This window comes from Pseudomonas sp. G(2018) (assembly GCF_005502415.1).
Lineage (GTDB): Bacteria > Pseudomonadota > Gammaproteobacteria > Pseudomonadales > Pseudomonadaceae > Aquipseudomonas.
In genome coordinates, this window is the sequence record NZ_SCOO01000041.1 from 1 (window position 1) to 54,303 (window position 54,303).

48 protein-coding genes and 2 pseudogenes are annotated in these 54,303 nt (G+C 55.3%); 8 read left to right on the forward strand and 42 right to left on the reverse strand.

Annotated features, from left to right (window positions below; all coding sequences use genetic code 11):
- Positions 1 to 114: 114 nt before the first annotated feature.
- Positions 115 to 681 (forward strand): annotated as a pseudogene (locus FFS64_RS27210) (IS630 family transposase); the annotation flags it as partial.
- A 264-nt stretch (positions 682 to 945) separates the two neighbouring features.
- Here FFS64_RS27210 and FFS64_RS27215 read toward each other — a convergent pair.
- The 34 genes and pseudogenes from FFS64_RS27215 to mtnA form a co-directional block, all read right to left on the reverse strand.
- On the reverse strand, positions 946 to 2,124 hold the full coding sequence (locus tag FFS64_RS27215) for a DegT/DnrJ/EryC1/StrS aminotransferase family protein (RefSeq protein WP_137807882.1): 1,179 nt from the start codon (positions 2,122 to 2,124) through the stop codon (positions 946 to 948).
- A gap of 66 nt (positions 2,125 to 2,190) precedes the next feature.
- Positions 2,191 to 2,817, reverse strand: a complete 627-nt coding sequence (locus FFS64_RS27220) for an acetyltransferase (protein WP_137807883.1) — start codon at positions 2,815 to 2,817, stop codon at positions 2,191 to 2,193.
- Entirely contained in the window at positions 2,814 to 3,410 is a 597-nt protein-coding gene (locus tag FFS64_RS27225; protein WP_137807884.1) for a sugar transferase, read from the reverse strand. Before FFS64_RS27225 ends, FFS64_RS27220 begins: the two co-directional genes overlap by 4 nt.
- A 52-nt stretch (positions 3,411 to 3,462) precedes the next feature.
- Entirely contained in the window at positions 3,463 to 4,683 is a 1,221-nt protein-coding gene (locus tag FFS64_RS27230; RefSeq protein ID WP_137807885.1) for a glycosyltransferase family 4 protein, read from the reverse strand.
- Positions 4,684 to 4,685: 2 nt separating this feature from the next.
- Positions 4,686 to 5,819: a non-hydrolyzing UDP-N-acetylglucosamine 2-epimerase gene (gene wecB, locus FFS64_RS27235; protein ID WP_137807886.1), complete on the reverse strand. Its 1,134-nt coding sequence runs from the start codon at positions 5,817 to 5,819 to the stop codon at positions 4,686 to 4,688.
- A 27-nt stretch (positions 5,820 to 5,846) separates the two neighbouring features.
- Positions 5,847 to 6,959: a capsular polysaccharide biosynthesis protein CapF gene (locus tag FFS64_RS27240; RefSeq protein ID WP_137807887.1), complete on the reverse strand. Its 1,113-nt coding sequence runs from the start codon at positions 6,957 to 6,959 to the stop codon at positions 5,847 to 5,849.
- Between the two features lie 2 nt (positions 6,960 to 6,961).
- Positions 6,962 to 7,996 carry a polysaccharide biosynthesis protein gene (locus tag FFS64_RS27245; protein ID WP_137807888.1) on the reverse strand — a complete coding sequence of 345 codons (1,035 nt, stop codon included), beginning with the start codon at positions 7,994 to 7,996 and terminating at the stop codon, positions 6,962 to 6,964.
- A gap of 29 nt (positions 7,997 to 8,025) precedes the next feature.
- Positions 8,026 to 8,808 (reverse strand): AglZ/HisF2 family acetamidino modification protein, encoded by a 783-nt coding sequence (locus FFS64_RS27250; protein ID WP_137807889.1) that lies wholly within the window; start codon positions 8,806 to 8,808, stop codon positions 8,026 to 8,028.
- 1 nt (position 8,809) lies between these two features.
- Positions 8,810 to 9,424 carry an imidazole glycerol phosphate synthase subunit HisH gene (gene hisH / locus FFS64_RS27255; RefSeq protein WP_137807890.1) on the reverse strand — a complete coding sequence of 205 codons (615 nt, stop codon included), beginning with the start codon at positions 9,422 to 9,424 and terminating at the stop codon, positions 8,810 to 8,812.
- Positions 9,421 to 10,557: an N-acetyl sugar amidotransferase gene (locus FFS64_RS27260; protein WP_137807891.1), complete on the reverse strand. Its 1,137-nt coding sequence runs from the start codon at positions 10,555 to 10,557 to the stop codon at positions 9,421 to 9,423. The genes hisH and FFS64_RS27260 overlap by 4 nt, the downstream gene beginning before the upstream one ends.
- A gap of 14 nt (positions 10,558 to 10,571) precedes the next feature.
- The gene (locus FFS64_RS27265; RefSeq protein WP_137807892.1) at positions 10,572 to 11,714 is read right to left on the reverse strand and encodes a glycosyltransferase family 4 protein; all 1,143 of its coding nucleotides are present in this window, start codon (positions 11,712 to 11,714) and stop codon (positions 10,572 to 10,574) included.
- A complete protein-coding gene (locus tag FFS64_RS27270; protein WP_137807893.1) occupies positions 11,711 to 12,319 on the reverse strand; it encodes a CatB-related O-acetyltransferase in 609 nt (202 codons plus the stop codon). The genes FFS64_RS27265 and FFS64_RS27270 overlap by 4 nt, the downstream gene beginning before the upstream one ends.
- Positions 12,316 to 13,680, reverse strand: coding sequence for a hypothetical protein (locus tag FFS64_RS27275; RefSeq protein ID WP_256660554.1), 1,365 nt, complete (start codon positions 13,678 to 13,680; stop codon positions 12,316 to 12,318). The genes FFS64_RS27270 and FFS64_RS27275 overlap by 4 nt, the downstream gene beginning before the upstream one ends.
- 1 nt (position 13,681) lies before the next feature.
- Positions 13,682 to 15,049 (reverse strand): polysaccharide deacetylase family protein, encoded by a 1,368-nt coding sequence (locus FFS64_RS27280; RefSeq protein ID WP_171017141.1) that lies wholly within the window; start codon positions 15,047 to 15,049, stop codon positions 13,682 to 13,684.
- Positions 15,049 to 16,017, reverse strand: coding sequence for a GNAT family N-acetyltransferase (locus tag FFS64_RS27285; protein WP_137807894.1), 969 nt, complete (start codon positions 16,015 to 16,017; stop codon positions 15,049 to 15,051). The genes FFS64_RS27280 and FFS64_RS27285 overlap by 1 nt, the downstream gene beginning before the upstream one ends.
- Positions 16,014 to 16,559, reverse strand: coding sequence for a GNAT family N-acetyltransferase (locus FFS64_RS27290; protein WP_137807895.1), 546 nt, complete (start codon positions 16,557 to 16,559; stop codon positions 16,014 to 16,016). The genes FFS64_RS27285 and FFS64_RS27290 overlap by 4 nt, the downstream gene beginning before the upstream one ends.
- Positions 16,560 to 16,590: 31 nt before the next feature.
- Complete coding sequence (locus FFS64_RS27295) at positions 16,591 to 17,856, reverse strand: lipopolysaccharide biosynthesis protein (protein ID WP_256660555.1); 1,266 nt, start codon at positions 17,854 to 17,856, stop codon at positions 16,591 to 16,593.
- On the reverse strand, positions 17,853 to 18,941 hold the full coding sequence (locus tag FFS64_RS27300; protein WP_137807897.1) for a DegT/DnrJ/EryC1/StrS aminotransferase family protein: 1,089 nt from the start codon (positions 18,939 to 18,941) through the stop codon (positions 17,853 to 17,855). Before FFS64_RS27300 ends, FFS64_RS27295 begins: the two co-directional genes overlap by 4 nt.
- Positions 18,942 to 18,943: 2 nt before the next feature.
- Entirely contained in the window at positions 18,944 to 19,525 is a 582-nt protein-coding gene (locus FFS64_RS27305) for an acyltransferase (RefSeq protein WP_137807898.1), read from the reverse strand.
- Between the two features lie 15 nt (positions 19,526 to 19,540).
- The gene (locus FFS64_RS27310) at positions 19,541 to 20,095 is read right to left on the reverse strand and encodes an SGNH hydrolase domain-containing protein (protein ID WP_256660557.1); all 555 of its coding nucleotides are present in this window, start codon (positions 20,093 to 20,095) and stop codon (positions 19,541 to 19,543) included.
- Positions 20,095 to 20,526 (reverse strand): annotated as a pseudogene (locus tag FFS64_RS32325) (hypothetical protein); the annotation flags it as partial. The pseudogene FFS64_RS32325 and the gene FFS64_RS27310, both read right to left, overlap by 1 nt.
- Before the next feature lie 44 nt (positions 20,527 to 20,570).
- Positions 20,571 to 21,521, reverse strand: coding sequence for a UDP-N-acetyl-2-amino-2-deoxy-D-glucuronate oxidase (wbpB, locus tag FFS64_RS27315; RefSeq protein ID WP_137807900.1), 951 nt, complete (start codon positions 21,519 to 21,521; stop codon positions 20,571 to 20,573).
- A gap of 58 nt (positions 21,522 to 21,579) precedes the next feature.
- Positions 21,580 to 22,881: a UDP-N-acetyl-D-glucosamine 6-dehydrogenase gene (gene wbpA / locus FFS64_RS27320; RefSeq protein WP_171017143.1), complete on the reverse strand. Its 1,302-nt coding sequence runs from the start codon at positions 22,879 to 22,881 to the stop codon at positions 21,580 to 21,582.
- Positions 22,882 to 23,461: 580 nt separating this feature from the next.
- A complete protein-coding gene (locus FFS64_RS27325; protein ID WP_256660556.1) occupies positions 23,462 to 24,517 on the reverse strand; it encodes an LPS O-antigen chain length determinant protein WzzB in 1,056 nt (351 codons plus the stop codon).
- 256 nt (positions 24,518 to 24,773) lie between these two features.
- Positions 24,774 to 25,070 (reverse strand): integration host factor subunit beta, encoded by a 297-nt coding sequence (gene ihfB / locus FFS64_RS27335; protein ID WP_137807903.1) that lies wholly within the window; start codon positions 25,068 to 25,070, stop codon positions 24,774 to 24,776.
- A gap of 141 nt (positions 25,071 to 25,211) precedes the next feature.
- Entirely contained in the window at positions 25,212 to 25,490 is a 279-nt protein-coding gene (locus FFS64_RS27340) for a hypothetical protein (RefSeq protein WP_137807904.1), read from the reverse strand.
- A gap of 218 nt (positions 25,491 to 25,708) precedes the next feature.
- Positions 25,709 to 27,403: a 30S ribosomal protein S1 gene (gene rpsA, locus FFS64_RS27345; RefSeq protein WP_047527094.1), complete on the reverse strand. Its 1,695-nt coding sequence runs from the start codon at positions 27,401 to 27,403 to the stop codon at positions 25,709 to 25,711.
- Positions 27,404 to 27,522: 119 nt separating this feature from the next.
- Entirely contained in the window at positions 27,523 to 28,212 is a 690-nt protein-coding gene (gene cmk, locus FFS64_RS27350) for a (d)CMP kinase (RefSeq protein WP_077047283.1), read from the reverse strand.
- A complete protein-coding gene (locus FFS64_RS27355; protein WP_256660559.1) occupies positions 28,209 to 30,416 on the reverse strand; it encodes a bifunctional prephenate dehydrogenase/3-phosphoshikimate 1-carboxyvinyltransferase in 2,208 nt (735 codons plus the stop codon). The genes cmk and FFS64_RS27355 overlap by 4 nt, the downstream gene beginning before the upstream one ends.
- Before the next feature lie 28 nt (positions 30,417 to 30,444).
- Positions 30,445 to 31,557 (reverse strand): histidinol-phosphate transaminase, encoded by a 1,113-nt coding sequence (hisC, locus tag FFS64_RS27360; RefSeq protein WP_095196491.1) that lies wholly within the window; start codon positions 31,555 to 31,557, stop codon positions 30,445 to 30,447.
- A gap of 12 nt (positions 31,558 to 31,569) precedes the next feature.
- Positions 31,570 to 32,664 (reverse strand): prephenate dehydratase, encoded by a 1,095-nt coding sequence (gene pheA, locus FFS64_RS27365; RefSeq protein ID WP_020800126.1) that lies wholly within the window; start codon positions 32,662 to 32,664, stop codon positions 31,570 to 31,572.
- Complete coding sequence (serC, locus tag FFS64_RS27370; protein WP_137807906.1) at positions 32,664 to 33,749, reverse strand: 3-phosphoserine/phosphohydroxythreonine transaminase; 1,086 nt, start codon at positions 33,747 to 33,749, stop codon at positions 32,664 to 32,666. Before serC ends, pheA begins: the two co-directional genes overlap by 1 nt.
- 249 nt (positions 33,750 to 33,998) lie before the next feature.
- Positions 33,999 to 36,668 carry a DNA gyrase subunit A gene (gene gyrA / locus FFS64_RS27375; protein ID WP_137807907.1) on the reverse strand — a complete coding sequence of 890 codons (2,670 nt, stop codon included), beginning with the start codon at positions 36,666 to 36,668 and terminating at the stop codon, positions 33,999 to 34,001.
- Positions 36,669 to 37,095: 427 nt separating this feature from the next.
- Complete coding sequence (gene mtnA / locus FFS64_RS27380; RefSeq protein WP_137807908.1) at positions 37,096 to 38,172, reverse strand: S-methyl-5-thioribose-1-phosphate isomerase; 1,077 nt, start codon at positions 38,170 to 38,172, stop codon at positions 37,096 to 37,098.
- 108 nt (positions 38,173 to 38,280) lie between these two features.
- On the opposite strand from mtnA, the gene FFS64_RS27385 reads away from it, so the two are divergent.
- The 5 genes from FFS64_RS27385 (at position 38,281) to FFS64_RS27405 (ending at position 43,001) form a co-directional block, all read left to right on the forward strand.
- Positions 38,281 to 39,612 carry a TRZ/ATZ family hydrolase gene (locus tag FFS64_RS27385; protein ID WP_137807909.1) on the forward strand — a complete coding sequence of 444 codons (1,332 nt, stop codon included), beginning with the start codon at positions 38,281 to 38,283 and terminating at the stop codon, positions 39,610 to 39,612.
- A gap of 56 nt (positions 39,613 to 39,668) precedes the next feature.
- On the forward strand, positions 39,669 to 40,367 hold the full coding sequence (gene ubiG, locus FFS64_RS27390; RefSeq protein WP_007973655.1) for a bifunctional 2-polyprenyl-6-hydroxyphenol methylase/3-demethylubiquinol 3-O-methyltransferase UbiG: 699 nt from the start codon (positions 39,669 to 39,671) through the stop codon (positions 40,365 to 40,367).
- A gap of 4 nt (positions 40,368 to 40,371) precedes the next feature.
- A complete protein-coding gene (mupP, locus tag FFS64_RS27395; protein ID WP_095196485.1) occupies positions 40,372 to 41,043 on the forward strand; it encodes an N-acetylmuramic acid 6-phosphate phosphatase MupP in 672 nt (223 codons plus the stop codon).
- Between the two features lie 105 nt (positions 41,044 to 41,148).
- The gene (locus FFS64_RS27400) at positions 41,149 to 41,889 is read left to right on the forward strand and encodes a YciK family oxidoreductase (RefSeq protein ID WP_137807910.1); all 741 of its coding nucleotides are present in this window, start codon (positions 41,149 to 41,151) and stop codon (positions 41,887 to 41,889) included.
- 185 nt (positions 41,890 to 42,074) lie between these two features.
- Positions 42,075 to 43,001, forward strand: a complete 927-nt coding sequence (locus tag FFS64_RS27405; protein WP_137807911.1) for a GGDEF domain-containing protein — start codon at positions 42,075 to 42,077, stop codon at positions 42,999 to 43,001.
- 134 nt (positions 43,002 to 43,135) lie between these two features.
- On the opposite strand, the gene FFS64_RS27410 is transcribed toward FFS64_RS27405, so the two are convergent.
- The 7 genes from FFS64_RS27410 to FFS64_RS27440 form a co-directional block, all read right to left on the reverse strand.
- Positions 43,136 to 43,897 (reverse strand): TenA family transcriptional regulator, encoded by a 762-nt coding sequence (locus FFS64_RS27410; RefSeq protein ID WP_372242191.1) that lies wholly within the window; start codon positions 43,895 to 43,897, stop codon positions 43,136 to 43,138.
- Positions 43,898 to 43,974: 77 nt separating this feature from the next.
- Entirely contained in the window at positions 43,975 to 46,434 is a 2,460-nt protein-coding gene (locus tag FFS64_RS27415) for an EAL domain-containing protein (RefSeq protein WP_137807913.1), read from the reverse strand.
- 186 nt (positions 46,435 to 46,620) lie between these two features.
- The gene (locus FFS64_RS27420) at positions 46,621 to 48,438 is read right to left on the reverse strand and encodes an ABC transporter ATP-binding protein (RefSeq protein ID WP_137807914.1); all 1,818 of its coding nucleotides are present in this window, start codon (positions 48,436 to 48,438) and stop codon (positions 46,621 to 46,623) included.
- Entirely contained in the window at positions 48,431 to 49,033 is a 603-nt protein-coding gene (locus tag FFS64_RS27425) for a DsbA family protein (RefSeq protein WP_170948723.1), read from the reverse strand. The genes FFS64_RS27420 and FFS64_RS27425 overlap by 8 nt, the downstream gene beginning before the upstream one ends.
- A 41-nt stretch (positions 49,034 to 49,074) precedes the next feature.
- On the reverse strand, positions 49,075 to 50,016 hold the full coding sequence (locus FFS64_RS27430) for a rhodanese-related sulfurtransferase (protein WP_137807915.1): 942 nt from the start codon (positions 50,014 to 50,016) through the stop codon (positions 49,075 to 49,077).
- Positions 50,017 to 50,185: 169 nt separating this feature from the next.
- Positions 50,186 to 50,485, reverse strand: coding sequence for a BolA family transcriptional regulator (locus FFS64_RS27435; RefSeq protein WP_052964137.1), 300 nt, complete (start codon positions 50,483 to 50,485; stop codon positions 50,186 to 50,188).
- Between the two features lie 12 nt (positions 50,486 to 50,497).
- Positions 50,498 to 51,022 carry a DUF2059 domain-containing protein gene (locus FFS64_RS27440; protein ID WP_137807916.1) on the reverse strand — a complete coding sequence of 175 codons (525 nt, stop codon included), beginning with the start codon at positions 51,020 to 51,022 and terminating at the stop codon, positions 50,498 to 50,500.
- A gap of 192 nt (positions 51,023 to 51,214) precedes the next feature.
- Here FFS64_RS27440 and FFS64_RS27445 point away from each other — a divergent pair, with 192 nt between their 5' ends.
- Positions 51,215 to 52,609 carry a class II fumarate hydratase gene (locus FFS64_RS27445; protein ID WP_137807917.1) on the forward strand — a complete coding sequence of 465 codons (1,395 nt, stop codon included), beginning with the start codon at positions 51,215 to 51,217 and terminating at the stop codon, positions 52,607 to 52,609.
- A gap of 131 nt (positions 52,610 to 52,740) precedes the next feature.
- Here the strand turns inward: FFS64_RS27445 and FFS64_RS27450 are convergent, their stop codons facing one another.
- Positions 52,741 to 53,700, reverse strand: coding sequence for a DMT family transporter (locus tag FFS64_RS27450; RefSeq protein WP_137807918.1), 960 nt, complete (start codon positions 53,698 to 53,700; stop codon positions 52,741 to 52,743).
- Positions 53,701 to 53,910: 210 nt separating this feature from the next.
- Between FFS64_RS27450 and FFS64_RS27455 the strand changes: the two genes are divergently transcribed.
- On the forward strand, positions 53,911 to 54,105 hold the full coding sequence (locus tag FFS64_RS27455; RefSeq protein WP_137807919.1) for a DUF6316 family protein: 195 nt from the start codon (positions 53,911 to 53,913) through the stop codon (positions 54,103 to 54,105).
- The last annotated feature ends 198 nt before the right edge of the window (positions 54,106 to 54,303 follow it).

The window sequence follows — 54,303 nt, forward strand, 5'->3', positions numbered from 1 at the left end:
TTTTCAACTTTGGCATCGGGACGCATCATGGCCGCTGGCTTCTGAAAGAGATCGGGAGCACAGCATCAGGCATCAAATCGCGACTTTGAATGTGGGGTTCGTGGAGCGGTTACGGTTCAAGCCTTGCAGCGCACGCAGCCTGGCTTGCCATTGGGCATCGGCCATATCCGAACGCAAACTCATGACTATGTCCGTCACGGCACGCTCACGCTGTTCGCCGCCATGGATTATCTGCAAGGTCGGCTGATCAGTAGCATCGAGACACCGCACCGGCATCAGGAGTGGCTGGCCTTTCTGAAAAAGATCAATCGGGAAACCCCCAAAGGTCTGCAATTGCATTTGATCGTGGACAACTACGCCACTCACAAGCACCCCGTGGTCAAGGAGTGGCTCAAGCGGCATCCACGATTCCATATGCACTTCACTCCGACCTCAAGCTCCTGGATGAACAGGGTTGAACGCTTTTTCCGGGATATCACCGTTTACCTACGCGACAGCAGCTTCAGCTCCACACGTGAACTGGCCAGCTCCATTACCACGTTTTTAGCGCTGCACAATGCTCAACCCTGCCGGTATATCTGGAGCGCAAAAGGTGAAGACATCTTGCGCAAGATCAAGCGTGCCCGAGAGGCCATGACAGGCGAGAACGAAGAGAACGTTTTATCGGAGACAGAACACTAGCAGCAGTGCGCGTATCCTATCCATAAATCCTTCGTGCACCTCAAACCGCTCCCCTGTTGATCATCTTTGACGAGTGTAGTCCTGCTGTCGCACTCGTTTGAAATTATTAATCGGCCACTGTTTTTCTTATTCAGAAAATAGCTTTATCGGCGTGCAGCAGAATGCCAACCGCCGTCAGCAACCAAATGAAAAAATCGACCGACTGCTGATGCAGTGTCCGTTGCCAACTGTACTGTCTGGCACCGGACAAATTTTCGATGCGATCTATTGCTTCACAGCCTGCTGCATAACAGTCCGTATGGCCTCGACGGTTTTGTCTATTTCGGATTCGGTCAATGTCGGGTGCACAAGGAGCATAAGGCTAGTTTCACCTAACTCCTTGGCGACAGCCAGCCGTGTCGCAGGGCGCCAATCGGTGCCATCAAAGGCTTTCTCGAGGTACACCTCCGAGCAAGAACCCGAAAAACATGGAACACCCAATGCGGAAATTTCGGAAAGTATGCGGTCACGACTCCAATCAACCTTCAAATGCTCAGGCTCTACGAAGACGTAACATTTATACGCTGCGTGAATACAGGCTTCAGGAATCATCGGTACGCGCAAGCCTTTGAGTACACGAGCGTGCGACCAAATGCGTTCTGCGTAATTCAATCGGTTTTTATGCCAATCCGCCATACGGCGAAGCTGAATTCGACCAATAACACCTTGCACTTCCAACATCCGCCAGTTCGTGCCAAAGCTCTCGTGCAACCAACGGAAGCCCGGTTGATGCTCCCGCTCGTAGATGGCCTCCCAGCTTTTGCCATGATCCTTGAAAGACCACATTTTTAACCACAGGCTTCGATCATTGGTTGTCACCATGCCACCCTCACCTCCAGTGGTCATGATTTTGTCTTGGCAAAACGACCATGCACCTACATGGCCGATGGAGCCAACCGGGCGTCCCTTATACTTCGCGCCGTGCGCCTGTGCGCAATCCTCGATCACCTTCAGGTCATGAAGCGTTGCCAACTCCATGATCGGGTCCATGTCGCATGGCCAGCCGGCAAGATGGACACAGATGACCCCACGAGTGCGGGGGGTTACCACAGCCCGAATAGTTTCAGCAGTAATGTTCTGAGTATCCCGATCGACCTCGGCGAAGACCGGAATCGCACCCGCATTGACAACACTGGACACTGAAGCAAGGAACGTACGGGGGGTAACGATAACTTCGTCGCCGGGTCCGATGCCCAGAGCCTGCAAAGCAAGATCAAGCGCCACAGTGCCATTCGCAAGGGCAACGGAGTATTCGGTGCCGGCCCATGCAGCAAATTCCTTTTCAAATTCGCGGCATTCCTGACCAGTCCAATAATTGACCTTATTGGAAAGAATTACATCGCGAACGGCATCAGCTTCTTCTGCAGTGAACGAAGGCCACGGAGAAAATGGGGTATTCAACACGGTTTTTACCTGCCATCCATAATTATTTGATGATCGAACAGCCTGGAGTGGGGAGCGACAACATGCTCAAGCTCGGGCAACCGCGCGAGCGGGAACTCCGGTTGCGATCATATTATCAGAGATATCGCAGACCACTGCGGCGCCAGCACCGATCACCACGTTAGCACCGATGGCGATCACCTGTCTGACGCACGCCCCGATGCCAATCCAACTTCCGGCACCTACACTCACAGTGCCTGCCAACCGGGCACCGGGACTTATGTGTACGCAACTTTCCAGAACGCAGTCGTGGTCAACGCTGCATCCTGTGTTCAGGATCGCGCCTTCACCAACCATGGCATAGGCATTGACGACAGCATTAGCAAAAACCACCGTTCCCGGCCCGATGCTGGCGTAATGGCTTATCACTGCGGAGGGATGGATGAGAGTGGGCAGACGAGCGCCCGAAGCTTTCAGCTGGTCCAGCTTGTTTTGGCGGACACCGTTATTGCCAATGGCAACAAGAACTCCATCATACTCAGATACGCGACCAAGCAAGTCGTCCGTGGTGCCTATGACAGGCCAGCCGCCAATGGATGACACGTGGGGCCACGCGTCGTCAAAAAACTCGATGATTTCCCAATCACAACATTCGGCAGTGTCCGCTACGACCTTACCGTGGCCACTCGCCCCAAGAATTGCCAATCTTTTCATTTCTTCGAACCAGTGAACTTTGACATCGTCACTTCACCTTCAGCGCTGATTCCGTCCTTGATCAATACTTTCTTTATAGTAAGAAAAATAATCTTCAAATCCAGCCAAAAGGATTGATTATTGACATACCAAACATCAAGTTTGAACTTCTCTTCCCAAGACAGCGCATTTCGACCGTTTATTTGAGCCCATCCGGTAACTCCCGGACGAACTTCATGTCGACGTACCTGCTCCGCATCGTAAAGAGGTAAATACTCCATCAGCAACGGACGCGGTCCGACCAGACTCATATCACCCTTGATTACATTCCAGAGCTCAGGCAATTCGTCCAGGCTGCTTGAGCGCAGAAACCGGCCAAAATCCGTCATGCGCTCAGAGTCAGGCAAAGAATTCCCTTTGGCATCCACGGCGTCTCGCATGGTTCGAAACTTGACCATCTCGAACGCTTTGCCGTCGAGTCCAGGTCTTACCTGGCGGAACAGAACCGGCGACCCCAAACGCTTGCGGATCAGGTAGGCGACTACCGCTATCACGGGAGACAATAGGAACAATCCTATCGCGGCAGCGACAATATCGAATAGACGTTTAGACATTGGAGATCCTTGCAAAAAAATGTGTTTCCGTGGCGGTAGGATGCGCCGAAAATCACTTCGCCAACCGCTGGAAGTGCTCGCCGAAACGCTCTACACCGACGCGCAAAGACAGCTCCTTCTGATAAAACACCCGTCCATTCTCAGCCATTTGTTCACGCGCCGCGCCAGTCATGCGCATCAAAGAAAGGATTGCATCTGCCAACGCTTGCGGATTGTCGGACTCACTTACGACCCCGCAGCCCGCATTGCTTACCAATTCTGCGGCGTCACCATCTACTGACATCAAAATTGGTTTTCCGGCTGCCATATAGGCTTGGGTTTTCGAAGGAATAGTAATGGTAAACAACGGGTCCTTCTTCAGGTGTACAAGCAAAGCGTCGGCACTGGCCAAATAGGCTCCGACTTCAGTCATGGAAACACCCGGAAGGAAGTGAGCGTTGTTGATACCCTCGGCTTTTGCAAGTGCTTCCAGACGGGAGACCTCCACTCCTCCACCCAGAAAAATGAATGCAATTTCGCTTGCCTTTTCGCGAAGCAACTGAGCCGCTGCAATGACAGTGTCCAGCGACTGCGCTTTGCCCATATTCCCAGCGAACAGGATCTTGAATTTTGAAGAGTTCGGGAAATTCGGCGGTGGAAGAGTGGACGTCGCCTGAATTAAATCCTCCGCGCACCAGTTATAAATCACATCAATTTTTTGCGACGGCACACCGCGCTCGGTCAATAGGCGCTTGAAGCCTGGTGACAAGACTACGATTTGATCAACATTGCGGTAAACCCAGTCACATACTCGAGACACCACTTTTAGCAGCTTCTCGCTGGAAAACATCCCCGTCGCTTTGAGCGTGTCAGGCCACATATCCTGAATGTCATAAACCACCGGCACGCGTCGGAAGAAACGAACCAGAGCGGCGGCGATACCGACAGTTAGCGGAGGATGATAGGCGTAAATCACATCCGGTTTTTTCGCGCGGAATAGACAGTACAGCAACAAACTGGCCGCAAAACTGATGTAGTTGAGGACACGACCAACACCACTTTGCCCATGACTCGGGTACAGCGGAACGCGGGTTATCTGAACGCCATCGATAACCTCACGCTGGAATGGCTTGATTTTATAGCCGGCATATAGTTTCCCTCCTGGATAATTAGGAAAGCCGGTAACGACTTCGACCTCAAATCCCTGCGCGACCAACTCACGAGCAAAAACCAGTCCTTTGAAAGTAGGTTCAGGATCAAACCACTGCGTCATTAACAGAACCCGAGTAGCCATCCTTATTGGTACCTTCTCCAGACCGTACGCATCACATAGTCGCGATAGCTATGAATGATCCGGACCACTTTGTCCGAAACGTTCGGCATGCTGTAGTCCGAGACAAGTCTCAGACTACGCTCTTCACCCCGCCCCTGCGTTTCGAGCAATTTAAGCGCTTGAAGTACTCGTTCTTTCTCCAGGCCGACCATCATGACAGCAGCTTCCTCCATGCCTTCCGGGCGCTCGTGAGCCTCACGCAAGTTCAATGCAGGAAAGTTCAGGATCGATGATTCTTCATTAATGGTGCCGCTGTCGGACAGTGCGGCTTTGGATGAAAGCTGCAACTTATTGTAATCCATGAAACCTAGTGGTTTTAATAACCGAACATTGGGATGAAAAACGACCCCTAGGGCGTCCACTCTTTTTTGCGTTCGTGGATGTGTAGAAACGATTACAGGCAGATCGTAGTCCTGCGCGACCGTGTTTAACACCTCAACCAGTTTGAGGAAGTTTTGATCGGAGTCGATGTTTTCTTCTCGATGGGCACTGACGACAAAAAACTGTCCAGCCTGCAAACCGAGACGCTCAAGAACGTTCGATCCATCAATACCGTCGCGATAATGAGTTAACACTTCGAACATCGGACTTCCGGTTTTGATGATCATATCCGGCGACAGCCCTTCGCGAAGCAGGTAGTCACGAGCAATGGTACTGTAGGTCAGATTGATGTCCGCCGTGTGATCGACGATACGTCGGTTGATTTCTTCCGGCACCCGCATATCGAAACACCGGTTGCCCGCTTCCATATGGAACGTCGGAATTTTGCGGCGTTTGGCCGGGATCACCGCCATGCAGCTATTCGTATCGCCCAAAACCAGAAGAGCCTCAGGCGAGATTTCTCCAAGAACCCGGTCCACCGAGATGATGACGTTTCCGATAGTTTCCGCACCCGTTGAGCCTGCCGCATTAAGAAAATAATCGGGTTTACGGATGCCGAGATCCTGAAAAAAAATCTCGTTTAATTCGTAATCATAATTCTGCCCTGTGTGGACCAGAACATGGTCACAGTGCTCATCCAGAGCTGATATGACGCGTGACAAACGGATGATCTCAGGACGCGTGCCGACTACAGTAACTACTTTCAATTTTTTCATGACAATTCCTTACCTGATCGATTGGCTTCAAGAGCTCAATGGCAGCGCGTATGTATCCGGATGCTCGCGATCAAAAATCTCGTTGGCCCACAACATGACAATCAGCTCGTCGTCGCCGACATTGGTAATGTCATGCGTCCAGCCTGGGACGGTTTCGACAATGACCGGTTGCTCACCTGACGTGTTCAACTCATAAGACTCGTCGGACATAATGTGGCGGAAGCGAAAAAGCGCGCTCCCCTTGATGACGAGAAATTTTTCGGTCTTGGAGTGATGGTAATGGCCCCCCCGGGTTATCCCTGGGTGAGCAGTAAAATAGGAAAACTGGCCAGCGTCGGGCGTTTTCAACATTTCCACAAACACGCCACGTGGATCACCGTACTTGGGTACCTCGTAAGTAAAAGATTCAGGTGGCAAGTAACTTAGGTAGGTCGAGTACAAGGCTCGGGTCAGCCCTGTGCCTACAGCCTCACTGATCAGTGTCGAGCGACTTTCACGAAATGCAGTGATCTGATCAGCGACTTCACCTACAGTGGTGGAGTACACAGGATCGACCTTTGCATTGCGGTCAGGTCCAGCCTTACCGTCCATAATGTCAATGAAATGGCGTATTACATCATCGACATATACCAGCGTGAGCGCTGCGTTCCGATCATGAATGGATATGGGTAAATTACGAGCAATATTGTGGCAAAAAGTCGCCACGGCGGAATTGTAGTTTGGTTTTGCCCACTTACCAAAGACGTTGGGAAGGCGAAAAACATGGAGATCAACGGAGTGCCGTTCAGCCAACTCATTCAGGGCCTGCTCCGCCGCAAGCTTGCTCACACCATAGGGATTGTCGCGATCAGCCTGGGTTGAAGATGTGTAGACAACTGTAGGCCTGCGACCGCTGGCCGCGACAGCATCACAGAGCAACTGTGTAAGGTCGCTGTTGCCGCTTTTGAATTCTGCTGGATCCTGTGGACGGTTAACCCCGGCCAAGTGAAAGACGCAATCGGCCTGAGCAGCCAATCGCTCAAGCAACTCGCTACCGTCCCCCCTGCCGAAACGCAAAATCTCGACATCACTCCGCTCGCGCAAATGTGCCTCGAGATTTTTACCAATAAAACCGTTTATACCGGTAATCAGGACCTTCATAATCACTCCTCCGGCGTAGCATGTTCGCCACGCTGGATCGCCTGAATAAACTCAAGTTTGAGCAACAGCTTTTGCATACCCGCGACATCAAGCCGCTCAGTGTTATGCGAATTGTAATCTTCAGTACGAGAAATTTTCTCTTCGCCCTGTTCAACAAATTTGGTGTAGTTCAGATCACGAAGATCAGGCGGAATGCGGAAGTACTCGCCCATATCTTCGGCACAGGCCATTTCTTCGCGACTCAGCAAGGCCTCATAAAGTTTTTCACCGTGACGAGTGCCGATAATCTGGATCGGGTGTTCAGGCTGACGTAGCAACTGAGTCAATGCTTTAGCCAAGGTTTCGACAGTCGCCGCGGGCGCTTTTTGTACAAACAGGTCGCCATTGTTGCCATTCTCGAAGGCGTAGAGCACCAGATCAACGGCATCGGCCAGCGTCATCATGAAGCGAGTCATATTCGGGTCGGTGATCGACAGCGCAATGCCCGCACGGATCTGTTCGATGAACAGAGGAATCACCGAACCGCGAGACGCCATTACGTTTCCATAGCGGGTACCACAGATAACGGTTTTGGTTTCATCGACATTTCGAGACTTCGCAACCATGACCTTTTCCATCATGGCTTTTGAAATCCCCATCGCATTGATGGGATAGACCGCTTTGTCCGTACTCAAGCAAACAACACGGCTGACCCCGTTTTGAATGGCCGCTTCCAGGACGTTGTCGGTACCGATAACATTTGTCTTGACCGCCTCCATCGGGTGGAATTCGCATGATGGCACCTGCTTCAAAGCTGCGGCATGGAATATGTAATCAACACCTCGCGTCGCATTGAGAATGCTCTGATAGTCACGGACATCGCCTATATAGAATTTCAGTTTGCTATTTGCATAGCGCTTGCGCATGTCGTCTTGTTTTTTTTCGTCACGACTAAATATCCGGATTTCAGCAATGTCCGTATCAAGAAAGCGCTTGAGTACGGCGTTTCCAAATGAACCGGTGCCACCAGAGATGAGAAGTTTTTTTCCACTAAACATAATGAGTCCTGAATCCGATGCAGACGAGATCAGCTCGATTGCAAAGCTGAGTAGACGACATCAGCCTTCTGCTGATCGCTTGGGTAACTAATGAGGACAGCTCTGTAAGGGCCTTTGAAAACGAAGAAACTGCCAGCCGAAACTCCCACCACACCGCACTCGGCGACAACGTCGCGCATGTGTTCAAGAGAGCCCCCACCGCCGAGTACGGTAATGGGTATTGTCACTGCCTCGCGCAGCTTTGCCGCCAGAGAAACGTCATAACCCTTCATCCGACCGTCGTTATCGATGGAGTTGATAACAATTTCACCAGCACCCAACTCTTGCATTTCAATCGCAACCTCCAAAACGCTGCGCTTGGTATTGCGGGTACCGTTGTGGGTCCAAACATCCTGACTCTTACTCAGCATCCGGTGTTTATGGTCCAAAACGACGACGACGCTCTGCCGCCCTATTTCTTCAGCGATGCGGGTGATCAGCATAGGATCTGCCAAGGCAGCGGAGCTGATTGCGACCTTCTCGACCCCCAAGCTGATAATTTTCTTCGCCTGCTCCGCGGTACGTATACCGCCGCCGTAGCACAGAGGCATCCGGCATTCGGCGGCTAGATTGGCTATCTGTTTGTAATTAGGCTCAGCACCTTTCACGGAGGCGTCGATGTCCAATACGATCAGCTCATCGGCCTCTTTTTCGTTAAAGATCTTCACCGCGTTGATAGGATCCCCTACATACTTGGGATCTTTGAAGCGAACGGTTTTCACCAGCCCGCTATCCTGAATCAACAAACATGGAATGATTCTGGGCCTAAGCATCTTAAAATTCCGCGAAATTTTTCAAAAGAGCCGCCCCAAAGTGGTGACTCTTTTCGGGATGGAACTGGACACCGTAGACGTTACCCTCAGCGACAGCACAGACAAAATCTTGCCCATAGGACGCAGACGCAATACTTCCAGCCCCGTCTTCACAGTCGAAAAAGAAAGAATGCAAAAAGTAAAACCTCGCATCCTCTTCAAGACTTTTGAACAAGGGCACATCAGGTCGAGGCCGTATGTCGTTCCAACCCATATGCGGCAAAGGGATTCCCTTGAGCTCTGGAACGTCTGCGAATGCCCTCACTCGCCCTCTGACCCATCCAAGCCCAGGGAGGCGACCTTCATCGCTGGCAGAAGCCAATATCTGCATACCTACGCATATTCCTAATACCGGAATTTTTTGCTCCCGCACAAGCTTTTCAAGAGTCGGACGCATACCTGAAGCATCCAGACGCTCCATTGCATGATCGAACGCACCGACTCCTGGAAGGATCAGACGTGTGGCTACCTCAAGATCTCCAGGCTGCTTCGCAACCGTTACCGGAATGTTCAAGCGTTTGTAGACGTTGACAAACGCCTGAATGTTACCCAGTCCGTAATCGATGATAGTGATCATCTGAAAAGCCTTCTCTCCAACCCCAAGGCGCTCATTACACGCGAACCTACGCCGATGAGGAAGCGCTTGTTGCGGTAATCGTGGTAGGTCTTGTTTTCGCCTTCGAAAATTTGCTGCAGTTGATCCACAGTGAGATCGAGCTTGTTGGCCACGTACTCGAATTCGCCCTTGAGGAATTGTTCATCCAGCTCAGGCTTGGAGATACGTTCCAGAGCGGCTTCGCGTGTCATCTGCCCGGTCATGATCAGGCTCGAAAAGTGTGCACGGCGCTTCTCGTACCCAAATTTGCGCGGCATCCAATAGTCTTCGTAGAAGCGGGTGAAGCGGGACTCGTGGTGTTTGTGCTTGAAACGTTTCCAGCCGAACTTTTCCTCCAAGGTGTCCTCGGCGTCCTTCTTGATGTAAGGGACCAGGTTCAGCGGCTTGACCACTTCCATGCCAAGCAGGCGCTGATAGAGAACCTTGTAAATGAGAATATCCGTCAGTGGGAAGCTCTTGAGCTGACGAGTACCGAAGCGACGGTGGATATCCTTGAACAGAGTTTTGTCGATACCTGGGTAGCCCCCCCACTCTTCGGGTTCACGGCAGCATTCGGTCGAATAGTTCGCGCCTGTCAGTACATATTTGATCCGATGCTGACGGGCGAATTTGTACAGGCCAGAGAAGAATGCAGCATCCTGCGGAAGGTCCTGATCGGCGATCTGCGAGCGCAGGAAGGCCGTCTGCAGATCTTTCATTTCCTCCCAGTTGACCACCTCGGTGTAGAGATCAAGACCGAGACCGTCCACCAGTTTCTCGATGTTGCCCACTGCCTGGTCCGTGTTCCAACCCGCGTCAACGTGGAACAACAGAGGCCGCAAGCCCATCTTTTCCTTGGCGACATAAGCAGCGTAGGAACTGTCCAAACCGCCACTCAAGCCGATGATGCAATCGAAATCCTTGCCGTGCCCGTGAGCCTTGATTTTTTCGGCCAGCGCCATGAGTTCCTCTTCACCACGCTGGTCGGTATGCCAGTTTGGTTTAATGGTGGTGTTGAAGTTATTGCAGTAGTCACAGACCCCGTTGGTATCAAACGTGATACGAGGATCACGTGTATCCATAATGCATCGGGTACAAATTTGGTAGTGGGACATTGTAGATTCCGTGGTTAAACCAAAAGGCGCTTCGCCATTCGGCGATACTCTAAAAGGTCGTATGCGATCTCCAAAGAGCGTTGAGACATTCCGCTCAACACTGATGGGTCCTTCTCGATGGAGGCAAACGCATTTGACAGCTGTTCCTGATTGCTCACCTTCCAGCCATTGCCTTTGACGAAGGGCTCATGGCTCGGTACATCCGCAATCACGACGGGGCATCGTGCACAGATGCTCATCTGCATCGTGGCGGATTGACTTCCCGGCTGGACGTAGACATCCACAGCGCACAGCAACCGATAAAGCTCATCGGCGGTTTTCCACCCAAGGTATTGAATACGAGGATCCGCCGAAGAGAACTGGGCTACCTGCTGCTCAATTGACTCATGCACACGACCGACAATCAAAAAACGCAGCTTTTCGGAGTGTGTGGCGGTGAAAGCCGTCAAGCTCTCGATCAGCTTTTTCTTGCTGTCAAATTTCCCCGATTGTAAAAAGACCGTCTGATCTTCTTGCAAGTTGAGTGCTGCCCTACCCTCCGTGCGGTGCGATTGATAGGTGACGTCGTCGGCGATGTAGCCGCCCAAGGGAAAAAACTCCATGTCTTGCATGGGAATAGCATACTGGCGCTTGCAGAATTCGATGGTTTCCAGGGAAATGCATAACACCTTGTCAATCCAGGGCAATGCGCGTCGAATGATGGGACGGTAATAATAACGGTGCAACACCTGCGAGAGTTTTCCTACCGCACTGTTGTTGGCATCTTCATGACTGTCAACGTAAAGGCGCACATGGGGATTAGCCCGCTTGTATTGAGCAACCGTAAGTAGCTCCCATCCGCATAGACCATGAAACATGATCACATCAGGGGAGAAATCCTTCAAAATATTTGCAACCCCAGGATGCATCCTCAGTTTCTTTTTTAGAAAAAATGGCACAGGGCCCACGTATGGCAAACGGATCACCTTTGCGCCATCACTGCCCATGTACTCATCAGCAGCAACATAGCCAAGAGTTAAATTATCAACATAGCTTTCGGTCGAGGCGACCACCAAAACTTCATGCCCGTCCGCTACATGCTCGCGCACCAGTTCATTCTCTTGATAACGATAATTATCAATATAGAAACAGGACAAACATAAATGAATAATTTTCATAATAGATTCTGACTTTTCAAAAAAACTTCCGGGTCGTTGAACTGCCCGGCAACGGCTGTCAGCTTCTCATCGGAATACTCCCACCAACGGCTTTCAAGAAGCCCGGCGATCACCGCCTCGGAAAACCGGTAGCGAACCAGGCGTGCAGGGTTTCCGGCATAGATGGCATAAGGTGGAATATCCTTGGTCACGACACTACCCATGCCGACGACTGCACCGGTTCCGATGGTGACACCACCTTTGACGAAGACGCCTTCGCCAATCCAGACATCGTGTCCGATAACCGTCCGGGGCTCCCAACGGTAATCGTGGCGAGAAAACTTTGTTTTGATGCTTTCTTTGTGAGCCAAAAATACGGGGCTGGTCGATACATACTCGATAGGATGGCGCGCCCCGCCCACGACAACGCGCCCGGCGATCGAACAGAAGCGCCCTACCGAGGCTCGAATGAACGAACAGTCATACCCGCAGAATGAATGCTCGCCGAACTCGCTCGAGATCACCGTACAACCCGACTCGACTTTGGAGGTCACCGGTATAGATGAGTCGATGATCGCAGCGCCTCTGGCCTTTTTCACGATGCGCGAGTAAATATATCCGATCATTTGCCTGCCTCCCGGATCAAACGGAATCTGTATTTATCAACCCAAAGCAGGACAATCCACAATGCCCCGCCGAAAGACGCGAGAATTGTAAAGAAAGAACCGTTGGTAGTGATGAACGCCAACGGAAAAAGGACAGTCATCAGGAACAATGGACTCCACCCTCTGGAGACGTGATCAAGCAATAGCAGCCAACCGCTGTAGAGCAAGCAGATGATGAGCACACCGATACTGCCAAACGCAGCGACGCCATCCGTTGCCACAAAGCCGGCATTGGACTGGCTCTGGATGCCAAGCACCCGCTCCGCCAGAATCTTCCCGAGTGCAGGCCACTTCTCATCCCCGGCATAAGCACGGGGCACCTCGAAAAGATTGCCAATCACCGAGACGTGCGACCAGTGTGTATAACCTTGCACAGAAAAAAGATCGTAGTATTGACTTACGAAAAGACCGGGGATGGCAATCAGCCTCATGAAAAAGTAAACCCCAAACTGACTCACAAGCTGGGATTGTTCGAAAAGCATGGAAACCAGCGCCACGAACACAGCTCCGAGAAGGAATAGACCATACCCGTTACGAGCGCCGAAGCCGCCTATCTTGAAGGCCATGGCAACCACCAACAGGATGAATGGCAACAGTATGACTGTACGCTCGGCTGTAATCATGTAAATGAAGATAAATCCCGAAAAACCCAACAAAGCAAGGAAGAGGCGCTTGTACAGGACACCGGAGACAAAAAGTACTGGCGAGAAAAAATAAGCGAGATATACCTGGCAGTAACCGATAAAAAGAGAAGTCGCCGCCCCTTTCTCCCTCTGTAGATATATTTCATTCAGCCCTGAAAACGTGAGGATATCTCGATAGGTCAAGAAAAGGACGATGAAGCAAAACAGCGCGCCACACAGATTGAAACCAATCATGAAGCGCGACGGTACCTTTTCTTCCACCAAGGACCTCCCAGTCGATCGAACCAGAAGCGAGCAAATTAACAGCCCGAGACAAAAATTGAAGAACAACCAGAAATATGCATCCAGCGCGTCTACACGATTCAACATCGCAATAACCAGCCCTGGAATGTAAACAAAGAAGGCAAGCGCATTAATGAACAGCGTCGAAGGCCTATCGAAATAAAGGGGCATGACCGAAGCTGGAACAATGGCGAGTACCACCGTAACAAATAGAGTCAGCAGGTCATAATGAGGTTGATTGAAACCCCAGAAAGCATGTTCAACCGCGAGGTAGCGCTCGTGCCCTAATATGAGTGCAGCAACATAGAGCAGCACTGAAAATATTAGCAATATACGCGCACGCGGAACGGTAAATTTCCACGTTGTTGCGGCCAAGTTCGTTGCTATGTTATTCACGCTAGACTCGCTCCAGGATCGCGGAGTAAAACGCGCGCTCTTCAACACGAAGGAAATTGGAGTTATGCCAAAGTAACGTGAATGTCCCCCCGACCGCTCGACACGCAGATTTTAGTTTCTCCACCAATACCCTGGCCTCCTCGTCCGGTTCCAGCCCCATATAGCTTGGACTGATCAACGTCACATCCATGACAATCAGAGGGCGTATACGCAACCGCAACATTTTCTGTGCAATCGGATCGAATGCTGGGTACTCATGGCATGTGCCACAGCGAAATCCGGGAAGCTCGGCATAACCAAGCGTGCTGTCGTAAGTCATCCCGGCTTTTTCCCAAGCCGCCAGAGTATTTGGATGACGCCAGCGCAAGTAATGCATGCGACCACCAAAGGCAGCTTGGTCGATACCTTCCTCGCGACACACCTTTTTCAAACGCTGAGCCTCTTGGGCTATACCATCGTCTGAGAGGAACGTATTGTAACTCGGATGCAATCCGATTTCGTGTCCACGCTCATGAATCGTGCGCAACAACGCGCGGATGGCAGGATGCTCGATCTCGTAGTCTCCATCCCTGGCCGGATCGGTACGCCCACATATGAAATAGAACGCGCTGATCAGACCGTGCCGCTCGGACTCTGTCATCAACCAGTCGAAGGTATTGCTAGGATCCTGTGGACTGATCCTGTTGCGGCTGCCTAACTTAATAAAGGGCACCCGTAATGCTGCCAGCAGGTCGCCGCGCTTGAGCAGATCACCACCTACTGCACGGACCAGGCCCTTGAACGAGCGAAATGCGTACCGACTGGGCTCATCCACATCATGGGACACCCTCATTGAAAATGCGTGGGCCTTCAACTTCAGTCCTGGCCATTGCCTGGAAATCACCTCTCCGAGCAGCGTAAGCCATTCATCAACCAAAGGCCGATCAAGATAGCCATGTTTTGCAGCATTGGACTGTGCTACAGGAAACCGCCCATGCTCATCCAGCTGTTCCGGCGACAGTTCCTCGCAACGAGCCAACATCCAGTATACGAACCCCAACAGATCGTAGTGTATCTTGATGCCAGCATCGCTTTGCTCAATCAGCGCTCCCGATATCGTCTTCAAGCCCGGTGCAGGAAGTATATCCAGGTACACAGGGTGCCACCCCTCGTCACGCGCACACCAATGCGCACACGGCAAACCCGAGCCTCGCAGATTGAAAGCGACGTTATCGACCGGAAACTCTATGTAACCTTTTTGCAAAGCCAGGGACATGCGCAGCTTGGAACCGTCTGCCAACAGGAGATCGAAACGCACGCCATAACGTTCGAACAGCAGTATCTGCAGCCATTCAAATATCGCCGTGCTCGGCCATCCAGTACCCGCCATCAGCTACGCCCTCGCAGATCATTGAGGTAGAAATAGCTCTTGAGCAACTTGGACGGAGTTTTGGTGACTGTGAAGTAAGGGACTTGACTCGCACCAAAAGCACGGAAAAACCGCTCGACAGGCTCCAGCATTGAACCTTCGAAGTCGAAGCGAGTCGTCACCGTAGTGGCCAACTTGATCGCTTCCCACATGCATAAACTGCTTGCTCCACTATTTCTCAGCTCTGGGTCAGCACCTCCCATGAGATAGTAGGCACTATGCTCATCCCACACCATGTAGACGCCAGCATGCCGACGCCCATCCTCATCTTCGGCGATGAGAATAGCTCGAGAGCTACGTCCCGCGCAGGCATCATCGATACGCTTGACCAGGTCCAGGGAATAAGGAATTTTCATACCCTGGCGCTCGAACACTAGATTGTTCAAGTTGAAGAAGTCTTCAGCTGTCAAGTCCGTCCGGACTTTTAGCATAAAACGTCCTTCCGCCTTGCGGATTTCCCGACGGATATTGTCTTGGAATTGCGACCATAGCGTATCCTTACAGCTCAAATCCTCAAGGGCATACGTATATCGGGTACTCTGCTTGAACCCTGCCCAATAAAAAGGTAGCCAGTTGCTCTGCGTGTAGGACCAGTTAGAGTCAAAATGGTCGAACTGCCGTGCAAGAATCAGAGCAGCGAGCTCTGTAAGAACATCTTTCTCATAGGCCAAGCGCTTGGACATCTTGCCCGTAGTAGGTTTGATCCATGGCCCGAGGTGCTGAGTCAACGTCGGCATGGCCAGCAACTTAAGGCCAACCTTCTTTTTCAATACGAAAGGCATGCTGGCAAGTATATTGCCATCCTTCTCGCACAGCACAACATCCCAGGCGTCGGCCGCTACAGCGTCGAGCCACCATGCCTGACTGAACAACGGGATGGATGTCTCCTGTGCACAGAGTTCACGATACCTTTTGCGCGTCGACGTCACTTGGACTCCCCCAACTTACACACCATGTAATGACTCTCACCATCCGCGGCAGAATGCTGGGTTTCCACTATCTCGAAACCTAACTTCAACGCCGATGTCAGCGATGCCTTATTGTCTTGAGCAATTCTTGTAGAAATGCCAGTCAAGCCATTTCTCTGAAAGTGTCGCTTGGCCGCAATCCGCATCTCAGTAGCAAGTCCTTGCCCCCGGTAAGCAGATACGACACCCACAAAGCCCTCATGGACAGTGGACTCCTGCAAATCCCTGGGATTGAAGTAGAACAAGTCCAACCCCACCAGCGACGCAGTCCGGATATCTTCGGCAACGATCAACAGGCGTTGGTAGCCAATCACCCCCCACAAGAAGCGCGCCAACGACAAACTTCCGCTTGGATTCAAATCAAGGTAAAGCTGCCGGAGGTGACGTAGATCCCGAAGCTTGAAACCTCGAATCAACACCGACCCGCTCACTTTGTCGGCCACGGGCGCATAGGTAAGACTAGTCTCAAGCTCTTTAAGTAACCTTGCCAGACGACTGGACATTTACGTTCCCTTAATAAGAATACTTCCATCTTCACACTGTCCCAAGCGCCAGGCGATAGGACAATATGCCATTGATGAAATACATGATGCTGTAACTAATAGAATAAAAATACAAACCTGCCTGAATACTATCCAGAAAATACGCAAAGGCAAAAGAGAAAACTATCAGCAGAAAAAGAAAAAATTGCCAAAACAAATCAAGTCGCTGCTTTTGCGCCAACATATACATCGAACTAAGCGGACTTGTGACGAACTGCAAAAAAAACATCGGCGTCAAAATTCTTGCATATTCACCCGACACCCGCCATTTTTCCCCAAAAACCAGGGCAAACATATCCGGCGCAATAATGAAAAAAACCGGAAATGCCAGAACCGCTATACACAACAGACGGAGGAAAGTTTTCTTATAAACATCCTTGCACTGTCCAGATTCCAGGTAAGCACGACTGGCTTCCTGTCGAAATACATCACCTATGGCGCTGGCAACAATACTCATCGGTGCGCCAATAACGCGCTGGGTCAACATGAAAAAGCCAGAAACACTACTGCCAAACATTGACCCCAGTGCAATGATCGGCGCCTGAAAAGACGCCATGTTCAAACTATGTGCCGCAATCAAGTATTTGGGGAAATCGACATAACGCCGCGCCATGGCCCGCAGAATTGAAAGATTCAAGCGCCTGAACGCTTGCCTGTCGCTCTTGAGCACTCGCACAAGTAGAAAGAAGAAGGCCGAAAAATGACCGGCAATGGCACCGCCCACCAGACCGACAACACCGACACCTGCATAACCTGCGCCCACTTGAGAAGCAGACATGGAAACACTCTGCGACATTCGTGCTGTAGCCATTGTCCGGTAATAGGAGTGTCGGTTACACCAGTAATTCAATGCCTGATAGCCCGCCATCAAAACGACACTCAACGGCACCCAATAAAACAGCTGGTAATGTTCGGACATATTGAAAAGAGTGGCAATTTCACGACCAAACACTACAACCACCAAGAATAATATAGCGCCCACAATAATGGACGCGCACAGTGCAATTGCGGTGATGGCGGCAGCACCTCGTTCCTTCCTGGGCACCATGATCGCCAACTCGTATCGGCCAGTTGCCAGTACTGACAACACCGAGACCAACGCCAGATAGAATGCGAAGACACCGAACTCCTGCGGACTGTAAAGGCGAGTCAGGATGGGGCTGATCATCACAGGAATTGCCTGCGCTAATGTCGTCCCTGTCATTAAAGTGAAGACATTTCGCGCAAACGCGGATTTTGGTAGAAGCCTTCCAATCACAACGAACAGCTCACGATCTGCTCGACAATAAAAGCCTGCTGTGACTTACTCAAGTAAGGGTGCATGGGCAGACTGACTACCTGCTCTGCAATTTTGTCACCCACGGGCAGGCTCTGTTTGGCATCCGCTACCGCAGGCTGGCGATTCAAAGGGATTGGATAGTGTACAACTGTTGGCACTCCCGCAGCATTCATCCGCTGCTGGAACACATCACGATTGTCAACTCGCAACGTGTATTGTGCATAAACGCTCTTGTTGTTCGGTTCAACGAAAGGTATTGCAAGACCAGCGCCAGAGAGCAAGCGATCATATTCCGAAGCCACTTGCTGACGCAGTTCGATTTCCTCGTCGAAGATCGCCAGCTTCTCCAGCAGAACCGCCGCCTGCAAAGTATCCAGCCGGCTGTTCACACCAACACGCACGTGGTGATAACGACGGTCCTGCCCGTGCCGGGCTATTTGACGGATAACGACGGCTAGTGCCTCGTCATTGGTGAAAATGGCCCCGCCATCCCCATAGCAACCCAAGGGTTTGCTTGGAAAGAAGCTGGTGCAGGCGATGGTGCTGAGATTGCACGAACGCCGCCCCTTGTAACTTGCACCAAAACTCTGAGCGGAATCCTCAATTACCGGAATGCCATGACGCTGCGCGACCACATTGATCGCGTCAAAATCCGCGCATTGACCATACAATGAAACAGGGATGATCGCCTTGGTTCTGGGAGTGATCGCCGCCTCGAGCAACTCAGGATCCAGATTATAGGTTTGCGGATTGATATCGACGTAGACCGGTTTGGCCCCCAACAAAGCTACGGTTTCGGCTGTCGCGATATATGTGAATCCTGGCGTGATCACCTCGTCCCCAGGACCGATCCCGAGGGCCATTTGCACAATCTGCAGCGCATCGGTGCCGTTTGCACAAGTGATGCAAAATTTTGCACCCACGAAATCAGCAAGACGGGATTCCAACTCTGCGACCTCAGGGCCCAGAATATACTGACCGTGTGCAAGTACACGCTGAATCGCAGAGTCCAGCTTTTCTTTTATTCGCAGCTGCTGAGCTTTCAGGTCGATGAATTCAATCACAGTCAATTTCCTTTCTTGATAACGAGGCCATCAGCCAGCACATAGCGGGCGTTGGAATAAGTGCACAGGGCCTCTCCTGTGCCGGCCAGGGGAAGCTCCAATTGCTCGCCATATTCACTCATCCAACCGATTTGACGTGCGGGCACGCCTACCATCAGCGCATAGGCGGGAACATCCCTATTCACCACAGCTCCCGCCCCGATGAAAGCGAACTCTCCAATAGTGACGCCACATACAATCGTGCAGTTCGCTCCCAACGTGGCACCGCGACGGACCAACGTGTCGCGATATTCGCTCTTGCGTTCAATCAGTGAACGTGGGTTATAGACATTGGTGAACACCATGCTGGGTCCACAGAATACCCCCTCTTCAAGGGTGACATTGTCGTACACGGAAACATTGTTCTGAATTTTGCAATTGTCACCAATAACAACTTTGTTACCGACAAATACGTTCTGCCCTAGCGAAACACCTTTCCCGATACTCGCCCCGGCGCAAACATGGACAAAATGCCAGATTCGTGTCCCTTCACCAATTTGCGCACCTGGATCGACGATTGCGCTGGGATGTTGAATATGCTGCATGGAACTCCTCCGCGATCAATGTAGCGGGAAAATTAGTTTCGCCAGGATCGGTGCTGCCATTTCACCATAGCGACGAGCCCCCCGCTCATTCAGATGATGATTGTCCTGGTAGACGAGCATGCCACCTTCATAAGGGGCATGCTGAAAAAAAGGCGTCTGTGAGAGATCCATGAAAAAGACGTTGTCGATTCCCGCCAGCCGTTCGGCGACCTTCCTGTTTGCAGATTCCCAAGCCACATTCCGCTCTGGAGCTATCTCCATGCCCAGTGCGGAAAATCGCTGCATTCGTTGAACATTCACTTCGAACATCGGTACCTGGGCCATCACAATTACACGCTTGCCTTGTGCGGAGAGCGTCTTTGCGAACTCAGCAAGCGCTTGCAGGAACGCATCACTCTGACTCTGCCATTGCCACATACCGGCAATAATGACCGTCTCTGTGCGCGCAAGAATCGGAACCAGTGCCTGACTTTGTGCCAGGCAATCAGCACGAGAGTAGTCCGGTATACGCTCCACATCAAAACCCGGGATCGGGACACAGTTGCTGGCAGTAACGCCTTCACGGCAAATTTCTGCTGCTTGCCAGCAGCATCAAAAAAGTAGTTCAACTGAGCCGCATGGCTGTCACCAAGCACGACGGCTGCTACAGGCTGCTCTGGATCACCGCGCCTGCACTCTCCAATAAGCTTGCCATGGCATATCTCGTCAGCTGGCGCATAACGGGTCAATTCCACCGGCAACGGCCGCTGAATATTCTCATTTAAACCCGTGGTAACGATAAATCCAAAAACAACAAAAAATACATCTACGCCCAAAAAACCGGCCGGCAGCCAGTTTCTGTTGACGTGGTAGAGTATGACCGCGAGTACGGCAATGGCGCGTAGACCTTGAACATCGGTGCGAAATCCGGCCGATTGGTCGGACTTTACCGACCGAGTCGCGTGCGCTACTTCTGTATTTGATATATTTACGCTCACAACTCGTGACTCAAGCACAGGCACCAATATCCCGGACGGCGTCTGGCACCGCCCGGCCTTATTTCAATTTATTTATACAGACGAGATAAAATCGGGTGCCCCTCCCCTGGCTCTGGCGACACAACCGGAGCCGATCGAATGTACTCGACGGTCTCTACACAGTGTCTTGCATCTTCAATACCATAACCACGTCCAGCCAAAATCTCCTGATAACTGACAGTATGCAGATCCGTAAACCCTTCAGAGAACTCCATTTCATTACCGTCTACGGTAATGGAGCGATAGGTAGGTTTTTTACCTTTAACCGTTTCAGGGAGGTCGGAGGCGTCGATTGACAGGAACCATCGAACGCGGGCTTTCTCATACTCCAAATAACCAGCAGCCTTATGCTCCGATGTAAAATGAACAACATTTCGCTGCAACTTTCCGAAAATAAAATGCAACATGTCGTAAAAATGAACACCTATATTAGTTGCCAAGCCAAAAGATTTGCGCGGATCCCCCTTCCAACTTTCCGCATACCAATTCCCGCGCGAAGTAATATAAGTCAACTCGACATCATACTTCTCCACCCTATTATCCCGTGCAACTTTTTCTTTTAGGTCGAGGATTGCCTGGTGATGGCGCAACTGCAAAATATTGTAAACACGTTTACCAGTTTCCATTTCTACACGAGCAAGCTCATCAAGAATTTTCGACGTCGGAACAAGAGGTTTTTCACAGATAACATCACAGCCAAGCCGCAGCCCGGCGGCAATGTGTGAATGATGCAAGTAATTAGGCGAGCAAACAGCAACGTAGTCTAACGCGGTTGACTGATTACGCTTTAATTGGTGCGCGTGCTCTAGGAAACGCTCGAATTGGGTAAAAAATTCGCTATGCGGTGAGATGCTATCGATGATACCCACAGAGTCGTTTATGTCATAGGCAGAGACGAGCGTGTTACCTGTATCCTTGATAGCACGCATATGGCGAGGAGCAATATATCCCGCAGCACCGATCAGAGCAAAATTTTTCATGGAACCTCTTTTTTGGCTATCGCCCAATACCTAGTCTATGGCGTTACTAGTCTAATCTTTAAGCTTTTATGATATGTTTTGCGGGCACTCGATACTTACCACGACTATCAATTATCAACTTAGCGTACTGCTTAATAAGATTGTAATCGAACTTATCGTGATCTGTAGCAAGTACTACGGCGTCAAAACTCGCAATGCTATTCGGCGATAAATCTTCGCTACTTAGGTCAAAATGATGTTCACGCATTTTTGGAAATACAGGAACATGGGGGTCGGCATAGGCCACCACACCACCTTTGGCCTCGATTAGCTCCATAATTTCGACAGACGGAGATTCACGCATATCGTCGACATTCTTCTTGTACGCAATACCCAACACAAGAATTTTACTGCCTTTTAACGCCTTACCTGAGTCATTTAGCCCATCCATTAACTTGCCGAGCACGTACTCTGGCATTGCCTGATTTACTTCGCCCGACAGTTCGATAAAACGCGTATGCAGGCCGTACTCCCTGGCTTTCCAAGTTAGATAGAACGGGTCAATAGGTATGCAGTGCCCGCCAAGGCCGGGACCTGGATAATATGGCGTAAACCCAAAGGGTTTGGTTGCTGCTGCATCCACAACTTCAAAAATATCGATACCCATACGATCGGCAACAATTTTCATTTCATTGACCAGCCCGATATTCACTGCACGATGAATATTTTCTAACAGCTTCGTCATTTCAGCTGCCTTTGTCGAACTTACCGAAACAACTTTGTCAATAGCTTGTTCGTACAGCGCAACCCCAACCTCCAAACATGCCGTGGTATCTCCACCGATAATTTTTGGAATTGTACGGGTCTCGAAATCAGGATTACCTGGATCTTCACGCTCAGGTGAATAAACAAGAAATATATCTTCTCCTACAACCAAGCCGCTTTCTTGCACACGAGGCAACAACTCCTCTTGAGTTGTACCCGGATATGTAGTGCTTTCTAACGATATGACTTGACCCGCACGCATGAACACCTTCAAGGCATCTGTAGTGTTGATCACAAAGCTCATATCAGGTTCACGGTATTTATTGAGCGGAGTCGGAACACAGAGAATCAACGCGTCACATTCTGCCGCGCGACTAAACTCGGTAGTTGCCTCAAAACCCGAAGCTAATGCATGCTTGATTTTCTCTTCTGCAATATGCTCGATGTAACTTTCACCAGCATTCAGCCTCGAAACCTTGCTCGCATCAATGTCGATACCTAGTACGCGAAAACCGATAGCGTTGTAGCGCAGCATAAGTGGCAACCCGACGTAGCCTAAACCGACGATACCAATCAGAGCTTCCTTGTTCTTGAACTTTGCGATACTGGTTTTCATTTGCTGCGACATCAATCTGGCTCCAGCTCAACGGTGAGTAATAATTGGAAAAACGGTTGAAATGGCTCGTCTCATAAGAGACAAAAGCCTGAGGCTTGTCCCGCCCTATGAGATATTTCTGTGCATTGTGAGTGAAGCTTCAGCAATGCGAGCCAGAATGGCTAAGGTCGACGACGGGGAGGCGTCTGTATCATCGGAAACCGACGGAATGCAAAGGCTCCGACTTTCGCGTTCTATGCGATTCAGATTTCCATGTACAACAAACCGCGCTCTATCGTAAATCATGAAAAAGTCCATCTATTATATCTTAGTGTCCCGAGGAGCAACTGCAGGAGCGTTTCTCACCCGAGAGTCAGCCAAGCATGCTCCAAAGTCTCGCATTATGCCTGCAATGACGCTTTTTGGCTCCTGGCAATTGATCATACGGTCACCCCACTGAGGTGCGAAGGCGATAGGTGCAAGCGATGGGCTGCGAAAAATGAGCAATCAGCATTTTCTGAGATTTTTCAGGAACGGGGAAAATTCGTCAGCCTAGCCCAGAAATAGTTAAAAACTATCAATGACACCAACCAATTAAACATCACTCAATGAATCGTGCGGAACGATAACTCGTGATAAGCGCAACAACGATCCCTGTCAGCCCCCCGAGAATTATACCGAGCAAAACAAGCATAATTTTTTTAGGTTTCAAAGGAGAAACAGGCTCCTGAACATCTCCGTCTGGACGAAATACAGAAACCTTATAATTGTCTAGCTCGATACCTTTATAAAATTCGTACTCTGCTTGCAACTTCCGGAGGTCGGGAATAAATGGATCATTTGATTCACGCCCTTTTAAATTTTTTAACTCAGCCTCAAGAGCCTTGGTCCCGCGCATATAAGCGGCCCCCCCTTCCATATCACCCGCTAACTTTGAAGAGTCCTCACCAACAAACACCACAGTTTTATCAAGTCCGCTGGCCTTAGCTACCGCAAGCGACTCACTAAGTCGCAATATCGAATCCTCTCGTAATTGTTTACCGGCTTCGCGAAGGGAGTCGATTTGCAGCTTTAGATTACGTGCGAGTACTGATGCTTCCTTAGTTGCATTACTGACAACCTCACGCTGGGCTAATTGCGCCGCGCTGGTCGTGTATATGCTTACCCAATGGGTGATGGTTTTAGGATCATGGCCCTGAATAGACAAGGACCAGCGACCCATCGGGTCTTTATCAAGAGAAGCGATGCTAACGCGACTCGAGAACCGGTCGTATGACTCAGGAATGGATTCGGCGTGACCCTTCTCTTTGAAACTTGAAATGTAGACTTCGCGATAAAACGACTGAAGCAAACTTTGAGACTGTAGATTCCTTAAGAAAATCTTATACACATAATCAACCGTGAATGGCTTTAGCTCTCCGGTTCGACCATAATTTAAATTCGCGACATCATCTAGAGTAGGAGGAGACATGTAGAATTTAGCTTCATAGACAGGCTTAGCCAAAAAAGCGTACATCGAAAACACCAATGCAACTGCAAGCGTGATAATTAAAACCAACCACTTTTTAAGCCATATAACCTTAACAATTTCCGCCAGGTCGATCTCATTAGAACGAACCTCACCACGCCCATCACTTTGCATACTTAACCTATTCATCGTTTAATTATTGTGATCGCCACACTTTTTAGTACGTGCAAACCAACCCAGCAGTGAACCCACCCCCAATCCGGCCAACAACGCTAATACCATATATAGAGAAAGCGATAGTTGTGGGGTAGACCATCCAAAAAAAACAAGAGCTATCTGTTCGTTATTTTCTAACACAAATATAACTACAAACGAGATAAGCAAAAATATCAACGCGAAAACCATCACCCTTTTGACCTTGCTCACCTAAACCTCAGCGCTGCAATTAGTTAACATCGTCATCATCCTCATTTACGCGATCCCGAAGCTCCTTCCCTGGCTTAAAGTGGGGAACGAATTTGCCATCAAGGCTAACCGACTGCCCAGTCTTGGGATTGCGCCCTACGCGCGGTGCACGATAGTGCAATGAAAAGCTGCCAAACCCCCGAATCTCGATGCGATCACCGGTGGCCAGACATTGGGACATTTGCTCAAGCATGGTCTTGATGGCCAGCTCCACATCCTTGGATGAGAGCAGCCCTTGATGGGTGACAATTCGTTCGATCAACTCCGACTTCGTCATATTTTTCCCTTCTTTTTCAAGCAGCTAGGAAAATCGCTCCAACGTTTTTAGCATGCCCCGACGAATTTGAACAGCCCAAGTTTTGGCACTCCCCTGCGCACCGCGCAATACCCGGTTTTCGGGTCAATGAGACCCACACTCTCACGTACATATAACCAGCATGGTGCGCGTCAGGTATCCCGCGGGATTGAAGCCAAAAGGGAAATCATCTTCTTCCTTGGCATCATCAGACCTCGTTACAACCTTGTAACCGGCCCCCTTGCACTCCTTCGCAGCTCGTTTGCGGCACTTCTCCCAACCCGACCCCAGCCCTGAACAATCAACCTCAATACCACTGACCCCGCGCACTGCATGAGTCTTGGCACTGGTGGTACACCCCGCCAGTGTCAGCATTGCTATCGCTACTACGAGCTTGTTCATTCACTTCCTTATGCCAGGCGCTCGACCCGACCATCGTTCGCTTCAGAATAAAGACTAGCTTCAATTAAGCGATTGATCCCGTTAAGGAAAGAGACATGCTTTAACGGCCATTTGTTTCAAGCTCAACCGAAGCCAATCCATACACCTTACGACCCCGGACAAATTCCAGGCACAAAAAAGGGCGACCGAAGTCGCCCTTTTTTACAGAAAGTCAGAACTTAGTTCTGTTTTTCCGCTTGTGCAGCACGCAGCAAGTCACCCAGAGTGGTGGCTACTGGAGCATCCGTAGCTACTGGCTTGTCGCGCAGGCTCTGGATGGCTTCTTTCTCGTCTTCAACGTCTTTCGACTTGATCGAGAGCTGGATTACACGGCTCTTGCGGTCAACGCTGATGATCTTGGCTTCTACTTCTTCGCCTTCTTTCAGAACGTTACGCGCATCTTCAACGCGGTCACGGCTGATTTCGGAGGCTTTCAGAGTTGCTTCGATATCGTCGGCCAGAGTGATGATGGCGCCTTTAGCGTCAACTTCCTTCACGATGCCTTTAACGATGGCGCCTTTGTCGTTCTCTTGAACGTACTCGGAGAACGGATCGCTTTCCAGCTGCTTGATACCCAGGGAGATGCGCTCGCGCTCTGGGTCAACCGACAGGATAACGGTGTCCAGCTCGTCGCCCTTCTTGAAGCGGCGTACGGCTTCTTCGCCCACTTCGTTCCAGGAGATGTCGGACAGGTGAACCAGACCGTCGATGCCGCCGTCCAGACCAATGAAGATACCGAAATCGGTGATCGACTTGATGGTGCCGGAGATTTTATCGCCCTTGTTGAACTGGCCAGAGAAGTCTTCCCATGGGTTCGACTTGCACTGCTTGATGCCCAGGGAGATACGACGACGCTCTTCGTCGATGTCCAGAACCATAACTTCCACTTCGTCGCCGACTTGTACGACTTTCGAAGGGTGGATGTTCTTGTTGGTCCAGTCCATTTCGGAAACGTGTACCAGACCTTCAACGCCCTCTTCCAGCTCAGCGAAGCAGCCGTAGTCGGTCAGGTTGGTTACACGAGCGGTAACGCGAGTGCTTTCTGGGTAACGGGCTTTGATAGCAACCCATGGATCTTCGCCCAGTTGCTTCAGGCCCAGGGAAACACGATTGCGCTCGCGATCGTACTTCAGAACCTTGACATCGATCTCGTCGCCAACGTTGACGATTTCGGAAGGATGCTTGATACGCTTCCAAGCCATGTCGGTAATGTGCAGCAGGCCATCGACGCCACCCAGATCGACGAATGCGCCGTAATCGGTGAGGTTCTTGACGATACCTTTGACTTGTTGGCCTTCCTGCAGGGATTCCAGCAGAGCTTCGCGCTCGGCGGAGTTCTCGGCTTCCAGGACGCTGCGACGGGAAACGACAACGTTGTTGCGCTTCTGGTCGAGTTTGATGACCTTGAATTCCAGCTCTTTGCCTTCCAGGTGCGTGGTGTCGCGCACTGGACGGACGTCAACCAGAGAACCTGGCAGGAACGCACGGATGCCGTTAACGTCGACAGTGAAGCCGCCTTTAACCTTACCGTTGATAACGCCCTTGACCACTTCTTCGGCTGCGAAGGCTGCTTCCAGAACGATCCAGCATTCAGCGCGCTTGGCTTTTTCACGGGACAGCTTGGTTTCACCGAAACCGTCTTCAACCGAGTCCAGAGCAACGTGAACTTCGTCACCGACGTTGATGTTCAGTTCGCCAGCGTCGTTGTAGAACTGCTCCAGCGGGATCAGTGCTTCGGACTTCAGGCCAGCGTGAACGGTTACCCAGCGAGCTTGGTAATCGATATCAACGATAACACCGGTGATGATGGAGCCTGCCTGAAGGTTCAGGGTCTTTAGGCTTTCTTCAAAGAGTTCCGCAAAGCTTTCGCTCATTTTAATTCCTGTTGATGAGGGCGAAGAATACGCCCATCTCCACATCCCAGACGATGTGGGTTAGTTTCATTTAAAAGAAGCGCCACAGGACTATGACTGGTCCCCTGCGGCCCTCTTGGTCACCCGGCGATATCGCGAATGGCGATCTCGCTCATGATGCGTTCCAGCACCTGGTCGATGGATAATTCCGTGGAATCCAGCTGTATGGCGTCAGCCGCCGGCTTGAGCGGGGCTACCGCTCGCTGGGTGTCACGCTCATCGCGCGCACGTATCTCATCTAGCAGACTCGACAGACTAACACCATCGACTTTGCCCTTCAACTGCAAGTATCGACGGCGCGCACGCTCCTCGGCACTGGCGGTGAGGAAAATCTTCAGCGGCGCATCCGGAAAAACCACCGTACCCATGTCACGTCCATCGGCCACCAGGCCCGGCGCTTCCTGAAAGGCGCGCTGGCGCTGCAGCAGCGCCTCGCGCACCGCAGGCAATGCAGCCACCTGGGAGGCACCCGAACCGACGCTTTCCGTACGGATCACGTCGCTGACTTCGTCGCCTTCCAGAATGATGCGTTGCAACTGACCGTCGGTCGCCGCAATGAATTGCACATCCAGATGAGCGGCCAGTTTTTTCAGCAACTCTTCATTGGTCAGGTCGACGCCATGGTTATGCGCGGCGAACGCCAGCAACCGGTAAAGCGCACCGGAATCCAGCAGGTTCCAGCCCAGGCGCTTGGCCAGTATCCCGGCGACAGTGCCTTTTCCGGAGCCGCTTGGCCCATCAATGGTGATGACCGGTGCAATGTTTTTCACGACTGAGCCTCTTGGGCAACGCGAATACCGACCTGCGCGCACAGCGCGAGGAAGTTGGGAAACGACGTCGCGACGTTGGCGCAATCATGGATGCGGATCGGCGCAGAGGCCCGCAGTGAGGCAACACTGAACGCCATGGCAATCCGGTGATCGCCGTGACCGTGCACTTCGCCGCCACCGATCAGGCCGCCATCGATAATGATGCCGTCCGGCGTCGGTTCGCACTTGACGCCCAGCGCCAGCAGACCATCCGCCATGACCTGGATACGGTCCGATTCCTTGACCCGCAGCTCTTCGGCGCCACGCAGCACGGTACGCCCTTCAGCGCAGGCGGCAGCCACGAACAGCACCGGGAATTCGTCGATGGCCAATGGCACCAGTTCTTCCGGAATCTCGATACCTTTGAGTTTAGCTGCCCGCACACGCAGGTCAGCCACCGGCTCGCCGCCGACTTCACGCTGGTTTTCCAGGGTGATGTCAGCGCCCATCAGACGCAGGATGTCGATCACCCCGGTGCGGGTCGGGTTGATGCCGACGTGTTCGAGCACCAGCTCCGAACCTTCGGCGATCGATGCGGCCACCAGGAAGAACGCCGACGACGAGATGTCGCCCGGCACTTCGATGTGGGTCGCGGTCAGCTTGCTGCCGGACTCGACCGATGCGGTTGCGCCATTGACGGTGACCGGGTAGCCAAAGCCGCGCAGCATGCGCTCGGTATGGTCACGGGTCGGTGCAGGCTCGGTCACGGTGGTTTTGCCATCGGCGTACAGCCCCGCCAGCAGCAGGCAGGATTTAACCTGGGCACTGGCCATCGGCATGGTGTAGGTCAGGCCTTTGAGCTTGTTGCCGCCCCGGATGGTCATCGGTGGACGACCTTCAGCAGCGGTTTCGATCACGGCACCCATTTCACGCAGTGGATTGGCCACGCGATTCATCGGGCGCTTGGACAGCGAAGCGTCACCGGTCAGGGTGCTGTCGAAGTTCTGCGCGGCCAGCAGGCCGGACAGCAGGCGCATCGAAGTACCCGAGTTGCCCAGATAAATCGGACCCGGCGCAGGCTTCAGGCCATGCAGGCCGACGCCGTGAATGGTCACGCGACCGTGGTGCGGGCCTTCGATCACGACGCCCATGTCACGGAAAGCCTGAAGCGTCGCCAGGGCGTCTTCGCCCTCGAGGAAACCTTCCACTTCGGTGACGCCTTCGGCCAGGGAGCCAAGCATGATCGAACGGTGGGAAATCGACTTGTCACCCGGTACGCGAATCCGACCGGACAGGCGGCCACCAGGTTGAGCCAGGAAAATCAGATCGTTGGAATTCATAGCGTCCACATAGGCCCTGCGGGCCAGGATTTTACTGAAATGCTCGCGGGCAACCCGGGCGCGAGTGAAAACGCCCAACAATTGGTGCCCATCCCCTGCATCGACCGCGTCGCGCAAGGCGTCGAGGTCGCTGCGAAATGTATCGAGTGTGCGCAGGACAGCCTCGCGGTTAGCGAGGAAAATGTCGTGCCACATCACCGGGTCGCTTCCGGCAATTCTTGTGAAATCGCGGAAACCGCCCGCAGCGTAACGGAAGATCTCAAGGTTTTCATTGCGCTTGGCCAATGAGTCGACCAAGCCGAACGCCAGCAAGTGCGGCAAATGGCTGGTTGCCGCCAACACTTCATCATGTCGCTCGACCTGCATGTGCTCGACATCGGCGCCCAATTCGCGCCACAAGCGGTCGACCACGGCCAAGGCTGCCGGATCGGTCTGTTCCAGCGGCGTCAGAATCACTTTATGACGGCGAAACAGCTCGGCATTGGAGGCTTCCACCCCACTCTGCTCGGAACCGGCAATCGGGTGCCCCGGCACAAACCGCGACGGCATGCCGCCAAACGCTTCGGTAGCGGCACGCACGACATTACCCTTGGCACTGCCGACGTCGGTCAGGATCGCCCCGCCCAGATTCATGCCTGCCAGTCGAGCCAGCAGTTTTTCCATGGCGAGGATCGGCACCGCCAACTGGATAACGTCGGCACCCTGGCAAGCAACTGCCAGGTCGTCTTCACAGCGATCCACCACGCCCAGCTCTACCGCCAGCTTGCGCGACTGCGGATCGAGATCGACCCCGACCACTTCGCGGCACAGGCCACTTTCACGCAAACCCTTGGCAAACGAACCGCCGATCAACCCCAGACCGACCACCACCAGGCGCCCGATCATAGGTTCAGCAGATTGCAACGCAGTGACATCAACCACGAGCCAGAACCTTGGTCAGCGCCTCAAGGAAGCGGCTATTTTCCGCTGGCAGTCCAATGGTGATGCGCAAGTGATTCGGCAGGCCGTAGTTGGCCACCGGACGCACAATCACGCCTTCGCGCAGCAAGCCCTGGAACACGGGAGCGGCTTCGCGCCCGACGTCGACACAAATGAAGTTGCCTTTGGAAGGAATCCAGCTCAACCCCAACTCACGGAAACCCGCTTCCAGTTGTTGCATGCCGGCTTCGTTCAGGCGACGGCTTTCAGCCAGGTACTCGGCGTCTTGCAGTGCGGCGCAGGCAGCGGCCAGGGCCAGGCTGTTGACGTTGAATGGCTGACGCACGCGGTTCAGCACGTCGGCGACCACGGCGGTGGACAAACCATAACCAACTCGCAACGCGGCGAGGCCATAAGCCTTGGAGAACGTGCGCGAAACAAGCAGATTCGGGTACGCCGCCAGGAAATCCAGGCCGTCCGGCAAATCGCTGCCTTCGGCGTACTCGATGTAAGCCTCGTCCAGCACAACCAGCACGTGTTCCGGAACGTCTTGCAGGAATTCGTCCAGTGCCTCGGTATCGAACCAGGTCCCGGTCGGGTTATTCGGGTTGGCGATGAACACCACACGGGTATTGGCATCGATCGCCGCCAGCATCGCCGGCAGGTCATGACCCCAGTTTTTGGCCGGGATCACCTTGGCCTGGGCACCCACGGCCTGGGTCACGATCGGATAGACCGCAAACGCATGTTCACTGAACACCGCATTCAGGCCTGGCGCCAGATAGGCACGCGCAACCAATTCAAGGATGTCATTGGAGCCGTTGCCCAAGGTCACCTGATTCAGCTCGACACGGCATTGCTCAGCCAGCAGGGTCTTGAGCGCGAACCCGTTGCCGTCAGGATAGCGGGTCAACTCGGCCAGCTCTTCGCGGATGGCCGCCAATGCCTTGGGGCTGGCGCCCAGCGGGTTTTCGTTGCTCGCCAGTTTGACGATGCTGGCCGGATCAATATCCAGTTCGCGCGCCAGTTCGTCCACGGGCTTGCCTGGAACGTAAGGCGAAAGTTGTTGCACGCCCGGCTGTGCCAGAGCGAGGAAATTGCCACTCATTTGCTACCGCCCTTAGAGAACTGCTTTCGGGTAGGAACCCAGCACTTTGAGTGCTACTGCTTCCTGACTGATCTTTTCCAGCACACCTTTTACCAGCGGATCGCGGTGGTGGCCGACAAAGTCGATGAAGAACACGTAGGTCCATTTACCGCTGCGCGACGGACGAGTCTCGATTCGCGTCAGGTCGATGCCGTTATCATGGAACGGCACCAGCAACTCATGGAGTGCACCGGGCTTGTTGCTCATGGAAACGATGATCGAGGTCTTGTCGTCGCCGGTCGGCGGCACTTCCTGGTTGCCGATCATGAGGAAACGCGTGGAGTTATCCGGACGGTCCTCGATTTTCTCGGCCAGGCGGGTCAACCCGTACAAACCGGCCGCCATGTCGCCGGCAATCGCCGCCGAGTTCCACTCGCCCTTGACCCGCTTGGCCGCTTCAGCGTTGCTGGACACCGCCACGCGCTCGACATTCGGGTAGTGCGCATCCAGCCACTTGCGGCACTGGGCCAGGGACTGGGCGTGGGAATAGATACGACTGATGCTGTCGGTCTTGGTGTTTTCACCGACCAACAGGTGGTGGTGAATCCGCAACTCGACTTCACCGCAGATCACCATGTCGTGTTCGAGGAAGCTGTCGAGGGTGTGGTTGACCGCGCCCTCGGTGGAGTTTTCCACCGGAACCACGCCAAAGTTCACCGCACCGGCCGCCACTTCACGGAACACTTCGTCGATCGCCGCCATCGGCTTGCTGATCACCGCGTGACCAAAGTGCTTCAGGGCCGCCGCCTGGGTGAAGGTGCCCTCCGGACCGAGGTAAGCCACTTTCAACGGCTGCTCGAGGGCCAGGCACGAGGACATGATTTCACGGAACAACCGCGCCATCTCTTCGTTGCCCAGCGGTCCCTGGTTGCGCTCCATGACACGCTTGAGCACCTGAGCTTCACGCTCAGGACGATAGAACACCGGCACTTCGCCTTCGGCCAGCGAGGCCATCTTTACTCGCGCGACTTCCTGGGCGCAGCGCGCACGCTCACTGATCAGCTCCAGGACTTTCTCGTCCAGGGCATCAATGCGCAGGCGCAGTGCCTTGAGTTCTTGCTCAGACATTAGCCGTGTTCCTTCTCGAACTCTGCCATGTACGCCACCAGCGCGTTGATCGCGTTGATGTCGACGGCGTTATAGATGGAGGCGCGCATGCCGCCCACGGAGCGGTGACCCTTGAGGTTCAGCAGGCCACGCTCGTCGGCACCCGCCAGGAACGGCTTATCCAAACGGTCGTCCGCCAGGCGGAACGGCACGTTCATCCACGAGCGATCCGACTTGTTGATCGGGTTGCTGTAGAGGCCGCTGGCATCGATAAAGTCATACAGCGTGCGCTGCTTCACTTCGTTGAGCTTACCGATGGCTTCGACGCCGCCCTGCTCTTTGAGCCACTCGAACACCAGGCCGGACAGGTACCAGGCCAGGGTCGGCGGGGTGTTGTACATCGAGCCGTTATCGGCCGCGACCTTGTAGTTGAGCATGGTCGGGCACAGGGAACGGGCGTGACCGAGCAGGTCTTCGCGAACGATGTTCACCACGATGCCGCTTGGACCGATGTTCTTCTGGGCACCGGCGTAGATCATGCCGAAGCGAGACACGTCGATCGGACGCGAGAGAATGTCCGAGGACATGTCTGCTACCAGCGGAACATCACCGGTTTCAGGGACCCACTGGAATTCCAGGCCGCCGATGGTTTCGTTCGGCGCGTAGTGAACGTAGGCCGCGTCCTTGGACAGCTTCCACTCGTTCTGGCCGGGAATGGCGAAATAGTCGTAGGGCTTGGCGGTAGCGGCAACGTTGACGTGGCCGTAGCGCGACGCTTCTTCAATGGCTTTCTGCGACCAGATACCGGTGTCGATATAGTCGGCAGAGCCGCCTTCGGGCAGCAGGTTCAGCGGAATCTGGGCAAATTGCTGGCTGGCGCCGCCTTGCAGGAACAGCACTTTATAGTTCGAGGGGATATTCAGCAGATCACGCAGATCCTGCTCGGCCTTGGTGGCAATGGATACGAACTCATCGCTGCGATGGCTCATTTCCATGACCGACAGGCCCTTGCCGTGCCAGTCGAGGAGTTCACCCTGGGCGCGCTGCAGGACAGCTTCGGGAAGCGCCGCAGGACCGGCGCAGAAGTTATAGGCTCTCTTGCTCACATCCAATCTCGCTCTGATTTGGTGGTATCACGCATAAATCACATTATCAATCGACACAGGGTCCCTGCTGAAGCAGACAACCTGTGGGAGCGAGCCTGCTCGCGAATGCATCACCGCGGTGTTTCAGAGATACCGCGGCGCCTGCTTCGCGAGCAGGCACGCTCCCACAGGGGATATCCATGGGTGTCGACATCTTCCGTACGGACAAACAACAAGGGGGCGAATTTTCATCCGCCCCCTCATGTCCACTTACTCTTGTGGCTCTTCGTCAGCAGCGGCGTCGAGTTGCTGGTCTTCGGCAGCGTCGTCGTTCACGACCTCACCGACAAACCCGGCACCCTCTTCACCTTCAAAACCTTCACCTTCGAGTTCTTCACCCTCGACTTCCGACGGCTCCTGAACCCGCTCAAGGCCGACCAGGGTTTCATCCTTAGCCAGTTTGATCAGGGTCACACCCTGGGTGTTACGGCCCAGACTGGAAACCTCATCGACACGGGTACGCACCAGGGTGCCCTGGTCGGAAATCAGCATGATCTCCTCGCCGTCCAGCACCTGTACCGCGCCGACCAGACGGCCGTTACGCTCGTTGCTGACCATGGCGATAACGCCCTGGCCGCCACGCTTGTACTCAGGGAATTCGGTGATCGCCGTACGCTTGCCGTAACCACGCTCGGAAGCGGTGAGGATCTGGCTGCCTTCTTCCGGGATCAGCATGGAAATCAGCTTCTGACCTTCCGGCAGGCGCATGCCGCGCACACCGCGGGCGGTACGGCCCATGGCGCGAACGTCGGATTCCTTGAAGCGCGTCACCTTGCCGCCATCGGAGAACAGCATGACTTCACGTTCGCCATCGGTGATCGCGGCAGAAATCAGCACGTCGCCTTCGTCCAGTTCCAGCGCGATCAGACCGACGCTGCGCTGACGGCTGAAGGATTCCAGCGGGGTCTTCTTCACGGTGCCGTTAGCGGTAGCCATGAAGATGTAGTGACCTTCGGTGTATTCCTCGACCGGCAGCATGGTGGTGATGTATTCACCGTCATCCAGCGGCAGCAGGTTGACCAGCGGACGACCACGGGCCGCACGGGATGCTTCAGGGATTTCGTAGGTTTTCAGCCAGTACACCTTGCCCTTGCTGGAGAACAGCAGCAGTGTGGTATGGCTGTTGGCAACCAGCAGGTGAGCGATGTAGTCCTCATCCTTGACGCCGGTGGCCGACTTGCCTTTACCGCCACGACGCTGGGCCTGGTACGCAGCCAGCGGCTGGGTCTTGGCGTAGCCACCGTGGGAAATGGTCACGACACGGTCTTCTTCCGGAATCATGTCGCCCAGGGTCAGATCGAGACGGGCGTCGAGGATTTCGGTGCGACGCACATCGCCATACTCGGCACGAATCACTTCCAGTTCTTCGCGAATCACTTCCATCAGGCGCGTGGCGCTGTTGAGGATGCGGATCAGCTCGCCGATCTGGTTGAGGATCTCTTGATACTCGGCCAGCAGTTTTTCGTGTTCCAGACCGGTCAGACGGTGCAGACGCAGTTCCAGAATGGCTTGCGCCTGTTCCGGCGACAGGAAGTACTTGCCGTCGCGCAGGCCGTATTGCGGATCGAGGTTTTCCGGACGGCACGAATCGGCACCGGCACGCTCGACCATCGCCACCACGGCCGAGGACTCCCAAGGGGTGCTGACCAGCGCTTCCTTGGCTTCCGACGGTGTTGGCGAGGCCTTGATCAGGGCGATGACCGGGTCGATGTTCGACAGGGCAACTGCCTGACCTTCCAGAATGTGTCCACGCTCACGCGCCTTGCGCAGTTCGAACACGGTACGACGGGTCACGACTTCGCGACGGTGACGAACGAAGGCTTCCAGCAGGTCCTTGAGGTTCAGAATCCGCGGGCGGCCGTCGATCAGCGCGACGATGTTGATACCGAACACGGCCTGCAGCTGGGTCTGGGCGTAGAGGTTGTTGAGGATCACCTCCGGCACTTCGCCGCGACGCAGCTCAATCACGACGCGCATACCGTCCTTGTCGGACTCGTCGCGCAGCTCGGTGATGCCTTCGAGTTTCTTCTCTTTGACCAGCTCGGCGATCTTCTCGATCAGACGTGCCTTGTTCAGCTGGTAAGGGAGTTCGGTGATGACGATCTGCTGACGACCACCGACCTTGTCGATGTCTTCGATGATCGAGCGGGCGCGCATGTAAATACGGCCGCGACCGGTGCGGTAGGCCTCGATGATGCCGGCGCGACCGTTGATGATCGCGGCGGTCGGGAAGTCCGGACCGGGGATGTATTGCATCAGCTCGTCGACAGTCAGCTCGGGGTTGTCGATGAGCGCTAGGCAACCGTCGATGACTTCACCGAGGTTGTGCGGCGGAATGTTGGTCGCCATGCCCACGGCGATACCGCTGGAGCCGTTGACCAACAGATTGGGAATACGGGTCGGCATGACCGCCGGGATCATTTCGGTGCCGTCGTAGTTCGGCACCCAGTCCACGGTTTCCTTGTGCAGGTCAGCCAGCAGCTCGTGCGCCAGCTTGGTCATGCGCACTTCGGTGTATCGCATGGCCGCGGCGTTGTCGCCGTCCACCGAACCGAAGTTGCCCTGACCGTCTACCAGCAGGTAGCGCAGCGAGAATGGCTGCGCCATCCGAACGATGGTGTCGTACACCGCGGTATCACCGTGCGGGTGATACTTACCGATCACGTCACCGACAACACGGGCAGATTTCTTGTACGGCTTGTTGAAGTCGTTACCCAGCTCGCTCATCGCGAACAGCACACGCCGGTGCACGGGCTTCAAGCCGTCGCGCGCATCCGGCAGTGCCCGCCCGACAATTACGCTCATCGCGTAGTCGAGGTAGGACTGCTTCAGCTCGTCTTCGATATTGACCGGGAGGATTTCTTTGGCCAGTTCGCCCATGAGAAGCCTGATTCCTTTTTCTGGTGAAACCTCGTCACATCCATATGGGACGAACGAAGCTCGCCGCTGCAGGCTGAGTGCCATGCACCGACTTACGACAAATCAACGAGTTATGCCATGGATCTGCGCAGTAAAGGTCGCCCCATCGGGCAACCCTGGAAACCGCCGGATGTTATCACAAGAGCCGCCACGCACCTATCCCCCAGATGCGCATGGAGTGTAGTTAGTTGACTGATGGCAGGCTTGAAGGGGACGAGAGAGGCTTAGAGCAGCTGCGAATGCAGAATTCGGGGCTGAATTACGGATGTTTATTGACTTTCAGAGCCTAATCGCCAGCAGGCTGGCTCCCACATTTGATCCGTGTCGATCACAAACCCTGTGGGAGCCAGCCTGCTGGCGATGGCGTCCTTTCGATCTCCACGGCCCATCAATGCAGACGTTTGCGGCACATCAGTTGCGCCATTTTCGCCGTATCCGGCCGCTCGACGATGCCTTTTTCGGTGACGATGGCATCGATCAGATCCGCAGGCGTCACGTCGAACACTGGGTTGAACGCATCGACTTCAGCCCCGACCCGCTTGCCGCCGACCTCAAGCAACTCACGACCATCGCGCTCTTCGATCGGAATGTCGTCGCCGCTGGCCAGGTTCATGTCGATGGTTGAACTCGGCGCCACCACCATGAAACGCACACCGTGGTGCATGGCGTTGACCGCCAATTGATAGGTGCCGATCTTGTTCGCCACATCGCCATTGGCCGTGATCCGGTCCGCGCCCACGATCACCCAGGTAATACCCTTGGTTTTCATGATATGGGCCGCGGCGGAATCGGCATTGAGGGTCACCGGGATGCCTTCGTTGGCCAGCTCCCAGGCCGTCAGCCGTGAGCCTTGCAGCCATGGACGGGTTTCGTCGGCGTAGACACGCTCGACCATACCCTCGATGAACGCCCCGCGAATCACCCCCAGCGCCGTACCGAAGCCACCAGTGGCCAGCGCACCCGTGTTGCAATGGGTCAGGATCGCCTGGGCGTTGCCCTGATGCTTGCGGATCAGATCGACACCCAATTGCGCCATGGTCAGGTTGGCTTCGCGATCACTTTCATGAATGGCGATAGCCTCGGCCTCCAGCACCGCCAGCGGATCGGCATTGCCTTTCAGGCGATCCAGCCGGTCATGCATGCGATTCAAGGCCCAGAACAGATTGACCGCAGTGGGGCGGGAATCGGCGAGCAGCGCGAAATCCTCCTCCAGCGCTGCGTACCAGTCGCCCCCTTCAGCAATCCGGGCGCGGGCTGCCAGCACGATGCCATAGGCCGCACTGATGCCAATTGCCGGTGCGCCGCGCACCACCATCGAGCGAATCGCCTCGGCCACGCCAGCCGCGCTGGTGTAGGCAATCCAGGTTTCCTCGAACGGCAAAATACGCTGATCCAGCAGATACAGGGCGCCATCACGCCAATCGATGGCCTTCACCTTCTCCGCAGCCAACAGTCGATTGCGCATCCCACACCCCGCACTCATGAACAAAAGCCGTCGATTATAGCGATCCCCCCGCGAAGACGCTCGGGTATACTTCGCCATCCTTTACAAAAGCACTGGAACCGCCCCTCGATGCCGAACACTGCCGCTGCGCTCGACCTGTTATTGCTGCCGACCTGGCTGGTACCCGTCGAACCCGCCGGCGTTGTCCTCAAGGACCATGGCCTGGGTATCCGCGACGGGCGCATTGTCTTTATCGGCCCACGCTCCGCCGCCCTGAAGCTTAACGCAAGCGAAGTCCGCGAACTGCCGGACATGTTGCTCAGCCCCGGGCTGATCAATGCCCACGGACACGCGGCAATGACCCTGTTCCGCGGCCTGGCCGATGACTTGCCCTTGATGACCTGGCTGGAAAACCATATCTGGCCGGCCGAGGCCAAATGGGTCGACGAGGATTTTGTACGCGACGGTACGGATCTGGCCATCGCCGAACAGCTCAAAGGTGGCATCACCTGCTTCTCTGACATGTACTTCTTCCCGAAGGTTGCCAGCGAGCGCGTACACAACAGCGGCATTCGCGCGCAAATTGCGATTCCGATCCTCGATTTCCCGATCCCCGGTGCCAGCTCGGCGGACGAAGCCATTCGTCAGGGCGTCGAGCTGTTTGGCGATCTCAAGCACCACGAACGCATCAAAGTCACCTTCGGCCCCCATGCACCCTACACCGTGGGCGATGAAAACCTGGAAAAAATCCGGGTGATCGCCGAAGAACTGGACGCCTCGATCCACATGCACGTGCATGAAACTGCCTTCGAAGTACAGCAATCAGTCGAACAGCGTGGCGAACGCCCACTGGCCCGCCTCGCTCGCCTGGGCATGCTGGGGCCGCGTTTCCAGGCGGTTCATATGACCCAGATCAGCGATGAAGACCTGGCCCTGCTGGTAGAAAGCAACACCAACGTGATTCATTGCCCGGAATCGAATCTGAAGCTCGCCAGCGGCTTCTGCCCGGTGGAGCGCTTGTGGCAGGCCGGAGTGAACGTCGCTGTGGGCACCGATGGCGCCGCCAGCAACAACGACCTGGACCTGCTCGGCGAAACCCGCACCGCGGCCCTGCTGGCCAAGGCCGTCGCCGGTTCGGCTACCGCCCTGGATGCCCATCGCGCCCTGCGCATGGCCACCCTCAACGGTGCTCGCGCCCTGGGAATCGAGGCCGATGTCGGCTCGCTGGAAGTCGGCAAAGCCGCCGACATCGTGGCGTTCGACCTCTCCGGTCTGGCCCAGCAGCCGGTCTACGAGCCGGTTTCGCAGCTTATATATGCCACGAGCCGGGACTGCGTGAAACATGTCTGGGTCGCCGGCAAGCAGTTGCTCGACGATCGTCGCCTGACCCGTCTGGATGAAGAACAACTGGTCACAAGCGCCAAGTCCTGGGGACTGCGCATCAGCGGCCGCACCGAATAACGAGCCCCCTTATGCGGGGGCATCAGGATTTTTCAAGTTTTTCGAGGATTGAAACCATGAGCAACGTCGACTACGCCGAAATCGCCAAATTCGAAGCCCTGGCCCATCGCTGGTGGGACCGCGAAAGCGAGTTCAAACCGCTGCACGACATCAACCCGCTGCGGGTCAACTGGATTGACGAACGCGTCAACCTGGCCGGCAAAAAAGTCCTCGACGTCGGCTGCGGCGGCGGCATCCTCAGCGAAGCCATGGCCCAGCGCGGCGCCACCGTCACCGGCATCGACATGGGCGAAGCGCCGCTGGCGGTCGCACAATTGCATCAGCTGGAATCCGGTGTGAATGTCGAATACCGGCAGATCACCGCCGAAGCCCTGGCCGAGGAAATGCCGGAGCAGTTCGACGTGGTCACCTGCCTCGAAATGCTTGAACACGTGCCAGATCCATCCTCGGTGATCCGCGCCTGCTTCCGGATGGTCAAGCCCGGCGGCCAGGTGTTTTTCTCCACCATCAACCGCAACCCGAAGGCGTACCTGTTCGCCATCGTCGGCGCCGAATACATCATGAAGCTGTTGCCCCGCGGCACCCACGACTTCAAGAAATTCATCCGCCCTTCCGAACTCGGTGCCTGGAGCCGCATGGCCGGCTTGACCGTCAAGGACATCATCGGCCTGACCTACAACCCCCTGACCAAGCACTACAAACTGGCGGCCGACGTGGACGTCAACTACATGATCCAGACCCTGCGCGAGGAGTAAGCCGATGCGAATCAGAGCAGTTCTTTTCGACATGGACGGTACCCTGCTCGACACCGCGCCGGACTTCATCGCGATCTGCCAGGCGATGCGTGCCGACCGCGGCCTGCCGCCCATGAACGACAAACACATTCGTGATGAAATTTCCGGCGGCGCCAAGGCGATGGTCGCGGTGACCTTCGCCATGGACCCGGAATCGCCGGGCTTCGAGGAGCTGCGCCTGGAGTTCCTCGAGCGCTACCTCGTGGGCTGTGCAGTCCACAGCAAACTGTTCGACGGCATGGGTGAACTGCTGGCCGACATCGAGAAAGCCAACCTGATCTGGGGCGTGGTCACCAACAAGCCGTTGCGCTTTGCCGAGCCGATCATGCAACAGCTTGGGCTGGCCGAACGTTCGGCGCTGCTGATTTGCCCGGATCATGTGAAGAACAGCAAACCGGACCCGGAGCCGCTGATCCTCGCCTGCAAGATGCTCGACCTCGACCCGGCCAGCGTGCTGTTCGTGGGCGATGACCTGCGCGATATCGAATCGGGCCGCGATGCCGGCACCCGGACCGCAGCCGTGACCTTCGGCTACATCCACCCGGATGATAATCCGCGGCATTGGGGAGCGGATGTGGTGGTCGATCATCCGCTGGAGCTGCGCAAGGTGCTTGATAGCGCGCTCTGTGGCTGCTGAGAGCCGGTTTCAGGTGCTGGGAATGTGGCGTGAATGCTGACGCCTTCGCGGGCTTGCCCGCGATCGGAAGCGCCGCGATCTGTCTTCTGTTTTGTGAGGTTTTTTATGTTTGATTATTCCGCCCGCCCCGACTTGCTCAATGGCCGGGTCATTCTCGTCACCGGTGCCGGTCGTGGCATCGGCGCAGCCGCAGCAAAAACCTATGCCGCCCACGGCGCGACCGTGCTGCTTTTGGGCAAGACCGAAGCCAACCTGACCCAGGTCTATGACGAAATCGAAGCCGCCGGCCACCCGCAACCGGCCGTGATCCCGTTCAACCTGGAAACCGCCCTGCCCCATCAATACGATGAGCTGGCAGCGATGATCGAGAGCGAATTCGGTCACCTCGACGGCCTGCTGCACAACGCCTCGATCATTGGTCCGCGCACACCGATCGAGCAGCTCTCCGGCGAAAATTTCATGCGGGTGATGCAAGTCAACGTCAACGCCATGTTCATGCTCACCAGCACCCTGTTACCGCTGCTCAAACTGTCCCAGGACGCCTCGGTGGTGTTCACCTCCAGCAGCGTCGGCCGCAAGGGTCGTGCGTACTGGGGCGCTTACGGCGTGTCCAAGTTCGCCACCGAAGGCCTGATGCAGACCCTGGCCGACGAAGTCGATACTGTGGCGCCGGTACGCTCCAACAGCATCAACCCGGGCGCCACCCGCACCAGCATGCGTGCCCAGGCCTATCCAGGGGAAAACCCGCTGAACAATCCGACACCCGAGGAGATCATGCCGGTCTACCTGTACCTGATGGGTCCGGACAGCACCGGTATCAACGGCCAGGCATTCAACGCCCAGTAATACCGTACGTCGCTTTTGTGCCGCGCCGACTTCCCGTCGCGGCATTTGAGCATCCTGCTGTTGTACAAAGCAGATTAAACTTGTACGAAATGTCCTACGGGACTGACGGACCAGTATGACGCGCAGCCCAAAGCCGCTCTCACCCAGCTTGTAAGACAGCCTTACTGCTCAAGGGCGCGCGCCATATGAAATCACCTTCCCAGACCAACGCAATTGACTTCGATAGCGCCAAATTGCAACGCCTGGGCTTTGGTCAGCAGCAACCGACTCTGGAACGGCCAGTCAGTCTTGCGCAACTGCGCCAGCAGCTGAGCATGCAGCTGCAAACCAGTCTGGAACCACAACGCATTCTCGGGCTTTTTTTCCGTGAGGTTCAGCGCCTCGTACCGCTTGATGCCTTGAGCTATGAGCACAAGAGCAGCGATCTGCGCCTGGAATTCGGCCAACGCGGTCACCACTCGATCAGCTACAGCCTCAGCCATGAAGGCGAACACCTGGGTGAGCTGGTGTTTCGTCGCAACCAGCGCTTCAGCGAGCAGGAACAGGGCCACCTCGAATCGCTGCTGGCCGCGCTGCTCTACCCGATGCGCAACACCTTGCTATACCGCGCCGCGACCCAAAGTGCATTGCGCGATCCGCTGACAGACACCGGCAACCGCATCGCCATGGACCAGACGCTGCTTCGGGAAATCGAAGTCTCGCGGCGTCACCTGCACCCCTTGTCACTGCTGATGCTGGACATCGATCACTTCAAACAGATCAACGACACCCATGGACACAGTGTCGGCGATGAAGTGCTTAAAGCGGTCGCCGCCTCGATCAAGCAACAGTTGCGCAACGTGGACATGGTGTTTCGTTTTGGCGGCGAGGAGTTCCTGATCGTACTGTCCAACACTAACCGCGAAGCGGCGGCCTTGGTCGGCGAGCGGCTGCGTCTTGCAGTGCAGACCGAGGAATTTGTGGCTGAGGGCCGTTCGATCGAACTGACCGTGAGCCTGGGTTGCTCGACCCTGCTGCCCGGCGAATCTGCCGAGAGCTTGTTGCGAAGGGCTGATAATGCGCTGTACGTCGCCAAGCGCGAGGGGCGTAACCGGTTGACGATGGCAGGTTGATTTTCAAGTAACAGCACAAAACAGTGTGGGAGCGAGCCTGCTCGCGAATGGTCTTTCAATCAACATCATTGTTGACTGGCAGATCGCATTCGCGAGCAGGCTCGCTCCCACAGTTGTATTACATGGAATCTGGATCAGCTCTCGGCCAATGCCAATCGCTCACGGGCTACCGGCGTTCGTTCCGCGTACTCCAGTTGCATGCAACGCTCCAGAAACAGGTACATGTAGTCGTAGCTCTTGCACACGGCCTGACGCAATTCCACTTGCAGGGCCTTGCTTGGATTCATGCCTGCCAGCGTGCAGATGATTTCCAGCGCTTCCCAAGGATGGGCATCGTCATACTGGGCGTGCATCTTCAGCCACTTCATGGCGCGCTTGCGGTCTTCCTCGGGGAAGGATGCCGCGTACACACCATTGGAACAAACCAGCGCCGACCACTCGCCGGTCGCACCTTCAATGGCATAGTTGGTGGCGGCAATGGCCACGATCAGCGAATCCGCCGAACTGGTGTGCCAGCACCAATGACTCAAGGCATGAAGCTCCGGAGCCACCTGTTGCGCTTGCAGATCTTCCAGGCTGACACCGTGAGCGCGGCTCCAGTGCAGCCAGTAATCGGCATGGTTCAATTCGACGCGAATGTTGCGCATCAGCCAGCGACGCGCCATGTCTTCGCCCGGATGACGGGCAAAACGGGTCTTGGTCAGGTTTTGTGCCATATATAACGCGAACTGTTCGACCACCGGCCAGCCACCTATCAGGTACTGACGCATGGTCTTTGCACTGAGTTTGTTGTCACGCATGCGCTGATACAGTTCGTGTTCGACAACCCGGCGCTTGCTCTCGCTGCAATCCTGAATCAGGCGCTGGGCCCAGGCAGGATAACTTGCAGCTTCCATGAGGGGTCCGGTTCGGTTGAATGTGTCGATCACTGTCGAGCTCCTTTTGATTGTGATTGTCAGATCAGCGAAAGATTTCAACGGAACGTGCCAGGGGCCTTGAACAACAAAGGCTGGGGCCTGGCAGGACGACTTTGCAGGCTGTCAAAGGTAAACAATTGCGGGCGTTCTATGACATACCCTTGAGCGTAATCCACCCCGATCTCCAGCAATGCCTGCTCGATCTGAGGCGTCTCGACAAACTCGGCAATCGTACGTTTACCCATGACATGACCGATGTGATTGATCACTTCGACCATGGCGCGGTTAACCGGGTCGTCCAGCATATCCTTTACGAAACTCCCGTCGATCTTCAGGAAGTCTACAGGCAAATGTTTCAGATACGCGAATGAAGACATACCGGCGCAAAAGTCATCCAGCGAAAAAAGGCATCCCAAACCTTTGAGTTCATTGATAAAACGAATTGCACTGCCAAGATTGGAAATTGCACTGGTTTCGGTGATTTCAAAACAAATCATTTCAGGCGGAATGGAATAAGTAACGAACTGTTCCCGCAGGAAGTCCAGAAACGCCTCATCACCTATGGTCGTGCCTGACAGATTGATCGCACACATGGCCAGCGGCCCCTGACGTGTCTCGGCGCGGCATTGGGCAATGATCTTGAAAACGTTCTGCACCACCCAGCGGTCAAGGGATGTCATCAAACCGTAGCGTTCGGCGGCCGGGATGAAACTGTCGGGTAGAATCATGCGGCCGGCTTCATCATGCAGGCGCAACAGGATTTCGATATGCCCGCTGCCCGGCTCGGTATGACCAAGGGGCGCAATTTCCTGGGCATACAGACAGAAGCGATCCTCTTCCAGCGCCATGTGCAGACGCTGCACCCAGGCCATTTCACCGAAGCGCAGGGACAACTCCGAATCGTCGGGGTGATAGACCTGAACCCGGTTACGGCCTTTTTCCTTGGCCATGTAGCAAGCCATGTCGGCAGCGCGCAATGAAGCTTCGAGGGTGGTCGGATTGTGCGCGACATGCACCAGACCGATGCTCACGGTGGTCACGAAAGGCCGGCCCTTCCATACGAAATGCAGGTTTTGCACCGTCTGCCGCAACCCCTCGGCAATTTTCTCCGCCGCCTCCGGCCCACAGTTCTCCAGCAGAATGCCGAACTCGTCGCCGCCGAGCCGAGCCAGGGTATCGCCTTCGCGCAGACCGGATTGCAGCAGTGCACAGATGTGCCGCAGCAACTCGTCACCCGCCGCATGGCCGCAGGTATCGTTGACCAGTTTGAACTGATCCAGGTCGAGGAACATCAGGGCATGCCGCCCCGACTGCCGCGTCAGGTTGTGCAGCGCCTGTTCCAGGCGATATTCGAATTCGCGGCGGTTGGCCAGACCGGTCAAGGCGTCATGGGTGGCCTGCCAGGACAGATTGGCAATGTATTGCCGCTCCTGGGTCATGTCGTGCAACACCAGTACCGTGCCGCTGACCTTGCCGGCATTGCGGATCGGCGCGCCGACCAGCGTTACAGAGACCGTGCTGCCATCCAGGCGCTGAATCAATTTTGAATGCTCGCTGCCGCCGCTGAGCTGACCGCTCAGTATGCGTTCGATCAGGGTGAAACCATCGGTCTGCGCGTTGTCGTCCAACAGATTGAACAGCGCCGCCAACGGCAAACCGGTCGCCTGTTCCGCCTTCCAGTGAGTCAACGCCTCGGCAGCCGGGTTCATGTAGGCGATGGCGCCATCCACATCGGTAGTAATCACCCCGTCACCGATCGATTGCAGGGTGATCTGCGCCCGGTCTTTTTCCAACTGCAGGGCGTCGGCAAAGGCGTGGCGTTGCTTGAGCAGTTTATGGGTACGCATCAAGGCCAATGCGATCAAGCCCAGGGCCGTGGCCAGGTTGATCGCCAGCAACAGGCGAAGAATCACCCGTGACCCCTCTCCCAAGGCATCACTGAAGGCTTTTGCCGCCGGGGTGACTTCATCGTTGATCGCGAAAATCTGCGCCTTCCAACGCTGGATGTCGGTATCGGAAGCCGGGCTGGCGGTGATGTGCCGGTGCATGTCGCGGGCAACGTCATCGAGCTGGACCAGATACGCGTCACCCACTGTCCAGAGATCGATGGCTTTCTCGAGGTAGCTGAAGTGCCGGAAATTCAGGTACAGCCAGATCAGGCTGGACACATCGTCCGGATGATTGCCGCCCTTGAGGATCGCTGCGCGTGCCGCTTCGATATTCGGCGGTTGGTGGTCCAGCGCCACACGCAACTCGTGACCGCCCTGGGGCACGGCAATGGCGTTCTGGTATTTGAGAAAAATCCCTTCATCGCCGCTGTCGGCGTAGAGATTGAGGTAATAGATGGCGTCTTTCTGGCCCTTGGACCACAGGCTTTCACCGGCAACGTAGCCACGGACCGCCGAAAGCACATAAAGGCTGACACCGCCCAGCAGGGCCTGAAACAGCACGACCGCGATAAATGGCCAGACGATGCCCAGCAACCGTGGCGTACCAAGAGTCCGCGTTTGATTCATGAGTTCCCTTGCATTAGCACTGCTTGATCGTCATCCGGACGAAATCGCTACCGCAAGACTAGGGGGCGATCCCGGTTCCGGCAAGCGGCAGATCTCATTGCAGTACAAACGCCAGGGCTATATATGCACCGCCAACGCAGTATCGAGGCCGTGGTAAAAAAGCCCTGAACATCCCTTGGCACTGATCTAGTGCTGCTGCAAATGCCCATAAAGCTTGGCGTACAAACCACCATCGGCAATCAGCTGTTGGTGGTCGCCATCTTCGGCAATCTGCCCGCCATCGAATACGAGCACCCGGTCCGCCTGTTTAACCGCTGACAGTCGGTGGGCAATGATCAGCGTGGTGCGGTTGCTCAGGAACCGCGCCAAGGCTTGGTGCAGGTTGTACTCGGTAGCGGCATCCAGCGCGGAGGTGGCCTCGTCGAGGATCACCACTTTAGGGTCGGCCAACACCATCCGCGCAATCGCCAGACGTTGCCGCTGACCGCCGGACAAACGCACGCCGGAGCGCCCGACGATACTGTCCAGGCCGTTGGGCAATTCACGAATCGTAGCGTGCAGTTGCGCGATTTCCAGGGCCTGCCAGCAAGCCTCGTCGCTGCGTTCGCGGCCCATGGTCAGGTTGGCACGCACAGTGTCGTTGAACAGCGCCGGGTGCTGCAGGACCACGGCGACGTTTTCACGAACGGTTTCCAGACCGATCTCCTGCTGGGTCGAGCCGCCGAAGCGGATGGTCCCGGCCAATGGCGTGTACAGGCCCAACAGCAACTGCACCAGCGTACTCTTGCCACCACCGCTGGCACCGACGATTGCCACTTTTTCACCGGGGGCGATGGACAGGTTCATCTGGTTCAACACCAGCTCGTCGCCGTAGCCGAAACTCAGGCCCTGAACCTCGATACCCACGGTCTCGCGGCCGTTGAACGGATCGACGCCATTGGGGTACTCAGGTTCATCGGCGCGGGACAACAGTTCGTTGATTCGCGACAGCGCACCGCCGGCGGCGTAATAGGCGTATTGCAGGTTCAGCAGTTGTTCCACCGGGCCGATCATGAACCACAGGTAGCTGAACACGGCGAGCATCTGGCCGATGGACAGGTCGGAAAACAGCACGGTGAGCATGGCGGCGGCGCGAAAAATATCGATACCGAACTGGAACAGCAAGCCGCTGGCACGGTTCGAGGCGTCGGTTTTCCATTGCGAACTGACCGCGTAATCGCGAACTTCCCTGGCGCGCAGCCCCAGTCGTCCGAGGAAAAACCCCTGACGGTTGCCGGCGCGAACTTCCTGGATCGCGTCCAGGGTTTCGGTCAATGCCTGGGTGAAGCGTGAAGTGCTGTCGTTCTCGAGCTTCTTCAGGTGCTTGACCTTTTTGCCCAACTGCACCGTGGCGTAGATCACCAGCGGGTTGAACAAAAGGATCAGCAGCGCCAGTTTCCAGTGCATCCACATCAGAATCCCTGCAGTGCCGACCAGTGTCAGCATGGCCACGAGGAAGCGACTGAGGGTTTCGCCGACGAATTTGTCCAGGGTGTCGAGGTCGGTCACCAGGTGCGTGGTCACCGTCCCGCTGCCCAGGCTTTCGTATTCACCCAGCGAGATGCGCTTGAGGCGTTCAATCAGGCGGATGCGAATGCGGTACACGATGTCCTTGGCCAGGGCGGCGAACAACCGCGCCTGCACCACGTTGAACAGCAATGCCGCGCAACGCAGAGCCAGGGTTACCAGCAGCATCAGGCCGATATAGCCCGCGGCCTTTTGCCAGACCTCGGGGAGTGCGAGGTTCATGATTTTCAGCGCGGCGTCACCGTGCCCCAGCAGCACTTCATCCACCAGTAACGGCAGGAGCAACGGGATTGGTACGCTGCACAGGGTCGCCAGCACGGCCACGCCATTGGCGATCCACAGGGATTTCTTGTGATGAAGCGCCAGTCGGCGGATTTCCGCCCAACTCAGCCGATCGACATGTTTTGCGGTTGCGACATCGTCGGGCAGGTCATGCACAGGCAGCGCGCTCCAGCCAGCGGCCGAGCAGCGGTGACAGCACACTGAGCGGTTGATAGCCATTGGTCAGCAGTGCCAATTGACCATTGCGCTCAGCCAGCAGGGTGGGGAAACCGGCAATGCCCAGATCCTGGACCCAGGTGAAATCGGCTGCCGTTGCGGTGTGCATATCGGCACGGTCGAACGCGGCGGCAAATTCGATGCGCGGCAGACCGGCCTGTTCCGCCAACTCCACCAGAACGCTGGCGCGGGTAACGTCGCGGCCTTCGGCATAAAACGCATGTTGAATCAGCCCCAGCAGCTTCCATGCACAGTCCGGCGCCAGGCTGCGTGCCGTCACCAGCGCCCGGCACGCCGGCTCGGTGTCGTAGACGAATCCATCGGGCAACGCACCGTCCAGTTTGAACGGCTGGCCGGTGGCCTCGGTGACCGCCTGCCAGTGCTCGAGGATGTAGCGCCGGGTCGACGGTTCCAGCGCCGAGCCGCTGCCGGTGCGCAAACCGCCTACCACCAGATGCACGTCCACACCTGCCGCTGCCGCCTGCTCGACCAACGCGTTGGCCACCGGAGCAAAGCCCCAGCACCAGGAGCACATCGGGTCCATTACATAGAGCAGGCGGGCAGTCGTCATGGTGTTCAAGCCTCGGAGGATACTTGCTTGTAGTTGTAGCCGATCGGGTGAGGCATGTTGCGAGCCTTGGCCAGTTCGATCTGCTTTTGCCGATCGATGGCGCTGCGGCGGGTTTTCTCGCTCAGCGTGTCCCAGCAATGCGGGCAACTGATGCCGGCCACGTAATGCTCGGAGGCGCGATCTTCGACACTGACCGGTGTGCGGCAGGCATGACATTGATCGTAGTCGCCTTCGCTCAGGTCGTGGCGAACCGTCACGCGGTTATCGAACACGAAGCAGTCGCCCTGCCACTTGGTTTCTTCCTGAGGCACTTCTTCGAGGTACTTCAAGATGCCACCCTTGAGGTGGTAGACCTCATCGAAGCCTTCGCTGAGCATATAGCTCGACGCCTTTTCGCAACGAATGCCGCCGGTGCAGAACATGGCGACCTTCTTGTGTACGGCCGGGTCGAAATTGGCTTTGATGTAGTCGGGAAATTCGCGAAAACTGGTGGTTTTCGGATCGATCGCGCCTTCGAAGGTGCCGATGGACACTTCATAGTCGTTGCGGGTATCGATCAACAGGACTTCCGGATCGCTGATCAGGGCATTCCAGTCCTGCGGATCAACGTAGGTGCCGACCTTTTTGTTCGGGTCCACGCCTTCAACGCCGAGGGTCACGATTTCTTTCTTGAGCTTGACCTTGGTGCGGTAGAACGGTTGTTCGTCGCAGTACGACTCTTTGTGGTCGATATCGTCCATGCGCGGGTCGTTCTTGAGCCAGGCCAACAGTCCGTCGATGCCTTCGCGGCTGCCGGACACGGTGCCGTTGATGCCTTCTTCGGCGATTAGCAGCGTGCCTTTGATGCCGTTGTCGACCATCGCTTGCAGCAGTGGCTCGCGCAGGGCGACGTAATCTTCCAGGGTGACGAACTTATACAGTGCCGCCACGACAATCTGTTGTGTCATGGGTAAATCTCCAGGTGGCTACCCTCGTAAGGGGTGAACCGGATGCGAAAAAAAACGCACCGGGTAAGCGGCGCGTTTCGCATTCTATCAAAAACCCGAAGGTTAGAGGACTGGCAGATGCCTTTGTGGGGAGGGGATAAATCCCCTCCCCACAATAGCCGTTCAAACGCTAGTGTTTGCTGCCGCCGGCACAGGTCGGCGAGGCTGGAGCCGCGTCGATCTGCGCCCATTCCTCCGGCGTGTAGGTATGCAGCGCCAACGCATGGAACTCGCCCATCAGCTCGCCGAGCGTGCCGTAGACTTTCTGGTGACGCTTGACACGATTGAGCCCTTCGAACTGCTGGCTGACCACCACGGCCTTGAAGTGGGTCTGCAACCCGCGACTGTGCATATGGCTTTCATCCAGCACTTGCAAATGCTCGGGCTGCAGCAGGCCCAACGTCGATTCGATGCGTTGTTGCATGGTCATACCGAACTCCGCTTAAGGCTTTTTCTTGGCTGGAGCCGCTGCGTCTTTCGGCGTCAGCTCAGTGGTCATGTCAGCCAGCAGCTTGTTGACCACGGGCACCGCGCTTTCCAGCTTGGCCTGGGTCATCTGGGCCGATTGCTGGGTCAGCTGCGGCATTTTTTCCAGGACTTTCTTGCCCAGAGGCGACTTGTAGAACGCCACCAGGTCCTTGAGCTCGGATTCGGTGAAGTTGGTGGTGTAGAGCTTGACCATGTCCGGCTTCAGCTTGTTCCAGCCAATGGCCTGGTCCAGGGCGGCGTTGGCCTTGGCCTGGTAGGTTTCCAGGACGGCTTTTTTCGACTCCGGGGCTTTGGTTTGCTGGAAGCGCTGGGCGAACATTTGCTGTACTTGCATGTACACCGGAGTGCCCAGTTTGTCAGCATGTGCCAGGGTCAGGAAAGCCTCGGCACTGGCGTTGTGGCTGGCGGTGTCGGCAAGAACCTGGCCGCTGGCACAAACCAATGCAACCGCGGTACAGATGGCACGAAGACGAGTCATCGAGTTTCCTTTTCTAGCAGGCGAGGTAAAACCCCAAGGACGTCCATTCTGCGCCTAAAAAAGTCTGTCACTCAACCCCAAGCCTTGTCGCGCCTGATTTAGAGGGGTTCAATGGACAGAATCGAGACTGATGGAACCCCGGCCGTCGATCACGGCCTAAACTGCGCTATCAGACCTACAGGAGTGTGACCGATGAGCCGTATCGAAACCGACAGCCTTGGCCAGGTTGAAGTCCCGGATGAGGCCTATTGGGGCGCTCAGACGCAACGCTCGCTGGTCAACTTTGCCATCGGTAATGAGCGCATGCCGCTGGCGGTACTGCACGCTCTTGCGCTGATCAAGAAAGCCGCGGCACGGGTCAACGACCGCAATGGCGACCTGCCCGCCGATATCGCCCGCCTGATCGAACAGGCTGCCGACGAAGTGCTCGACGGCAACCACGACGACCAGTTTCCGCTGGTGGTCTGGCAGACCGGCAGCGGCACCCAGAGCAACATGAACGTCAACGAAGTGATCGCCGGTCGCGCCAATGAACTGGCCGGCAACCCGCGTGGCGGCAAGTCCCCGGTGCACCCCAACGATCACGTCAATCGCTCCCAGAGTTCCAACGACTGCTTCCCCACCGCCATGCACATCGCTGCGGCCCAGGCGGTGCAGCAGCAATTGCTGCCGGCCATCGCCGAGCTGTCCGGCGGTATTGCCGAACTGTCGGCACGACACATGAAACTGGTGAAAACCGGCCGTACCCACATGATGGACGCCACTCCGATCACCTTCGGCCAGGAACTTTCGGGGTTCATAGCGCAACTCGATTACGCCGAACGGGCGATCCGCAGCGCCCTGCCGGCAGTTTGCGAACTGGCTCAGGGTGGCACCGCCGTGGGCACCGGACTGAACTCGCCGCACGGCTTTGGTGAAGCGATCGCTGCGGAGCTGGCAGCGCTATCCGGCCTGCCTTTCGTCACCGCCCCGAACAAGTTTGCCGCGCTGGCCGGCCACGAGCCGCTGACCACCCTTTCCGGCGCACTGAAAACCCTCGCCGTGGCCCTGATGAAAATCGCCAACGACCTGCGCTTGCTCGGCTCCGGCCCGCGCGCCGGTTTCGCCGAAGTGAAGCTGCCGGCCAACGAACCGGGCAGCTCGATCATGCCCGGCAAGGTCAACCCGACCCAGTGCGAAGCGCTGTCGATGCTGGTCTGCCAGGTCCTGGGCAACGACGTCACCATCGGTTTCGCCGCGAGCCAGGGGCACTTGCAACTGAACGTGTTCAAACCGGTGATCATCCACAACCTGCTGCAATCGATCCGTCTGCTGGGCGATGGCTGCAGCAACTTCCAGCAGCACTGCATCGCCGGCCTTGAGCCGGACGCAGGGCAAATGGCTGAGCATCTGGAACGCGGCTTGATGCTGGTGACGGCGCTGAACCCGCACATTGGCTATGACAAGTCGGCGGAGATTGCCAAGAAGGCTTACAGCGAAGGGCTGACGTTGCGTGAAGCAGCGTTGCAGTTGGGGTATCTGACCGATGAGCAGTTTGATGCGTGGGTGCGGCCGGAGAATATGCTGGAGGCTGGGGCCAAGGGCTGAAATTTGCGGTGACTGACAGTCAGTCATCGCGGGCAAGCCACGCTCCCACAGGTTTTGTGTTGTTCACGGATTTCGTGGTCGACGCAAAACCTGTGGGAGCGTGGCTTGCCCGCGATGAACGATAATGCGGTCTAGCTGGCGGCCATCCGCACTTTCCGCGCCTTCAACCCGGCAATCAACGACGGCCCCAACGCCACCAGCGCCGACCCCAGCACCACCAACACCGCCCCGCCATACCCCAGACCGTTGATCGTTTCGGCATGCACATATTCCGGCCACCACCAGGCCGCCAGCGCCACGGCGCCAAAGGTCACCAGCGGCGTAATCGCCAGCGTTGCGCTGACCCGCGAGGCTTCCCAATGGGCGAGGGCTTCGGCAAATGCGCCGTAGGCAATCAGGGTGTTCATGCAGCAAGCCAGCAGCAGCCAGCCTTGCAACGGGTTCAGTTGCAGCGCTTCCAGCGGATGTACCCACGGCGTCAGCAACAGTCCGCAAAACAGGTAGATCACCATCATCACCTGCAGCGAATTCCACACCGTCAGCAATTGCTTTTGCCCCAGGGCATAAAAGGTCCAGACCGTGGACGCCAACAACACCAGCAACACACCGGCGGTGTAGTCGGTCAACGAGGTGAGCAGTTCACTCAGGCGCTGATTGAAAAACAGGGCAAAGCCGATCAGCAGCACCAGCAAGCCAATCCCCTGCCCCAGGCTGAAACGCTCTTTGAACACAAATACACTGGCAATCAGCAACATGATCGGCCCCATCTGCACCACCAGTTGTGCGGTGCCGGGGCTAAGCAGATTCAGGCCCATCAGATACAGCACGTAGTTGCCCACCAGGCCGAGTACCGCCATCAACACCAGCCAGCCGCCGCGCGGCCCCAGCACTTTGCGGCTCGGCAGACGCCTGGTTGCCGCCAGGTAAATGAACAGGCAGCCACCGGAGACCATCAGGCGAAACCAGGTCACCGTGACAGGGTCCATCACCAGCAATACCTGTTTGAGTTTGATCGGCAGGATTCCCCACAGCAACGCAGTCAACAAGGCCAGGAACAGACCGTAAACCCAGCGACCGGATGAAATGTGCATGCGAACCCCAAAGCCAAGTGTCTAGATCCGTCATTCTAGGCGCACTACCGTGTGGCACACAGGGACAGTTTGCGTCTGGCCGCGAATGAAACTGTGCAGGTCGCAACATTAAATTGGCGCTATGCCGTCGATCCGATAGTCAGACGCCGTAAAGGGTTCATGCATAAGCTGATTGGATCCACTTACCGAAACATCCCGCAGGAGATCGCCATGTACGGCATGCGCGCCCAGGACAACGCCCCCGCCACGCACTTTCGCAGTGACCGTCTATGTCGGGTAAATGGGAAGTTGTATTTCTGCACTCGGGAAAACACGCTGGAGGGGCCGTTTGCCAGTGCCGAGGCGGCTGGGCGGGAAATTCAGGCCTATATCGAGCGCGTGCAATTTTTGCGGTTGGACCGTTAAACCGAGTCGCTAGATTCGCGAGCAGGCTCGCTCCTACAGTGGATCTTTGTCGCACATCAGATCCCTGTGGGAGCGAGCCTGCTCGCGATAGCTATCTATCAGTCAATGCAAAATCCAAGGGGTTCAACGCACTGCTTCAAACTCAAACAGGTATTGCTGGTGATGGACCCTGTCACGGTGACCTGGTTTCGCCTGATG

Coding starts and splice junctions, on each gene's coding strand:
- FFS64_RS27355 (WP_256660559.1), bottom strand. CDS start 30,416: ATGATCGGGCGCCTGGTGGTGGTCGGTCTGGGGTTGATCGGCGGTTCG.
- FFS64_RS27230 (WP_137807885.1), bottom strand. CDS start 4,683: ATGGCTACTCGGGTTCTGTTAATGACGCAGTGGTTTGATCCTGAACCT.
- FFS64_RS27220 (WP_137807883.1), bottom strand. CDS start 2,817: ATGAAAAGATTGGCAATTCTTGGGGCGAGTGGCCACGGTAAGGTCGTA.
- wecB (WP_137807886.1), bottom strand. CDS start 5,819: ATGAAAAAATTGAAAGTAGTTACTGTAGTCGGCACGCGTCCTGAGATC.
- FFS64_RS27305 (WP_137807898.1), bottom strand. CDS start 19,525: ATGCAGCATATTCAACATCCCAGCGCAATCGTCGATCCAGGTGCGCAA.
- FFS64_RS27290 (WP_137807895.1), bottom strand. CDS start 16,559: ATGTCCAGTCGTCTGGCAAGGTTACTTAAAGAGCTTGAGACTAGTCTT.
- FFS64_RS27400 (WP_137807910.1), top strand. CDS start 41,149: ATGTTTGATTATTCCGCCCGCCCCGACTTGCTCAATGGCCGGGTCATT.
- FFS64_RS27445 (WP_137807917.1), top strand. CDS start 51,215: ATGAGCCGTATCGAAACCGACAGCCTTGGCCAGGTTGAAGTCCCGGAT.
- ihfB (WP_137807903.1), bottom strand. CDS start 25,070: ATGACGAAGTCGGAGTTGATCGAACGAATTGTCACCCATCAAGGGCTG.
- FFS64_RS27280 (WP_171017141.1), bottom strand. CDS start 15,049: ATGGCGGGTACTGGATGGCCGAGCACGGCGATATTTGAATGGCTGCAG.
- hisH (WP_137807890.1), bottom strand. CDS start 9,424: ATGATCACTATCATCGATTACGGACTGGGTAACATTCAGGCGTTTGTC.
- FFS64_RS27440 (WP_137807916.1), bottom strand. CDS start 51,022: ATGACTCGTCTTCGTGCCATCTGTACCGCGGTTGCATTGGTTTGTGCC.
- FFS64_RS27340 (WP_137807904.1), bottom strand. CDS start 25,490: ATGAACAAGCTCGTAGTAGCGATAGCAATGCTGACACTGGCGGGGTGT.
- rpsA (WP_047527094.1), bottom strand. CDS start 27,403: ATGAGCGAAAGCTTTGCGGAACTCTTTGAAGAAAGCCTAAAGACCCTG.
- wbpA (WP_171017143.1), bottom strand. CDS start 22,881: ATGAAAACCAGTATCGCAAAGTTCAAGAACAAGGAAGCTCTGATTGGT.
- hisC (WP_095196491.1), bottom strand. CDS start 31,557: ATGAGTGGCAATTTCCTCGCTCTGGCACAGCCGGGCGTGCAACAACTT.
- FFS64_RS27430 (WP_137807915.1), bottom strand. CDS start 50,016: ATGACACAACAGATTGTCGTGGCGGCACTGTATAAGTTCGTCACCCTG.
- FFS64_RS27405 (WP_137807911.1), top strand. CDS start 42,075: ATGAAATCACCTTCCCAGACCAACGCAATTGACTTCGATAGCGCCAAA.
- FFS64_RS27245 (WP_137807888.1), bottom strand. CDS start 7,996: ATGTTTAGTGGAAAAAAACTTCTCATCTCTGGTGGCACCGGTTCATTT.
- FFS64_RS27425 (WP_170948723.1), bottom strand. CDS start 49,033: ATGTGCTCCTGGTGCTGGGGCTTTGCTCCGGTGGCCAACGCGTTGGTC.
- FFS64_RS27260 (WP_137807891.1), bottom strand. CDS start 10,557: ATGTCCCACTACCAAATTTGTACCCGATGCATTATGGATACACGTGAT.
- FFS64_RS27265 (WP_137807892.1), bottom strand. CDS start 11,714: ATGAAAATTATTCATTTATGTTTGTCCTGTTTCTATATTGATAATTAT.
- wbpB (WP_137807900.1), bottom strand. CDS start 21,521: ATGAAAAATTTTGCTCTGATCGGTGCTGCGGGATATATTGCTCCTCGC.
- mtnA (WP_137807908.1), bottom strand. CDS start 38,172: ATGCGCAATCGACTGTTGGCTGCGGAGAAGGTGAAGGCCATCGATTGG.
- FFS64_RS27240 (WP_137807887.1), bottom strand. CDS start 6,959: ATGAAGGTCCTGATTACCGGTATAAACGGTTTTATTGGTAAAAATCTC.
- FFS64_RS27325 (WP_256660556.1), bottom strand. CDS start 24,517: ATGAATAGGTTAAGTATGCAAAGTGATGGGCGTGGTGAGGTTCGTTCT.
- FFS64_RS27250 (WP_137807889.1), bottom strand. CDS start 8,808: ATGCTTAGGCCCAGAATCATTCCATGTTTGTTGATTCAGGATAGCGGG.
- FFS64_RS27385 (WP_137807909.1), top strand. CDS start 38,281: ATGCCGAACACTGCCGCTGCGCTCGACCTGTTATTGCTGCCGACCTGG.
- FFS64_RS27415 (WP_137807913.1), bottom strand. CDS start 46,434: ATGAATCAAACGCGGACTCTTGGTACGCCACGGTTGCTGGGCATCGTC.
- pheA (WP_020800126.1), bottom strand. CDS start 32,664: ATGTCTGAGCAAGAACTCAAGGCACTGCGCCTGCGCATTGATGCCCTG.
- ubiG (WP_007973655.1), top strand. CDS start 39,669: ATGAGCAACGTCGACTACGCCGAAATCGCCAAATTCGAAGCCCTGGCC.
- mupP (WP_095196485.1), top strand. CDS start 40,372: ATGCGAATCAGAGCAGTTCTTTTCGACATGGACGGTACCCTGCTCGAC.
- FFS64_RS27435 (WP_052964137.1), bottom strand. CDS start 50,485: ATGACCATGCAACAACGCATCGAATCGACGTTGGGCCTGCTGCAGCCC.
- FFS64_RS27270 (WP_137807893.1), bottom strand. CDS start 12,319: ATGATCGGATATATTTACTCGCGCATCGTGAAAAAGGCCAGAGGCGCT.
- FFS64_RS27410 (WP_372242191.1), bottom strand. CDS start 43,897: ATGGAAGCTGCAAGTTATCCTGCCTGGGCCCAGCGCCTGATTCAGGAT.
- FFS64_RS27455 (WP_137807919.1), top strand. CDS start 53,911: ATGTACGGCATGCGCGCCCAGGACAACGCCCCCGCCACGCACTTTCGC.
- FFS64_RS27225 (WP_137807884.1), bottom strand. CDS start 3,410: ATGTCTAAACGTCTATTCGATATTGTCGCTGCCGCGATAGGATTGTTC.
- gyrA (WP_137807907.1), bottom strand. CDS start 36,668: ATGGGCGAACTGGCCAAAGAAATCCTCCCGGTCAATATCGAAGACGAG.
- FFS64_RS27450 (WP_137807918.1), bottom strand. CDS start 53,700: ATGCACATTTCATCCGGTCGCTGGGTTTACGGTCTGTTCCTGGCCTTG.